44 protein-coding genes and 2 pseudogenes (2 of these 46 running past the window's edge) are annotated in these 57,671 nt (G+C 58.3%); 33 read left to right on the plus strand and 13 right to left on the minus strand.

Annotated features, from left to right (window positions below):
- The 5 genes in view from ACVIIW_RS15350 to ACVIIW_RS15370 are tightly spaced (at most 57 nt apart) and all read left to right on the plus strand, a layout consistent with a single transcriptional unit that may run on beyond the window.
- A protein-coding gene (locus ACVIIW_RS15350) for a ribokinase (protein ID WP_456705161.1) crosses the window boundary here: on the plus strand, window positions 1-921 show its 3' portion. Its footprint begins 3 nt before the window's first position; only the last 921 of its 924 coding nucleotides appear in the window; its start codon lies beyond the left edge, outside the window; its stop codon occupies window positions 919-921.
- Complete coding sequence (locus ACVIIW_RS15355; protein WP_456701513.1) at window positions 918-1,688, plus strand: SDR family NAD(P)-dependent oxidoreductase; 771 nt, start codon at window positions 918-920, stop codon at window positions 1,686-1,688. The genes ACVIIW_RS15350 and ACVIIW_RS15355 overlap by 4 nt, the downstream gene beginning before the upstream one ends.
- On the plus strand, window positions 1,681-2,508 hold the full coding sequence (locus ACVIIW_RS15360) for an HAD-IIA family hydrolase (protein WP_456701514.1): 828 nt from the start codon (window positions 1,681-1,683) through the stop codon (window positions 2,506-2,508). The genes ACVIIW_RS15355 and ACVIIW_RS15360 overlap by 8 nt, the downstream gene beginning before the upstream one ends.
- Window positions 2,508-3,620 carry an ABC transporter ATP-binding protein gene (locus tag ACVIIW_RS15365; protein ID WP_456701515.1) on the plus strand — a complete coding sequence of 371 codons (1,113 nt, stop codon included), beginning with the start codon at window positions 2,508-2,510 and terminating at the stop codon, window positions 3,618-3,620. Before ACVIIW_RS15360 ends, ACVIIW_RS15365 begins: the two co-directional genes overlap by 1 nt.
- A 57-nt stretch (window positions 3,621-3,677) precedes the next feature.
- Window positions 3,678-5,432, plus strand: a complete 1,755-nt coding sequence (locus ACVIIW_RS15370) for a phosphoenolpyruvate hydrolase family protein (protein ID WP_456701516.1) — start codon at window positions 3,678-3,680, stop codon at window positions 5,430-5,432.
- A 3-nt stretch (window positions 5,433-5,435) separates the two neighbouring features.
- Here the strand turns inward: ACVIIW_RS15370 and ACVIIW_RS15375 are convergent, their stop codons facing one another.
- On the minus strand, window positions 5,436-5,972 hold the full coding sequence (locus tag ACVIIW_RS15375; protein ID WP_456701517.1) for a hypothetical protein: 537 nt from the start codon (window positions 5,970-5,972) through the stop codon (window positions 5,436-5,438).
- 1,310 nt (window positions 5,973-7,282) lie between these two features.
- Here ACVIIW_RS15375 and ACVIIW_RS15380 point away from each other — a divergent pair.
- The 3 genes from ACVIIW_RS15380 to ACVIIW_RS15390 are packed head-to-tail and all read left to right on the plus strand — an operon-like array spanning window position 7,283 to window position 8,826.
- A complete protein-coding gene (locus ACVIIW_RS15380; RefSeq protein ID WP_456701518.1) occupies window positions 7,283-7,789 on the plus strand; it encodes a DNA-processing protein DprA in 507 nt (168 codons plus the stop codon).
- A complete protein-coding gene (locus ACVIIW_RS15385) occupies window positions 7,779-8,204 on the plus strand; it encodes a DNA-processing protein DprA (protein WP_456701519.1) in 426 nt (141 codons plus the stop codon). Before ACVIIW_RS15380 ends, ACVIIW_RS15385 begins: the two co-directional genes overlap by 11 nt.
- Entirely contained in the window at window positions 8,176-8,826 is a 651-nt protein-coding gene (locus tag ACVIIW_RS15390; protein WP_456701520.1) for a hypothetical protein, read from the plus strand. Before ACVIIW_RS15385 ends, ACVIIW_RS15390 begins: the two co-directional genes overlap by 29 nt.
- A 325-nt stretch (window positions 8,827-9,151) precedes the next feature.
- Here ACVIIW_RS15390 and ACVIIW_RS15395 read toward each other — a convergent pair whose 3' ends face one another.
- The gene (locus ACVIIW_RS15395; protein WP_456701521.1) at window positions 9,152-9,601 is read right to left on the minus strand and encodes a hypothetical protein; all 450 of its coding nucleotides are present in this window, start codon (window positions 9,599-9,601) and stop codon (window positions 9,152-9,154) included.
- A 105-nt stretch (window positions 9,602-9,706) separates the two neighbouring features.
- Here ACVIIW_RS15395 and ACVIIW_RS15400 point away from each other — a divergent pair, with 105 nt between their 5' ends.
- The 6 genes and pseudogenes from ACVIIW_RS15400 (at window position 9,707) to ACVIIW_RS15425 (ending at window position 15,836) form a co-directional block, all read left to right on the plus strand.
- Window positions 9,707-10,957, plus strand: coding sequence for a Tm-1-like ATP-binding domain-containing protein (locus tag ACVIIW_RS15400; protein WP_456701522.1), 1,251 nt, complete (start codon window positions 9,707-9,709; stop codon window positions 10,955-10,957).
- A complete protein-coding gene (locus ACVIIW_RS15405; RefSeq protein WP_456705162.1) occupies window positions 10,950-11,813 on the plus strand; it encodes a phosphoenolpyruvate hydrolase family protein in 864 nt (287 codons plus the stop codon). The genes ACVIIW_RS15400 and ACVIIW_RS15405 overlap by 8 nt, the downstream gene beginning before the upstream one ends.
- The gene (locus tag ACVIIW_RS15410; protein ID WP_456701523.1) at window positions 11,806-13,581 is read left to right on the plus strand and encodes an FAD-dependent oxidoreductase; all 1,776 of its coding nucleotides are present in this window, start codon (window positions 11,806-11,808) and stop codon (window positions 13,579-13,581) included. Before ACVIIW_RS15405 ends, ACVIIW_RS15410 begins: the two co-directional genes overlap by 8 nt.
- Window positions 13,582-13,789: 208 nt before the next feature.
- Window positions 13,790-14,563: pseudogene (locus ACVIIW_RS15415) on the plus strand (IS3 family transposase); the annotation flags it as partial.
- Entirely contained in the window at window positions 14,485-15,471 is a 987-nt protein-coding gene (locus tag ACVIIW_RS15420) for a transposase (RefSeq protein WP_456701524.1), read from the plus strand. The pseudogene ACVIIW_RS15415 and the gene ACVIIW_RS15420, both read left to right, overlap by 79 nt.
- A gap of 155 nt (window positions 15,472-15,626) precedes the next feature.
- Window positions 15,627-15,836: a hypothetical protein gene (locus ACVIIW_RS15425; protein ID WP_456701525.1), complete on the plus strand. Its 210-nt coding sequence runs from the start codon at window positions 15,627-15,629 to the stop codon at window positions 15,834-15,836.
- Window positions 15,837-15,886: 50 nt separating this feature from the next.
- On the opposite strand, the gene ACVIIW_RS15430 is transcribed toward ACVIIW_RS15425, so the two are convergent.
- From ACVIIW_RS15430 to ACVIIW_RS15440, 3 genes are all read right to left on the minus strand, one after another.
- Window positions 15,887-16,333 carry a hypothetical protein gene (locus ACVIIW_RS15430; RefSeq protein ID WP_456701526.1) on the minus strand — a complete coding sequence of 149 codons (447 nt, stop codon included), beginning with the start codon at window positions 16,331-16,333 and terminating at the stop codon, window positions 15,887-15,889.
- A gap of 368 nt (window positions 16,334-16,701) precedes the next feature.
- A complete protein-coding gene (locus tag ACVIIW_RS15435) occupies window positions 16,702-17,319 on the minus strand; it encodes a type II toxin-antitoxin system RelE/ParE family toxin (RefSeq protein WP_456701527.1) in 618 nt (205 codons plus the stop codon).
- Complete coding sequence (locus ACVIIW_RS15440) at window positions 17,309-17,587, minus strand: type II toxin-antitoxin system ParD family antitoxin (RefSeq protein WP_456701528.1); 279 nt, start codon at window positions 17,585-17,587, stop codon at window positions 17,309-17,311. Before ACVIIW_RS15440 ends, ACVIIW_RS15435 begins: the two co-directional genes overlap by 11 nt.
- 1,068 nt (window positions 17,588-18,655) lie before the next feature.
- On the opposite strand from ACVIIW_RS15440, the gene ACVIIW_RS15445 reads away from it, so the two are divergent.
- The 7 genes from ACVIIW_RS15445 to ACVIIW_RS15475 all read left to right on the plus strand — a co-directional run bounded on the left by ACVIIW_RS15445 (window position 18,656) and on the right by ACVIIW_RS15475 (window position 25,923).
- Window positions 18,656-19,519, plus strand: coding sequence for a branched-chain amino acid ABC transporter permease (locus tag ACVIIW_RS15445; RefSeq protein ID WP_456701529.1), 864 nt, complete (start codon window positions 18,656-18,658; stop codon window positions 19,517-19,519).
- Window positions 19,516-20,736 (plus strand): substrate-binding protein, encoded by a 1,221-nt coding sequence (locus tag ACVIIW_RS15450; protein ID WP_456701530.1) that lies wholly within the window; start codon window positions 19,516-19,518, stop codon window positions 20,734-20,736. The genes ACVIIW_RS15445 and ACVIIW_RS15450 overlap by 4 nt, the downstream gene beginning before the upstream one ends.
- Window positions 20,736-21,806: a branched-chain amino acid ABC transporter permease gene (locus ACVIIW_RS15455; RefSeq protein WP_456701531.1), complete on the plus strand. Its 1,071-nt coding sequence runs from the start codon at window positions 20,736-20,738 to the stop codon at window positions 21,804-21,806. Before ACVIIW_RS15450 ends, ACVIIW_RS15455 begins: the two co-directional genes overlap by 1 nt.
- Complete coding sequence (locus ACVIIW_RS15460) at window positions 21,793-22,527, plus strand: ABC transporter ATP-binding protein (protein ID WP_456701532.1); 735 nt, start codon at window positions 21,793-21,795, stop codon at window positions 22,525-22,527. Before ACVIIW_RS15455 ends, ACVIIW_RS15460 begins: the two co-directional genes overlap by 14 nt.
- A complete protein-coding gene (locus tag ACVIIW_RS15465; protein WP_456701533.1) occupies window positions 22,520-23,215 on the plus strand; it encodes an ABC transporter ATP-binding protein in 696 nt (231 codons plus the stop codon). Before ACVIIW_RS15460 ends, ACVIIW_RS15465 begins: the two co-directional genes overlap by 8 nt.
- Before the next feature lie 80 nt (window positions 23,216-23,295).
- Window positions 23,296-24,552, plus strand: a complete 1,257-nt coding sequence (locus tag ACVIIW_RS15470; protein WP_456701534.1) for an amidohydrolase family protein — start codon at window positions 23,296-23,298, stop codon at window positions 24,550-24,552.
- Between the two features lie 150 nt (window positions 24,553-24,702).
- Window positions 24,703-25,923 carry a substrate-binding protein gene (locus ACVIIW_RS15475; protein ID WP_456701535.1) on the plus strand — a complete coding sequence of 407 codons (1,221 nt, stop codon included), beginning with the start codon at window positions 24,703-24,705 and terminating at the stop codon, window positions 25,921-25,923.
- Between the two features lie 57 nt (window positions 25,924-25,980).
- On the opposite strand, the gene ACVIIW_RS15480 is transcribed toward ACVIIW_RS15475, so the two are convergent.
- Window positions 25,981-26,763 (minus strand): enoyl-CoA hydratase-related protein, encoded by a 783-nt coding sequence (locus ACVIIW_RS15480; protein WP_456701536.1) that lies wholly within the window; start codon window positions 26,761-26,763, stop codon window positions 25,981-25,983.
- Window positions 26,764-27,454: 691 nt separating this feature from the next.
- Here ACVIIW_RS15480 and ACVIIW_RS15485 point away from each other — a divergent pair.
- Together ACVIIW_RS15485 and ACVIIW_RS15490 are read left to right on the plus strand one after the other, a co-directional pair.
- Entirely contained in the window at window positions 27,455-28,780 is a 1,326-nt protein-coding gene (locus ACVIIW_RS15485) for an MFS transporter (protein ID WP_456701537.1), read from the plus strand.
- A 198-nt stretch (window positions 28,781-28,978) separates the two neighbouring features.
- Window positions 28,979-31,615 carry a CehA/McbA family metallohydrolase gene (locus ACVIIW_RS15490; protein WP_456701538.1) on the plus strand — a complete coding sequence of 879 codons (2,637 nt, stop codon included), beginning with the start codon at window positions 28,979-28,981 and terminating at the stop codon, window positions 31,613-31,615.
- A 150-nt stretch (window positions 31,616-31,765) separates the two neighbouring features.
- Here ACVIIW_RS15490 and ACVIIW_RS15495 read toward each other — a convergent pair whose 3' ends face one another.
- Window positions 31,766-32,845, minus strand: coding sequence for a LacI family DNA-binding transcriptional regulator (locus ACVIIW_RS15495; RefSeq protein WP_456701539.1), 1,080 nt, complete (start codon window positions 32,843-32,845; stop codon window positions 31,766-31,768).
- Between the two features lie 264 nt (window positions 32,846-33,109).
- Here ACVIIW_RS15495 and ACVIIW_RS15500 point away from each other — a divergent pair, with 264 nt between their 5' ends.
- The 4 genes from ACVIIW_RS15500 to ACVIIW_RS15515 all read left to right on the plus strand — a co-directional run bounded on the left by ACVIIW_RS15500 (window position 33,110) and on the right by ACVIIW_RS15515 (window position 38,179).
- Window positions 33,110-34,312 carry a CaiB/BaiF CoA transferase family protein gene (locus tag ACVIIW_RS15500; protein ID WP_456701540.1) on the plus strand — a complete coding sequence of 401 codons (1,203 nt, stop codon included), beginning with the start codon at window positions 33,110-33,112 and terminating at the stop codon, window positions 34,310-34,312.
- Between the two features lie 112 nt (window positions 34,313-34,424).
- A complete protein-coding gene (locus tag ACVIIW_RS15505; RefSeq protein ID WP_456701541.1) occupies window positions 34,425-35,723 on the plus strand; it encodes a hypothetical protein in 1,299 nt (432 codons plus the stop codon).
- Between the two features lie 141 nt (window positions 35,724-35,864).
- A complete protein-coding gene (locus tag ACVIIW_RS15510) occupies window positions 35,865-36,794 on the plus strand; it encodes a dihydrodipicolinate synthase family protein (protein ID WP_456701542.1) in 930 nt (309 codons plus the stop codon).
- A 482-nt stretch (window positions 36,795-37,276) separates the two neighbouring features.
- A complete protein-coding gene (locus tag ACVIIW_RS15515) occupies window positions 37,277-38,179 on the plus strand; it encodes a hypothetical protein (RefSeq protein WP_456701543.1) in 903 nt (300 codons plus the stop codon).
- A gap of 363 nt (window positions 38,180-38,542) precedes the next feature.
- Here the strand turns inward: ACVIIW_RS15515 and ACVIIW_RS15520 are convergent, their stop codons facing one another.
- The 3 genes from ACVIIW_RS15520 to ACVIIW_RS15530 are packed head-to-tail and all read right to left on the minus strand — an operon-like array spanning window position 38,543 to window position 41,702.
- Entirely contained in the window at window positions 38,543-39,445 is a 903-nt protein-coding gene (locus ACVIIW_RS15520; RefSeq protein ID WP_456701544.1) for an NAD(P)-dependent oxidoreductase, read from the minus strand.
- The gene (locus ACVIIW_RS15525) at window positions 39,442-40,128 is read right to left on the minus strand and encodes an HAD family hydrolase (protein WP_456701545.1); all 687 of its coding nucleotides are present in this window, start codon (window positions 40,126-40,128) and stop codon (window positions 39,442-39,444) included. Before ACVIIW_RS15525 ends, ACVIIW_RS15520 begins: the two co-directional genes overlap by 4 nt.
- Window positions 40,125-41,702 (minus strand): hypothetical protein, encoded by a 1,578-nt coding sequence (locus ACVIIW_RS15530; RefSeq protein WP_456701546.1) that lies wholly within the window; start codon window positions 41,700-41,702, stop codon window positions 40,125-40,127. The genes ACVIIW_RS15525 and ACVIIW_RS15530 overlap by 4 nt, the downstream gene beginning before the upstream one ends.
- An 811-nt stretch (window positions 41,703-42,513) precedes the next feature.
- On the opposite strand from ACVIIW_RS15530, the gene ACVIIW_RS15535 reads away from it, so the two are divergent.
- The 4 genes from ACVIIW_RS15535 to ACVIIW_RS15550 all read left to right on the plus strand — a co-directional run bounded on the left by ACVIIW_RS15535 (window position 42,514) and on the right by ACVIIW_RS15550 (window position 48,755).
- Complete coding sequence (locus ACVIIW_RS15535) at window positions 42,514-43,653, plus strand: pyridoxal phosphate-dependent aminotransferase (RefSeq protein WP_456701547.1); 1,140 nt, start codon at window positions 42,514-42,516, stop codon at window positions 43,651-43,653.
- Between the two features lie 1,040 nt (window positions 43,654-44,693).
- Window positions 44,694-46,355, plus strand: coding sequence for a nodulation protein NodU (nodU, locus tag ACVIIW_RS15540; RefSeq protein ID WP_456701548.1), 1,662 nt, complete (start codon window positions 44,694-44,696; stop codon window positions 46,353-46,355).
- A 1,078-nt stretch (window positions 46,356-47,433) separates the two neighbouring features.
- The gene (locus ACVIIW_RS15545; protein WP_456701549.1) at window positions 47,434-47,757 is read left to right on the plus strand and encodes a hypothetical protein; all 324 of its coding nucleotides are present in this window, start codon (window positions 47,434-47,436) and stop codon (window positions 47,755-47,757) included.
- The gene (locus tag ACVIIW_RS15550) at window positions 47,757-48,755 is read left to right on the plus strand and encodes an AAA family ATPase (protein WP_456701550.1); all 999 of its coding nucleotides are present in this window, start codon (window positions 47,757-47,759) and stop codon (window positions 48,753-48,755) included. The genes ACVIIW_RS15545 and ACVIIW_RS15550 overlap by 1 nt, the downstream gene beginning before the upstream one ends.
- A 320-nt stretch (window positions 48,756-49,075) precedes the next feature.
- Here ACVIIW_RS15550 and ACVIIW_RS15555 read toward each other — a convergent pair whose 3' ends face one another.
- The 3 genes from ACVIIW_RS15555 to ACVIIW_RS15565 all read right to left on the minus strand — a co-directional run bounded on the left by ACVIIW_RS15555 (window position 49,076) and on the right by ACVIIW_RS15565 (window position 56,094).
- Window positions 49,076-51,331, minus strand: coding sequence for a di-heme-cytochrome C peroxidase (locus ACVIIW_RS15555; RefSeq protein WP_456701551.1), 2,256 nt, complete (start codon window positions 51,329-51,331; stop codon window positions 49,076-49,078).
- A 69-nt stretch (window positions 51,332-51,400) separates the two neighbouring features.
- A complete protein-coding gene (locus ACVIIW_RS15560; protein ID WP_456701552.1) occupies window positions 51,401-52,702 on the minus strand; it encodes a hypothetical protein in 1,302 nt (433 codons plus the stop codon).
- 170 nt (window positions 52,703-52,872) lie between these two features.
- The gene (locus ACVIIW_RS15565; RefSeq protein WP_456701553.1) at window positions 52,873-56,094 is read right to left on the minus strand and encodes a hypothetical protein; all 3,222 of its coding nucleotides are present in this window, start codon (window positions 56,092-56,094) and stop codon (window positions 52,873-52,875) included.
- 529 nt (window positions 56,095-56,623) lie between these two features.
- On the opposite strand from ACVIIW_RS15565, the pseudogene ACVIIW_RS15570 reads away from it, so the two are divergent.
- Both ACVIIW_RS15570 and ACVIIW_RS15575 read left to right on the plus strand, forming a co-directional pair.
- Window positions 56,624-56,866, plus strand: a pseudogene (locus tag ACVIIW_RS15570) (integrase core domain-containing protein); the annotation flags it as partial.
- Between the two features lie 254 nt (window positions 56,867-57,120).
- Window positions 57,121-57,671, plus strand: the start of a protein-coding gene (locus ACVIIW_RS15575; RefSeq protein ID WP_456701554.1) for a S8 family serine peptidase. The gene runs 1,258 nt beyond the window's last position; 551 of the gene's 1,809 nt are visible here — the first part of the coding sequence; it begins with the start codon at window positions 57,121-57,123; its stop codon lies off the right edge, out of view.

Below are 57,671 nucleotides of genomic sequence, written 5' to 3' on the forward strand. Positions count from 1 at the left end.
TTCTTCGGAACGACCAATCTCGACCTCTGCTTCAACGTCGAGCGGCTCCCAACGCCTGGTGAAAGCCTTATGGGAAGCTTAAAGCAGAATGCGGGAGGCAAGGGCGCCAATCAAGCGGTGGCCGCCGCTCGATTGGGACTTCGGCCGAGCTTCTACACCCGGCTTGGCGATGACGATGCCGGTCGATCGTTGCTGCAAGCGCTGCGTGAGGCCGGCGTCCGTCTCGACGCCATTGAGGTAAGCCCTGGGGAGATATCCGGTTCTGCTCTCGTCCTCGTCGGTGACGACGGCTCCAACATGATTGTCATAGACCCGGGAGCAAATGCAAACGTCACATCAAGCATGGTCGAGAAGGCGGCCGAGTTTATTGAGCGGGACGCAATCGTCGTTGCGGAGATGGGCATGCCGGTCGCCGCGCTCAATCACCTCTTTGCATTGAAGAGCGCCAAGGGATTCGATCTCATTTTCAATCCCGCCCCAGTGCGGACGGGCCTGTCGTCGGCGGCGTGGAGGAGTGTCGATTTCGTCACCCCAAACCAGACAGAAGCTTTCGAGCTCACCGGTGTCGAGGTGCATGACTTCGACAGCGCCGCCCATGCGGCGGGAAAGCTTCTCGATCTGGGGCCCAAAGCGGCGCTGATCACCTTGGGTGCGCAGGGAGCTTATTACGCCGATGCCAGTGCGACTTTTGCGCTGCGGGCATTTCCTGTGAAGGTCGTCGATACGACCGCGGCGGGCGATGCTTTCAATGGAGCTTTCGCAGCCTCACTTGCTTACCGGTTGCCGATACGAGAAGCGATCAAAAAGGCGCTCGCGGTTGCCGCCCTATGTGTGACGCGACGCGGCGCCCAGAGCTCGATGCCCAGCAGTTGGGCCGTCGACGAATTTCTGAATTCTCAATCGATCTTGGAGTTGGAATGACCGAGCAGTTCTCAGTTGAACACAGGACCGTGCTGGTGACCGGTGCAGGGGGAGGCATTGGCTCAGCCATTGCCAATGCTTTCCGCCAAGGCGGTGCGAACGTCCTGGCAACCGACGCAAATGTGGAAAACCTCCGGGACATTCTGACACGCTTACCGCACGGCAATGGTATCCTGCCGATGAGCATGGACGTGGCACGAGAAGATGATGTTGGCAGGGTGCTTGATGAGATCGCCAACCGCTTCGGTAGGCTCGATGTCCTGGTCAACAACGCCGGAATAAAATCGGCTCAGCCCCTACTCACGGGCGACGCCGAGAAGATCGAAAAAACCATACAGATAAACTCCGTCGCGGTGCTTCGCTGTGCCAAGCAAGCGATCGAGCGCTTCATGAGGAGCAAGGGCGGCCGCATCGTCAATGTCGGGTCCTCATTGTCATCTCAGGGTGCTGTTTTCAACTACCAGGCTGGCGGCGCCGACTATTGCTTGTCAAAAGCGATCGTGCACGACGTGACAAAGCTGCTTGCTTATGAATGTGCTCCGCTCAAGATCAACGTCAACGCTATCGCCCCCGGGATTATTGATACGCCCATGCATGGTCGTCCGCGGGAGGAAACCGAAGCGCGCCATAGTGGCCGAATTCCGCTGGGTCGGGTCGGACAGCCGGAAGATATCGCAGGGCTTGCGGTGTTCCTGGCCAGCCCCGCAGCTTCCTATATGACCGGGCAAATTGTCCATGTGAATGGCGGGATGCTGATGAATGGTTAGCGTCGGCTCCAACATCAACTGGCCGCCGATAGAAGGGATTATCTCCGATCTGGATGGCGTCATCTATCGTGGCAGCACCGCAATCGCGGATGCCATAGAAGCATTTACGGCGTGGCGGAAAGCCGGGGTGCCATTCTGTTTTGCGACGAACAATTCAACGCATACTCCGGAGGACGTCGTCCGCAGGCTGAGAGGATGTGGTCTTTCGATCGAGCCGTCGCAGGTCGTTACAAGCGCTATTAGCGCCGCGGAGCTCGTTCGAACGAGATATCCGGACCTAACGCGAATCTATGTCATCGGCGCTCCCTCGCTTGTCACGGCCATGCGCGATGTCGGGCTTGAGATCACCGAGCAAAGGCCTGAAGCGGTTGTGATGGGGCTCGACCGGGGTATCACGCACGAGAAGATGCGAATTGCCGTTGAGGCGATCCTCGATGGAGCTGTGTTCATCGGAACTAATCCCGATCTACTGCTGCCGACAGGCAGCGGGTTCGAGCCTGGGGCGGGTGCGACGATTGCAGCTGTGACTGCCGCTACGCAAGTGAAGCCTTTGATCGTCGGAAAGCCGCAAGTGCCGATGATCGAGACCGCACTCTCGCGCCTGGGGACGAACCGCGCGTCAACGATTATGATCGGAGACCAAGTTCCGACGGATATTCAAGCCGGGAAGAGAGCGGGCCTTTCGACGGTGCTTGTCACAACGGGCGTGCCCACCCGTCAGGATCCGTCCCTCATGGCCCCTGACTTCATTGTATCGAGCTTGCGCGAAATTCAGGTCAGTGCTGCTCGCGCGGCTCAACCGAGACAGAGGAGGGCATAATGGCAGAGGTTCGCCTGGAGGGCCTCAGGAAGTCCTTTGGAACCATCGAGATCCTGCGCAATATCGACCTGACCATCGATCACGGCGAATTTGTCGTCTTCGTTGGTCCGTCCGGGTCAGGCAAATCCACGCTGCTGCGTATGATCGGCGGGCTCGAGCCCATCAGCGGTGGGCGGCTCCTCATCGACAACGAGCTCGTCAATGACATCGATGCGGCCGATCGCAACCTCGGCATGGTCTTTCAGAGTTACGCTCTCTATCCGCATATGACGGTGAAAGAGAACCTGGCCTTTCCCCTGCGCATGGCGAAAGCCCCGAAAGCCGAGATCGCCACGAAGATAGCCAAAACGGCGTCGCTATTGCAGATCGACCATCTATTGGATCGCAAGCCTCGACAACTTTCGGGCGGGCAACGCCAGCGCGTCGCAATCGGGCGCGCCATCATGCGAGAACCAAAAGTATTCCTGTTTGATGAGCCTCTGTCCAACCTGGACACCGAGCTGCGCGTACAAATGCGAGTTCAGATCGCCAAGCTCCACAAGCAGCTCGGAAATACCATGATCTATGTGACGCATGACCAGGTAGAAGCGATGACCATGGCCGACAAGATCGTCGTCCTCAAGGACGGCAACATCGAACAGGTCGGCAGCCCCCACGATCTATATCACAATCCGGCCTCGCGCTTTGTGGCAGGCTTCATCGGCTCGCCAAAGATGAACTTCCTGGGCGGCAAGGTCGAGGCCGCTCACCAACATGGCCTGGACATCCGACTGGAGGCCGGTTCTACGATATCCGTTCCGGTCCAGCCGGACCAAGGACTCATTGGTAAGCCGGTTACCGTTGGAATTCGCCCGGATGATTTTTCCTCGACGACGCCCGGGCTGCAGGAGATCTCCATTGCACTCGACGTGGATTTCGTTGAGCATTTCGGTAGCGTCACGTACATCTACGGTTCGGCTGGGGACGAAACGGTCGTCGCCAGGGCGCCAAAATCCGGCTCGCGCAAGGACGCGGCAAAGCTCACTCTCACAGCCGCTCCTGCCGATTGCCATTTGTTCATGAGCAATGGAAAATCGGTGCGGCGGTTGCAAGCGCCTGCAACTTGGAGCTAGTCTTGACGCCAGCCGTGCGATGATGCCGGCTCAGGATCGACACGCGGACAGCTGAAGGTGAAGGGAGCCGGCATCAGGCAGTTCTTCCGCAATTCCCGTTCGTTTGTCCTTGGTGCGGGGATCGGATCGGGCATGACGGCCAGGGCCGCGGAGCGGGCGGGCGCCGATTTCGTGCTCGCACTCAATGCTGGCCGTTTTCGCGCCATGGGCGGGGCATCGCCCGCCTCCATTCTTCCAATCCGCAATAGCAACGAGTTCGTAGCGGGGTTCGGGCGGACCGAGATCCTGCCGAACACAAAACTGCCGGTTTTCTTCGGCGTCTGTACATTCGACCCCGAGCTTGATCTGGATCGATGGCTCGACCGGATCATCAAATGGGGATTTGCAGGTGTAACCAACTTCCCTTCGGTCATACACATCGACGATCACCGCAGGTCATTGCTTGAGAAGTCCGGCCTTGGATATTCCCGGGAGATCGAGCTCCTTGTGAAGGCCGCAAAACGCGGCGTGATGACGATCGGGTATACGCGTAGTCAATCCGAAGCCCGCCGAATGGTCGAAGCAGGCGCCGAGGCCATTTGCATCAACTTCAATCTTAACCGCGGGGTTGAAAGCGAATCCGATCCGTCGATCAGCCTGGCTGAACTTGCAGCGCGTACCAGTGCCGTTGCGCGTGTTGCTCAATCGGTCAACAAGAGCACCATCTGCCTGCTGGGCGGCGGCCCGATCACAAAGCCGGACGAGCTCCTGGACATCTGCCGTGAGACCGGAATCCAGGGGTTTATCGGAGGCTCTTCGCTGGACCGCGTGCCTCTGGAGATGTCGGTCCTCGAGGTGACGTCCGGTTTCAAAACTATCCACCTGTTGCGCGAGAAGGTGGATCTGCTCGAACGACAGCTACAGTTGAGCGGCTTCAGGCACGGCGTCATTGCGCAGTCCTCGGCAATGAAGCGCATCCTGGAAACGACCAAACGCGTTGCGGTCACCCCCCGTCCAGTTCTCATCTGGGGAGAGGTAGGCTCCGGCAAGCGTCGAATAGCAAGCCTGGTTCACGCGTTTAGCGACCGCAGGCACGCCAAGGCGGCGCTGTTTCATTGCCGACCCGGTCCGGCGATGGATACACTCGGCCCGTTGTTCGGCGCCGAGCGCCTTGAGAGCGGCAGACGTCAATTGTCGCTCCTGGAGACATCGAGCGACGGCGCTGTCTTGCTGCTGCATGTTGACCAGCTTTCGCGTGAAGGTCAGGAACGTCTCGCCGATTATATGGAGACAGGTGGGTTTACCCCTCTGAACGGGCTAACTGTCATGCGTTCCCGTGCGCGGATCATTGCGACCGCGACGGTGGCCCGAGGCGCTGGTCTTGAAAGCGTTCTGTCCCCGCGGCTTCTTGCGCTCTTTACCGGGCTGGATGTCCAGCTACCTTCGCTTCCCGATAGGCTTGAAGATCTGCCGCAACTCGTTCAACATTTTACGGTCGAAGCCAAGGGAGATTCCAGCGCCCAGACGCTCACGATAGAAAACTCTGCATTCCTGGCGCTCGCCGGTCACGATTGGCCAGGCAATTTGCGCGAGTTGCGGCAGATCGTGAATCAGCTTGTGACCCTGCCATCAAGTCACATTACCGGTGAGGTGGTAAAGCCCCTTTTGCAGGGACCATCAGGGCCACGGCCGGCGGCCTCGCTGTCCGAGCGGGACTGGATTATCGAGGGCCTGAAGAGAAACCGGCTTCACCGCGGCAGGACTGCTCGCTCTCTCGGGCTTTCACGCAAAACCCTCTACAACAAAATTAAGAAGCTGCGGATCCTCGAATAAGCCTCATGCCGTTCGGAGCGGCTGCTTGGCCAGGCAGAACTTCGGTATCGACGATGATCCATGAAAGCCGATGCTTACGAGCGCAATGTCCGATCCAATCGAGAGAGCAAAATCGTCGGGGCTCAAATAGACGAACGCATCGACCTGCGCACCTAGCCGTTGCTCTGCTGCTTTCATCTTTGCCTCGTCCGACGCAACAAATAGGACTTTGAACCCGCGGCTTGCAAACCACTCCATGCGCCGAAGCTCGAGTTCCTGACCGCTATCGAGCGGCACTCCGGCCGGTGTCCGTTCAATCATGGCGGCCGGCGGAAAATTCGTTACTCCGGTCACCTTTGCATCTTCCAATAAATCCCCAAGATCTTCCCAGCACGCAAACGGATCGATCATGACCATCGCCGTGTAGCAGAAAGCGGGGAGTATGGGGCTCGCTTGCAGGTCTCGCAGGAGACAGTCGTTCCAATCGATAACGGGAAGCGTGGCCATGACGAGCGTGGCGTTCTGTGGAAGGGCTCGCAGCGACGGCGCATAGATCGTCATCTGATCATCGCGAGATGAGGTAAGACTTGCGGCAAGGCGGCCTACGACCTTGGCTCTCATGGTTTCTACCCAATCCTACCCAGTTCAACCTTCCGGCGATCTTACACGCGGCTCCCTCCAGGTCTAGACCATCACTGTTGATCATGGGGAGCAAGGTAATATCTATCTTCGACGCCGGAGCCGGGCCGGCAGGAAGCGAGAAAGGCGAACGGCGTCATCATCAGTCTTACCTGCGGTTTGCTTTGAGTGACCTCTTCGCGTCCACGTCTACTTGCATATGCTGCTCGAGCTGCGAGCGTCATCAAAGGGCTCGTGAAACGTATTGTCAGAAATGCTTGCGAGCCATCAGCGCCATACGAATCCGCTAGCAGACCGGCTCGTCTGCTCCTCCCTGACTAGAGCCGCTGCTGGAAAACGCCGGCAGCGGCATCTTTTTGTCTCGGAGCGCGCCTCGGCTGAGATGAGGAAAGCGAGGACGTGACGAGCCGCATTGTCCGGTCGATCACAATATGGGATGGCATCGACATGGCTGCTTCGGGGGCGGACACGGCGTGGCGTGATCACCTGGACGCCGAGGGCCGTATCCGACCGTGAGCGCTACGCGGTCTCGCTTCTGCCGATTGGTTTGGCTCTCGCGCGCATCGTCAAGCGCAGTTCGCGAAGATCACTCCCGACGGCTGCTCCGACTTCGGCGGCTGCATTCAGCTCGAATTACGAGCTCCAGCTCTAGGCCTTCGGACATTTGGGCTGACGGCGAAAAACATACGCAAGCTGCCGCTCGAGATGCGCAAGGTGACTCCGACCGGCGCTGGGCCGCTACCCGAGAGGATCTTCCTGGCCCGTTCGAGATCGCGAGATCGGGCCAACTGTTACGCAAGGGGGCTGCAAATTCAGGCTGGAGAGCATCGTGTCGAAGCGCGGCGAGAGGCCCGATCGAGCCCGACGGTGCGGCACTGGCGCAAGGTGGAGAACCGGGACACGCGCCCTATGCTCGGGTACTGGATTAAGTCCCCTTCAACCGTCGCCGCTACCACAATCAAGGCGTTGACGTGTTGTTCTTATTTTGTACTTATCTGGGGTGCGACGCTGCTTTTACGACCTCCGCATTACTGACATTCTCGTGGTTCCCGGTCTGCAAAAATTGGAAGTTGCCCTAAAGCCACGGCTATGGCTCTGCTTTAATCGGCCGCAGAGCGAAAACGATGCTTTAGGCATCTTTGCGCCCGGATGCGAACGGCCCGATTGAAAGTAGTCCACACCCTGCCTTTGCTATTCCAGAATCGAAGGGCAAAGATGATCATGGAAACCCAATGAACGCCGCTCTTCTCGCCAGAAACGATGATGGTCCAGCCATCGCACCCATTTCACCGTCGCGCGAGATGGGCGCGTACGAGGAGCTGTGGCTTCAGCAAGGGGCGACTTTCAAGACCATAGCTGATCGTTTTGCTGCCGATCCGACAGCGATGCCATCCGACTTTGTGCCTCCTAGCATAGCGGAAACCCGCGCTAGAGAAGTAATGACAAAACTGTCGAAGGCAGGAGTTACGCGGTTCGGCGTCCGAATTCATCACGCTGGTAATTACCCAATGCGGCTGCGCGATGCGAAGCATCCGGTCGAGCTCCTATACTTTCAGGGAACTTGGGAGCTATCGGAGACACGCTCTGTAGCCGTGGTTGGTAGCCGAAAGCCAAGCGATGATGGTATCGCGCGCGCAAAGAAAATCGCGCGGGAGCTAGTTGCTCAGGACTTCACGGTCGTCTCTGGATTGGCGTACGGGCATCGATACGGCTGCCCACACCGCGGCTTTGGATGCTAAAGGAAGAACGATTGCGGTCATAGGTACGCCACTTGGCGTTTATTACCCCAAGGAGAACACAGACCTTCAGAAGCGAATAGCAACGGATTTCCTTTTGATATCGCAAGTGCCGGTGCTTCGATATGCGAGCCAGGCGGTCCCCCACAACCGGCTATTCTTTCCTGAGCGCAACATCACAATGAGCGCGATGACAGAGGCGACTATCATTGTCGAGGCGGGTGAGACGAGTGGAACTCTTACCCAAGCCAGGGCTGCGCTTCATCAGAGGCGCAAGTTGTTCATCCTCGACTCATGCTTCCAGCGGAAGGACATTACGTGGCCCGCGGCTTTTGAGGCCCGCGGCGCCATTCGCATCAAGAGCATGGAAGACGTTTGGGACGCCCTAAGTGTCAGCAGTCCGCTTCCAAAAAATTGAAGACAAGAATAGGGCTGATCACTACTACATCACCGAAGGTGATGAGTGCCTTTTCCTCTACGAGTATACGGCTGGAATGGGTTACGCCCACAGCGAGACCAATTCGCTCATTCTGAATCTGAAAAAGAAGAAAGGTGCAGGGGGATACACCTGGAAAGCAATAGCCATCGCGAGCTGCGCGGCCGCTCTCGGCCCGGCCATTAACCCCAAATGGCTGGCAGAAGCTGTTCTGGTACCTATCCCACCCTCGAAGATCAAGTCCGATCCAATGCACGATGACCGCATGACGCAGGTTTGCAAAGCAATTAGATCTGAGGCGACCGTCGATGTTCGAGAGTTGATCGTTCAAATCCGATCAACGAAGGCCGTTCACGATGGAAACAGACTCAAGCCGGAAGAGATCGAGGCGAACTATCGGATCGACGAAGCGCTCTGCTGCGCGGCAGATCCCAAATACATAGGCGTCGTAGACGACATCCTCACCGCTGGCGCGCACTTCCGCGCCGCCAAGAATGTACTTTCGAAGCGGTTTCCGAGCAGCAGGATCACGGGCTTTTTTATCGCCCGCAGGATATTCTCGAACCCGTTTGGTGAAGTGTCGCTGGACGATTTGCTGGCTTAACTTCCCTCCACGCTCGCGCAAACGCGGCCTGTTCGGGACCTGCGGCCCATTCGTCGTTCTCCTCGGCGGTCGCATCGAAGTCGCCGTTCATCGCGCGCCTGCGCAGCACCTGTCATGGCGGGATGGCAAGTGGCGGCGGCTTCGGCAAGATCGTTCATGAACTGCACCTGAGGCATCGCCAGCGGCGACAGGTCGTTTGGTAGTAGCCGCTCGCAGCGGGCTCGGCCAGGCCTTCGAGGCCAAGGTCCCGTAAACGCTTCGGGCAGCATCTCCGGCTCCGGAGCCCATGCCGGCGCTCGGTGCGAACGGTGTTAGGCCGCGCCGTTCATGGCGATGAGAAACAGCATCGACGTGGCCCTCGGTCAGATAGCCGATTGAGGCGGCGCAGCAGAGCTTTGACGTTTTGATGACCCATCCAGCCGGCCCCGATCTCCAGCAGCACCTGATTGAGGAACTCCGCGGCGATGTGGAGGACGTTCGCCACCTCCTGCGCGGCTGGAGATGTTGTGCGCGGGACACGCGACGCCCAAACTGCGCCCTGACCGAGGATCGCCTTTAGGCGGTGCTGGCTCATCTCGCGGAGCAGGATCTGCGCGTTGTTCCGCGCCTGTGCTCGGTGAGATCGTTGATGTTCGACCCGTCGCTTGGAGGTGCCGACCACGTTCTGAATGCTGGTGGTGCGCAGGAGGTCCGCGCAGACTGGATTGCCCCTACTGGTTAAGCCAGGCCCTGCATAGGCCCGGAACGGACTCTTGATGTTCTGGGGCTGCCGCATTGCGCGCCTACCCAACTTTACCCAGTCGCGCTCGGATCCGGGCTTATGAGCCATTTCACTTCGATCTAGACCTCCGAATGTCCTGAAAGGTCTAGGAGGAAGATCGTGTCTAACCATCGCGCGGACGACCAGACGTCGATCCGGGATGGTCATCCGTCCGATCGTGCCGGCAAGGTCGCGATCGTCGCAACCCTGGACACAAAGGGCCGCGAAACCTCTTATCTCGCGCGCGTCATCGAACATTGCGGCCGCAAGACTCTTACGATCGATGTAGGCACATCAAACGGAAGGGCCAGAAGCAAGCCCGGCGGTAGCGATGCGCGGGTCGCTGCACCCGCCGAGCTCTTGCGGGCGATAGCTCAAAGCGCGCGTGAGGAGGTCAATGAGCTGCTGCGAACAAGTGCGATTGACGCGATCGTTGGAGTGGCAGGCGGCAAAGGCAGCGCAGTCTTTGGTGAACTTGTATCGGATCTGCCATATGGATTTCCGAAACTGCTGGTGAGTAGCGCCAGGCCGGCCCTCCTGGCCGAATTAGCCCTCCACAATGACATTATCCTCTATCCAACCTTGGTCGACCTTTTCGGAATTAACGCGTTCACCGAACGTGCTCTCGAGAATGCAGGGCGGGCAGTGGCAGCGATGCATTATGTGCCCGCTCAAGGTCGGCGGGAGAGAAAGACCGTTGCAATCACGGCCTTTGGGGTCACGACGCCGGCGGCAAATCGCTGCGTAGCGCGGCTCGGAGAGGCAGGGGTCGACGCGATCGTCTTTCCGGCCAATGGCGCCGGGGGACGTAAGATGGAGCAGCTCGTATCCGCCGGTGAGTTCGATGCGGTGCTCGATCTGACCACGACCGAGCTTGCTGACGAGCTGGTCGGCGGCACTGCCAGTGCAGGTCCAGACCGGCTAAAGGCTGCTTCTCTCCGGATGATTCCGCAACTCGTCGCCCCGGGGGCCGTCGACATGGTGAATTTCGGCCCTCCCTCGAGCGTGCCTGCCGAGTTCAAGGGCCGCCAATTCTATTTCCATACGCCCTTCACGACGCTCATGCGCACGAACGCTGAGGAGAACGAGCGCATAGGCAGGCTTACAGCAGAGCGCCTCGCGCAAGCAAAAGCGCCCACCGTCGTGTTGTGGCCGGCCAAGGGGGTGTCTGACTATGACCAGGAGGGTGGCATCTTCCGAAATCCTGAAGCCGATAAAGCCTGGTTCGACGCAGTCAGGCAAAACCTACCGCCCTCGATCGTCGCCCGCGAGTTGAATTGTCACATCAACGATCCGGAATTTGCGGAAGCGGCGTCTTCGTGGATCGTTGAACGATTGACGGCAGGAGGGGCATGCCGTGCGGATGTTTGATCGGGCCGAAATACTCGCAAAGATCACAGCTCAAGTTGCTGCCGGAAAGGCAGTTCTTGCTGCGGCAAGCAGTTGCGGGCTCGTCGCAAAATGCGCATCTCTCGGCGGAGCCGACATGCTTGTGGTCTACAGCACCGGGCTGTCACGGTTGATGGGATTGCCGACGAGCCGGATCGGCGATTCCAATGCGCGCACCCTGGAGCTCGCGGCCGAGATCCGCAACGTTGTCTCCTCTGTTCCTGTCATCGGCGGGATCGAGGCTTGGGACCCTCTCCGACTCGACCTCGATGATCTTCTGGACAAGTTCTGGGCTGCCGGCTTCTCCGGCGTGATCAACTACCCAACCATTTCAACGATGGGCGAGAAGTGGCGCGAGCGGCGAGGCCGCATCGGGCTCGGCTTTGAGCGCGAGGTTGAGATGATCGCGGCGGCCCGCGAGAAGAACATCTTCTCGCTCGCCTATGTCGCGAGCCCGCACGATGCCAAAGCGATGGCAACCGCGGGAGCCGACTGCATCGTCCCACATGTCGGCGCAACGCGCGGCGGGCTTGTGGGGCATGAGGAGGGACAATCGATCGAAGAGGCCATCAGGCGCATCAACGAGATCAATGCTGCGGCTCAAGCGGTCCGCCCGGACGTGATCCTTCTTTGCCATGGCGGGGCAATCGCTGAGCCCCAGGATACCTCGGAAGTCTACCGATCGACCGGATGTGTCGGCTTCGTTGGCGCCTCCTCCATCGAACGGATCCCGATCGAGCGGGCAGTGAAGGCTGCGGCCGAAAAATTCAAAGCCGTTCCGCTCCCGCGAAAGCATCAACATCCTCAGCAGAATCCGCACCGAGACACCAATGAATAGCCCGATCACCAAATTCCAGCCCAATACAGCTCCGTCCTCCAAAGCGAGCAAACCATCTCACGATTGGGAGACGGACGTGCTCGTGATCGGCAGCGGCGCGGCCGGACTGTCCGCAGCGCTCTACGCAGCAAAGGCAGGACTTCGCGTCACGGTCTGCGAAAAGTCCGCCAAGCTCGGTGGGACGACCGCCCTCTCGAACGGCATGATCTGGGTTCCATGCTCAATGCAGGCTCGGGCGGCGAAAATTCATGATTCGATCGCGAAGGCGAAGACCTATCTGCAACACGAACTCGGCAATTATTATCGCCCCGAGCACGTCGACGCCTATCTTGAAGACGGACCAACAGCGCTCGCCAGCTTGGAAAATGGAAGTGAAGTCAAGTTCACCCTGGCCTCCGCTCCCGATTATCATTCGAACCAGATCGGCGGGGTCGACAAGGGTCGGGCGCTGAGTCCTGCACCTTACGACGGGCGGCTTCTCGGCAAGGATTTCGATTTGATCGGTGATCCGATCCGCGTGGTGCTCGGCGGCATGATGATTTCATCCGGCGAGGTCAGAAACTTCCTCAATCCGTTCCAGTCGGCTGCCTCGCTCAAGCACGTGCTGCGCCGGGTCAGCCGCTACGCAGGCGATCGGCTGCGCTACAGGAGGGGCACTGAACTTAGTGGTGGGAATGCGCTGATCGCGCGGCTATTGGTCAGCCTGCGCAGATATGGCGTTGAAATCTGGCCGCGCTGCCCGGCGATAGAACTGACCAGGGATGGCGGGAGAGTTACTGGCGCAATCCTGAAGCGTGATGGCGCGAATCTTCGCGTCCGCGCCTCGCACGGAGTGGTCTTGGCAACCGGTGGCTTTGCGCGGAACGGTCAATTGCGCGCTCGGCTGAGTGGAGCTCACCAGCACAATGATACGCTGGCGCACAGCGATGTCACGGGTGATGGCCTTGCGCTCGCAGGCAAGCTCGGGGCTGCAATCGATAACGACGTTGCATCGAGTGGCTTCTGGACGCCGGTGTCAATACTCAGGAACGGTCGCTCCTCGCAAGTTGTGCCGTACGGCTGGCTCGATCGTGGCCGTCCGGGTGTCATCGCCGTCGGACCAAATGCCAAACGCTTCGTCAATGAATCCAATTCGTATCATGATATCTGCCTTGCCATGTTCAACAACGGTTATCCGGCGGACAAACGGTTCTATTTTATTTGCGACAAGGAGTTCGTCCGCCGCAGGGGGATGGGGCACCTGCTGCCCTGGCCATGGACATTGAGCATCAAGAAGTATGCCCGTTTGGGGTACATCGAGATCGGCCGGACGATTACGGAGCTTGCGGGCGAATTGGGACTCGATCCTAACCAGCTCCAAAAGACTGTTGAAGAACACAATGCCCACGCGGCTGAAGGACGCGATCCGCTCTTCAACCGCGGTGAATCAGCTTTCAACCGTACCCTAGGAGATCCGGCGGCCGGAAAGAAAAACCCGAACCTTGGGCCTATCAAAAACGGCCCATTCATCGCGCTCCCAATTGTCCCGGCAACGCTTGGAACAGCCACCGGCCTTTCGACCGATGCAGAGGGACAGGTCCTGAATGAAAATGGGGCGCCGATCGCAGGTCTCTATGCCTGCGGCAACGACATGACCTCGCCGATGCGCGGAATTTATCCTGGGGCGGGCATTACGATCGGCCCGGCCATTGTGTTTGCCTACCGCGCGGTCGACAGCGTCGTACGGTCGGCGCGACAGGGACAGCCCGCGGCGGCATCGCAAGCGTAAGCCGAATGTTCTCTCCTGTTCGCCCTGCGACGACTGACTTCCGGCAAGGCAAGGGCGTGCGACGCGCGATTAATGCAAAGACACATTCGGACTATAGGAAGATTGAGGTAATCGCTTTCAGGCACATCGTGCTCTAAAATCATAATGACCGGCCACTGAGTATTTCCTCCAGAAGGAGCTAGAGTCCGCCCTGAAGAAGGACGGACAGATGAAGCGAGCACGGTTCACGGAAGAGCAAATTATTGCGGTGCTGAAGGAGCATGAGGCCGGGGGCGAAGACGGCCGATCTGGCTCGCAAGCACGGGATCTCCGAGGCGACGATCTACAATTGGAAGGCCAAATTCGGCGGCATGGACGTTTCCGAAACGAAGCGGTTGAGGGCCTGGAGGAGGAGAACGGAAAGCTGAAGAAGCTTCTGGCCGAACAGATGCTCGATGCAGCCGCACTCCGTGAGCTCCTTTCAAAAAAATGGTAGGGCCCGCCGCCAAGCGCGCTGCGGTAGCGCATCTGCAGGCCGTCATGAGCCTGTCGGAACGGCGGGCCTGCTCGATCGTGGGTGCGGATCGGGAGATGATCCGCTATCGCTCCAGCCGCAGGACGCAGTTCTGCGGGGCCGGTTGCGCGATCTCGCCAACGAGCGGCGGCGTTTCGGCTATCGCCGCCTGTTCGTCCTGCTGCGGCGGGAGGGCGAGCCATCGGGGCTCAACCGGATCTACCGGCTTTATCGCGAGAAAGGCTCACCGTCCGCAAGCGGCGGGCTCGCCGCAAGGCCGTGGGGAGCCGGGCCCCGATCCTAGTCGAGGCCAAGCCAAATGCCCGCTGGTCGTTGGACTTCGTCCACGACCAGTTTGCCAATGGCAGACGCTTCCGCATCCTCAACATCGTTGACGACGTCACCAAGGAATGCCTGGGCGCTATTCCGGACACGTCGATCTCGGGGCGGCGCGTGGCCCGCGAACTCACGGCAATCGTCGAGCGACGCGCCTTGACCGCCGCTTTACTCGTAACCAGAACGGCAAGCGCAAGGTTGTTGTGATCGTTCGCGAGCGCGACGGCAACTCCGTCCCGGCCGTCTTCAACTCGGAAAGCCAAGCCGCCTCATTCATCCGGTCCCGCATTGCCAAGGGTACGACGGTTCACGCCGACGAAGCCTCAGCTTGGGACCATCTTCATGAGCGTTTCGAGGTGAAGCGCATCAACCATCAGGAGGCGTACAGCTTTGACGGCGCCTGCACCAATTGGGCCGCAGAATACTTCTCCCGCCTTCGTCGCGCCGAAAAAGGCATTCATCACCATGTCGCTGGCCCGTACCTGCTGCGGTATGCTCAGGAGTCCTCATGGCGCGAGGACAACCGCAGAGTCTCCAACGGCTACCAGACGCAACGGGTCGCGGTGCTGGCTTTGAAGCGGGGCAAGTCGGTGGACTTCACTGGCTACTGGCAGCGGCAACCCGTTTCAATTGCGAATGCGACAAAGGTAATGAAGCAAGTATTCAATAGAATAGTCGGGTTTTGCAAAAACCTATTTATAATTTGCTATGGATCATCCGACAAGGTCGGTACTTGGCTGATGAGTGTACTTGCGTGCCTAGCGCTTCCCTGTCTTCCTCTGCTTGTTGAATTACTCAAGAAGGGTCAGATTGACCTAGGAAACATTATGATAACTGCGTCAATACTTTCGGCGACCTTTATTTTTACTGCTGGACACAGAATTGCCCAAGTAATTTACTCATTATTATTTGTAATAGCGTTACTCTTGGACGCCGTATCGGGTGGCCTTGCGGAGCAAATGGTTCATCACTACTCTGGAACTTTACTCGCAGCAGTTGCGTTTCTGCATACCTCTGAGAGATTCCGTTGGCATGTAGTTTTGGACAGGCCATTTCCATAGCGGGTCAATGACATGATCGACTCAGAAAATCTTCTATCGCTTATGTCGGTCGCAGTTTCTTTGGCGGCCGGGGCAGCGTCTGCCAAAACTTTTTTTGAGGGCTTAAAAGTCTTAGGGCCAAGAAGCGCGCGGAGCGCTACCTCCATAATAAAATTATGTCCGACGCAGTATTGGCCGCGATGGTTAGTCGCGCCTCCAAGGCACCTCTGGACCACCAAGAATTAGAAGCGGTGACAAAGAGCATCGAGGCTGCAATATCGGCTATGTCAGAATCCGATAAAAAGCTAATCGGAGAGGGTCTTCACCAAGACAATCCGCGCGGCACAAAGCGTTATGTGCGCGATTTATTGACCGCCTCCGCTTGAGGGGGTAGTCATTGAAGAGGCGCGCGCTTAAACGTTGCTCGCGGCTTCTTTCAGTCGCCAGCGGGCCGGTCTAGCCTCGCCAACCTTCTCCCCCCCTGGCCGTCGTGGTTGGCAAGGCTGTGCTGTATCCCCAACGCGACGTTCTGCACGTCCTCCTTGGAGGCGTCCTGCACGCCAGGAGCGGCGAGAATGGCGGCGGCTAGCTCTTGCGCCGTTATGGGTTCCGGTGCCGTCCGGAGCACGTCCACGGCCTTCCTATACAATGTGCTCCGCTTGAACCACTTGTTCGGCTTCCGCCGCTTCACGGCGATGCCAGCGAGGTTGTAGTTCGGGTCCAGCATCTTGATGACGGCTTCCACTTGTCGCATCTGCTCGCTCATCTCATCGTACTTCTGCCGGTTCTCAAGGATGGCCCCGCCTAGTTCGGCATGAAGCCACTCAAGGGTGAAGATAGCGGGGCGAGTGTACAGGTTCTGCGTAGGTCTATGGCGGGCCATGGTCGTGTCCGGTTGATCTAGGTCAAAGGCTCAGAGGCGAGCCGCCGGATGCTCCGACTATGGTAAGAGACAACTGGATGTCTTGGGCTTCAGTCGTCTGGGCGCTGTTGGTGGCCAGCGCCTCCATTACTTTGTCGTTACTGCCTAGCGGCTGCGCCGGACAGCTAGGCAGTCCCCTTCAAAATTCTTGTGGCGTTTGCGCCATAATACCGAAAGTTCGCTGTCGGCGTCAGCGCACCATCCGCGACCATTTTGATCATTGCTCAGTCTGCTACGGCCGCAGGGCGAGCAGCAGGAGGAGGAATGGGCTGCCGAGTTCGTCCCTAATACGGTCCGGCGACGCAGACTGGCTGTACCTCGAAAGTGGCTCAAACTAATCTTTGGACTTCGCAGCGCGCGAGATGGCTTCCTGCACGCGGCGCCTGCTGCCGCGCGGCAATGAGGGTGACAGTGCTTCCCACCCAGATTGTCGCGCTATAGCCTGCCTCGGCCTGTTGTCTGAGAAGGGTTGCCTCTGCTGTGCCAAGCTCCTGCTTGATCCGGTCATGATTGGCGATAGCGTCGGCGAGTTCGCGGGGCAGAGTGGACTCGCGGCCCTGCGAAAAATAGACATGGGGGTTCTCCTTCTCCCGGACGGACCGAAAGGTTGATTGATCGATGATTGAACTGAATTGGAAGGTTACCCGCTGAAAATCACAGCTTAATCGAGATCGGCCGGTGCATTGTCGCGGGCACCATGCAGTACCCGGACGATTTCGGCGCCATTCGGGAATGCTTCCGTAATTGCCAACCGCGAAGCTGCGGATGCTCCTACCCAGTTCAGGACGTTGGCGGCCAGCCTGCGGATTCTCGGCGAGCATCTGAAAGGTGTTGCAGATCCGGTCGATGGGACGATCCGCCGCCGTGATGTTGTCTGATGCGACGAAAAGCCAGATTTCCTCAAGGTAGGTTTCAACCCGAGGACGCCTGGCCAGATTACCCGCCACGCTTGCTGGCTTTCAGCCGTTCACGTCCTCGGGCCTTGACCCGCTCGACGAGTTCGCCGGGCTCGAACGGATCGGCCGGGCCGCTGTCCAGCCTTTCCTGAACGGGAGCGCGCAAGGCCTCAAGCTTCGCCTTGCGACGCTCCTCGCGTTCTTCGATCAGGCGCAGGCCATCACGCATAGCCTCACTGGCTGTGCTGTAGCGGCCGCTATCGACAAGGTCGTTGACGAAGGTCTCGTCGTGCTTTCCGATGCTGTAGCTGGTTGCCATGCCAGGTTCCTCTTTCCTCATAAAGTAATATTCAATGATATCCCTGGCGAGGGGTACTGATATCCTGGCCGATGGCGACTCTCGTTCAGGAAAGATCCGCGATTGTGCGTTCAGCCAGTGCGAAAACGCTGTCCTTCCGGATTGTAAGACCCACTGGAACGAGGAGCTTTGCCGGCGTGGTGAGATTCTCGGCGTGAATCGCACTCGATCGCCCGGACGATTGTCTCATCGGTTAAATCGAAGTCGATATGGCCCCAGAATGTTCCAGGCTTGGTGCCATGTCGCCATTGTTGCCATTCATAGAGGAATTGCTGGACCGCGCGGTAGCCGCAGTGGCGGTTGGAAGGAGCGGCTTGGATCTGGATCGATGCGGCTAGCAGGTGTCCACGCGAGCGAAGGCTAAGGTGCATCAAGGCGCCTGGGAAGGGATGTGGATTGGTCGCTCAAGCAATCCACCAGCGGTTGTCATCAGGCGGCTGAGAATAGCGCTATAACCAGCCGCCCGCGTCCGGCGAGTTGCTTGAAATGTCCTAGGATATGTTTGCGGCCTCTTTGGCGCGCTACGTTGGACGAAATGACCTCGTCGTTTTGGTGCGGATGAACCATAAGCGGCCATCGTCATCTGGTGCATCTTCTCGTCTGGTTTGCTTCGATGGTTCGGTATCGTTGGCGCGGCACGCGATTCCGCCCGTACGGGACCCAGTCAGAGATACGGATAGCTCTCCCATCGCCTTCGACCGCATCGAAATTGGGCTGGCGAGAACGTGGGCCGTCACCGGAGAGCGGTCATGAGCGCGGGCGCAATTTCATCCGCCCAGCGAACATTACCCAACATTACTCAGATCTTTCCTACCTTTCTCTAGGCAATCTCCCGCTGCATGTCGTGAATGAAGAGGAGGCGGGCCGCTCGCGAAGCCCACCATCGCCTGCAACTCCCATTGCCGGGATGACCTTCCAGGAGCGCTCTTGTGACAGCAGCCCTTCGCATTCCAACGAGTAGTTCACGCATTGCAGCAGTGGACGTGAAGAGGCTGTGCTCGCAATCTCAGGGAATGTGACGCAGCGGCAATGGATACGCTCCTTATCGCGTCATTCGAGATCCTGAGTTTTGGCGCCATCGTGGTGCTGGTTGTGCTCGGTCTCGGGATCATTGCCAGCATGATGGGTATCTTCAACTTTGCCCAGGGCGAGTTCGTGCTGCTCGGCGCCTACGTCACTTATCTCGTGCACAGCGTTGGTTTGCCGGTCCCGCTCGGCATGCTCGCCGCGCCCGTCGCGGTCGGCGCGCTTGGGTTCGTGTTGGAAAAACTCGTGGTGCGACGGTTCTATACCGCTCCAATCGTGGCCATGCTTGGCACCTATGCACTTGGGTTGATCATTCGCGAAGCCGTGCGCGGGCTGACCGGCGGACTCTATCTCTCGGTGCCGGAGCCAATCAGCGGTTCTATCACGATCGGTAGTCTGCACTTTGCGACCTGGCGCGGCGTCATTGTCATCATCACTTTGCTCGTGATGGCCGTGAGCCATGCATTGCTCGCCTACACCTCGTTCGGCCTGCGGGTTCGTGCCTCGCTGGAGAACCCGTCCCTGGCGCGTGCCTCGGGCATCTCCACTGGCATGATCTACAGCGTCACATTTGCATTTGGCGCGGCGCTCGCGGGCCTTGCCGGCGCGCTGATCGTGCCGGTCTTTTCACTGTTCGCCGATCTTGGCATTCGCTTTCTCATCCAGGGTTTTGTTGCCGTGATGGTCGGCGGCGTCGGGTCTTTCGCGGGGCCGGTTGCTGGCGCCAGCCTCATCGGCACGTTCAGTGCCTGGCTGCCTTGGCTGATGTCCCCGATGATCGCCGACGTTCTGGTGTTCGTGCTCGCTATCATTTTTGTCAAGTTCCGGCCGCAAGGCCTCATTTCAGGAAGAGGGGTCAACCGATGATCAAGGCCAACCGACAACTGAGCCGCCGTCGCTTTCTCGGCAATGTCGCCCTCGCATCCGCGGCCATCGCGGTCGGTCCGGGTAGCTGGGTGATCCGCCCAGACTGGGCAAATGCTGTGGAAGGCCCAATCAGGCTCGGCATTGCTACCGATCTTACCGGCTCGCTCGGCTTCGCCGGCAATACCGACGCCAACGTGGCTCGCATGCTGGTCAAGGAAATCAATGACTCCGGCGGCTTGTTGGGACGCCCGATCGAACTGTTGATTGAGGATACTGCCTCCGACGAATCCGTTGCCGTGGGCAATGTGCGTAAGCTGATTCAGCGAGATAAGGTCGACCTGGTAATTGGCGGTATTTCGAGCTCGATGCGCAATGCGATCAAGGATGTCATCATCTCTCGCGGCAAGACCCTCTATATCTATCCGGAAGGTTACGAAGGCAAAGAGTGCACGCCCTACCTGTTTTGCACCGGGCCGGTACCGGCTCAAAATTGCGACCAATTCATTCCCTGGTTGATCAAAAATGGTGGCAAGCGCTTCGCGCTGCCTGGCTCCAATTATGTTTGGCCACAAACTATCAACGCCTATGCGCGCAAGGTGATCGAGAGCAGCGGCGGCGAAGTTGTCTTTGAAGAATACTACCCGCTCGATCAGATCGACTTTTCCTCCACGGTTAGCCGCGTCATATCCAACAAAGTCGACGTGGTTTTCAACGCCATTGTCCCGCCCGGCGTTAGCCCGTTCTTTAAACAGCTCTATCAAGCTGGCTTCTCAAAAAATGGCGGGCGGCTGGGCTGCGTCTACTACGACGAAAACTTCCTGGAAATGAACCAGGCCCACGAGATTGAAGGACTTGCGAGCAGCCTCGACTATTACAAGGTGCTCGCGGCGGACGATCCAGTGAGCGCCAGGATTCAGTCGGCCTACGACAGGCAGTTCCCTGCCAAATTCCGGTTCTCGGCAGGTAGCGCCGCTACGGGCACCTACCGCGGGCTGAAACTGTGGGAGGCTGCGGTGAAGGAAGCCGGGACGATTGAGCGCGACGCGGTCGCCGCCGCCCTTGACCACGCCAAGATTGCGGAAGGGCCGGGCGGGCCTGCGGAGATGGCGCCCGGCAAGCGCCACTGCAAAATGAACATGTACATTGGGGTGGCAAAGGGTGGCCAATACGAGATCGTTGCGCGTAGCGCCGGCTTGGTCGATCCGAAGGAATGCTGATGTCATCCACCGACACTGGCATACAGCCCACGCCAAGCGTCGTTGAAGCGGCTCGTTCGCCCGTCAAGGCATCCGCCTTCACCGGGCGACGGCTTCCGAGTCTCGAGCTAGCGTTGTTGATTGCCGCTTCCATCGCACCCCTGTTCCTGCGGGATTACATCACGGTCTATGCGACACGGGTGCTTATTCTGTGCCTCTTCGCCTTGTCGTTCGACCTGGTGTGGGGCTATGCGGGGATCTTGAGCTTAGGTCAGTCGTTGTTCTTTGGCATGGCCGGCTACGCTGTGGCGCTGCTTTCGCGCGATTTCGGGGTTGGTTCGATTTTTGCGGTTCTTCCCGTCGGAACTCTTGTAGGTTTTGTAGCGGCACTCTTGCTGGCGGGTTTCCTTCTTTTGGGTCGTCACCCCTCCAGTGTGGTCTTCGTTTCGCTGGGCACCATGACCGGAGCTTATGCGGCTGATCGGTTGGCGCGAGGGTCTCAATATCTTGGCGGTCAGAACGGTATCCCTTCGATTCAACCGATGACGATCGGCTCGCACGAGCTGAACGAGGGGCTTGGCTTTTACTACTTGGTGCTCGTCATTCTTGCTCTGATCTACCTTCTGTCGCGATTTCTGGTGCGGTCGCAGTTTGGGCTCGCGCTGGCGGGCCTGCGAGAGAACGAGCAGCGCATCGCCTTCTTCGGGTACAAAGCGCAGCATTTGAAGGCGATCATCTTCGCAATCAGCGGCGCGATTGCAGGTACCGCGGGCAGCCTTTATGCGTTCCACGAGGGATTTGTCTGGACCAACATGCTGGGCGTCGTGATGTCGACCCAGGTCGTGCTCTACGTCTTATTCGGCGGCTCCGGGACATTGATCGGTGCCGTGATGGGCACCGCGATTGTCGAGGGTCTCAGCTTTTGGCTCTCCGACAATTATCGCGATATCTGGCCGATCATCCTAGGCGTTCTGCTGTTACTCGTCATTCTGTTCCGGCCTCTCGGCTTGATCAGCCTCGTGCTCGGCGAGCGGGAACGTGTCGGATATTTCGGCCCGAGCCTCAGGGGGAGGCGCAATGCCGCTTCTTGAAGCCGCCGGCATTTCCAAGGTGTTTGGCAAGCTGACCGCGCTGGACGGCGCGGCGCTCACGGTCGGCGAGGGCGAGTTTCATGGCCTGATCGGGCCGAATGGATCGGGCAAGAGCACGCTGATGAAGTGTCTTGCAGGAGCGCTAATGCCGACACAGGGCAGGGTCAAGTTCATCAATACGGACGTCACCTCGCTTACGCCGCCAGAGCGTGCGCGAGCCGGTATGAGCCTTAAATTTCAGATCACCGCCGTGCTGCCGACCCTGACGCTCTACGACAACATTCTGCTCGCCCTGCAGGCCCGGTCCTCACTCCTGGACCTGGCATTCTCGCGCACTCGAGGACAACTGCACGAGCAGGTCATGACGATGCTCCTCCAGTTCCGCCTGGCCGATCGCGCCTACGATGCTGCGGCGACCCTTTCTCACGGGCAGCAGCAATGGCTGGAGATCGCGATGGCGCTCGCATGCAGACCGCGCCTGCTGCTGCTTGACGAGCCCACCGGAGGCATGAGCCTGGAAGAGCGCCGCGTCACTGGCGAATTGCTGCTGCCGATCAAACAGCATTGCTCGCTTGTCATCGTGGAGCACGACCTGGATTTCATCCGTGATATCTGTGACCGTCTGACCGTGCTCGATCAGGGCAAGGTGCTGGCGTCAGGAACGGTTGCCGAGATCCAGGCCAACAGAAGCGTCCAGGAGATTTATCTGCGCCGTGCCTGAATTCCTCAATATCAAGAATCTCGACGCCGGGTATGGACGCAGCCAGGTTTTGTTCGGCGTCAATATGGCCGTCCCGCCGCGCGGCGGTGTAGCCGTCCTCGGCCGCAACGGCGCCGGAAAGAGCACGCTCATGAAAGCGATCGTGGGCGAACTAGCGGCATGGAAGGGCGGCCTTCAATTCAACGGCCAAGACATCGGTCGCCGCCGGACCGAACAGCGCGTGCGGGCCGGTATTGGATATGTGCCGCAAGAGCATTCAGTGTTCGCGCGCCTGTCCGTGCGCGACAATCTCGCCGTCGGATCGCTTTTGTACCCCGATGGATCGGCTGTCGACCGGGTAATGAGCATGTTTCCAAAACTCGGCGAACGCCTGGACCAGCCGGCCGGAACGCTCTCCGGTGGTGAACGCAAGATGCTCGCAATCGGTCGAGCGATGCTCGGAAAGCCTAAGCTCCTCCTGTTGGATGAGCCGACCGAAGGTGTCTGGATCGGCGTCATCGAGGAAATCTGTGAGCGCTTGGTCGAGCTAGCCGCAGAGATCGCCATCATCATCGTCGAGCAACATCTCGATCTGGCAATGCGCGTCGCGGAACACGCCTATGTGCTGGATCGCGGCCGTGTCGCGCTGTCAGGCCCATCGCAAGAGCTGCGCAACGACCCGCGCCTGTTGACATATCTAGCGCCCTAGAGGCGTCCGCGGCGGCGGCCATCTCATAGCCAAAGGTGGCGCTTTCGAGCTCCTTAACGATGGCTGAACAGAGAGGGAAGATGTCTGAAACTATAGGCAATTTTGTAAATGCATGCCAAGTCGTCGATGTCCATGAACATCACATGGCGGAGGTCGCGCATAGCCGGGACGTAAATCTGTTGAAGCTGTTCCAGCAGAGCTATGCGGCTTGGACCAGCCAGGTGCTGCCATCCGAGCCCAAGGCAACGAGCAATATGATATTTACCCCGACAGAGCCGACCACCTGGGAGGCCCTTGCGCCGTTCGTGGAGAGGAGCGGATCGAACGCATTCGTCCGCAATCTCGTCCGCGGGGTTGCCGATCTTTACGGCGTCGCCGACATTGGAATTACTCGCGACAATTGGGAGGCGGTGGATGCTAGCGTGCGCTTGCGCCACATGGAAGCGACATGGCCAAGCGAAGTAATTAGGCGCGCCGGTATCGGGAGGATCGTAACGGACCCTTTTCTCGATCCGTTGACGGATCCGCGGCCGGTCCTAGGGCAAAGCTACGATGCGGTTCTGCGGATTAACGCATTCGCTCTCGGCTGGCACGCAGAATCCCGCGATCACAATGGAAATTGCGGCCATAAGTTGCTGCGGCGCCTCGGCATGGAGGTGAAAACCTTCGACGATTATTGCGATGCAATCCGTGAGCTCGTAGCCGGCTGCTCCCGGCGCAATCACATCGCGCTTAAAAACGCACTCGCCTATGACCGTGATCTAAGCTTTGACGAACCGAACGAGGAACTGGCTCGGCAGGCCTGGGGACAAATTTCACCGTCACCGGCAGCGCGCAAGGCATTCTGCGACTTTATCGTCGACCTGTTTTGTCAACTCGCAGGCGAGGCCGACCTGCCGGTGCAAACTCACCTTGGAACGGCAATCATAAGGGGCTCCCACCCGCTACGTATGACCGGGTTGATTGAGCGTCATCCTCGGACGCGTTTTCTGCTGATGCATTTGGCCTATCCTTGGAGCCGTGATTTGTTAGGAATGGCTTTTGTGTATCGAAATGTCTGGCTTGATTTGTGCTGGTCGTTTCTGCTGAGCCCGTCACATTTCAAGCTCGCCCTGCACGAGGCCATTGAAGTCTTGCCGGATGAATCCCGGATGATGATCGGTGGAGACTGCCTTCACGTCGAGGAGACGTTTGCCGCGATAAAGGGCGCACGCCAGCTCATCAGTGAGGTACTGAAGGAAAAGGTCGCGAGCGGTTACTTTGGATTTCGAGACGCAGAGCGCTTAGCCGTCAGAATCCTTGGTGAGAACGCGAGAGATTATTTCAGACGGTCCTGAATGCGCCCCTTCGTTACGCGATTTTACCCAAAAAATGGGCCGAAGAGCCTGCTCGCTCCCCCAAATTGACGGATAGCGTTCCGGCTGCCGTGCCCCTGAAAGAGCGGGGCACGTCGATCTTACGCCATCAGCCAAGGGGAGGTCAGTTTGATGTCGAAACGTCACCGACAGCTTAGTCGCCGCCGCTTTCTCGGAAATTTCGCCTTTGCGTCTGCGGCGATTGCGGCCGGCCCGGGCAGCTGGGTCATCCGTCCTGACTGGGCCAACGCCGCCGAAGGCCCGATCAGGATAGGCATTGCCACCGATGTTACCGGGGCACTCGGCTTTGCTGGGAATACCGACGCCAATGTCGCTCGCATGGTGGTCAGCGAGATCAACGAAAATGGGGGTCTCCTGGGGCGCCCCATCGAGCTCCTAATCGAGGACACCGCGTCCAACGAGTCGGTCGCCGTTGCCAATGTCCGCAAGCTGATTCAGCGAGACAAGGTCGACCTGGTGCTCGGTGGCATCGCGAGCTCCATGCGCAACGCCATAAAGGACATCATCATCGCTCGTGGTAAGACCCTCTACATCTATCCGCAGGCCTACGAGGGCAGGGAATGTACGCCCTATCTGTTCTGCACGGGCCCGGTACCGGCGCAGAATTGCGACCAGTTCATTCCGTGGTTGATCAAGAACGGCGGCAAACGCTTCGCGCTGCCTGGCTCCAACTACATCTGGCCACAGACAATCAACGCCTATGCGCGCAAGGTGATCGAGAGCAGCGGCGGGGAGGTGGTGTTCGAGGAGTACTACCCCCTCGACCAAATCGATTTTTCATCCACCGTGAGCCGCATCACCTCCAACAAAGTAGACGTGGTATTCAACAGCGTCATCCCGCCGGGCGTCGGCTCCTTCTTCAAACAGCTTTATGAAGCGGGCTTTTCCAGGAATGGGGGAAAGCTGGGCTGCGTCTACTATGACGAGAACACGCTCGAGATGAACCAGGCGCACGAGATCGAGGGCCTCGCCAGCAGCCTCGACTATTACAAGGCACTTGCGGTGGAAGATCCGGTGAGCGCCAAAATTCAGTCCGCCTACGAAAAGCAGTTTCCTGGCAAGTTCCGGTTCTCAGCAGGGAGCGCCGCGACCGGCACTTATCGAGGGCTGAAGCTGTGGGAAGCCGCAGTGAAGGAAACTGGTACAACTGACCGCGAGGCGGTCGCTGCCGCGCTCGACCACGCAAAGCTTGCGCACGGGCCTGGCGGCCCGGCGGAGATGGTGCCGGGCAAGCGCCACTGCAAGATGAACATGTATGTTGGCGTGGCAAAGGCGGGCCAATACCAGATCGTCGCCCGTAGCGCCGGCCTGGTCGAGCCGAAGGAGTGTTGATGGCCCATGCTGGACGGGCCAGCTTGGCTGGCCACGCATGTGAGCAGATCGCGGCAGTCAGTTTCCGCGATAGTTCGGCGGCCTTTTCTCAAAGAAGGCGTTCATCCCTTCCTGCTGGTCAGCTGTGCTGAACGCAAAGCGAATGGCTTGCCGTTCAAACTCAAGTCCGGCGTCCAGCGTGGTCTGAAAAGCGGCGAGAACGGCCGCTTTGGCAAGTTCAGCCGAACGGGGGGGCTTTTGCGCTATCAGATCGGCTAGTTCGAGCGCACGATTCTGCGCCCTGCCACTTTCGACAACTTCCGCCACCAGGCCGGCCTGCATCGCCATCCGCGCCGTGATGGATTGGCCGCTCAGGATCATCAGCATGGCCAGCGATTTGCCGGCCACGCGCGTCAGCCTTTGCGTCGCGCCATCGCCCGGCAGTATCCCGATGTTAATCTCAGGCTGTCCAAATGCCGCCCCTTCGCCTGCAATCACGATATCGGCGAGAAGCGCCAATTCGTGGCCGCCGCCAAAGCAAATGCCCTCGACTGCGGCAATGAGAGGCTTGGGGAAATTGGCGACATCCCGCCAGGCAGAACGTCGTGCAGAATTGTCGATTGCCTCAAAGCCGCGCTCTCGCATCTCCTTGATGTCTGCCCCCGCAGAGAAGAACGCATCACTGCCACAGAGTACGACACAGCGCACATCTTGGTCGATTGCGGCCTCGCGCAAGGCGGCGCCCAGCGCCAGAATCATGTCGTTGCTCAAGGCGTTTCGCTTCGATGTCCTATTCAGCGTCAAGAGGCGCACATGGGACGCGACGGATGTCGACAGGATGAGATCGGACGTCTGGGTCATGCAAGTTCTCCCGATATGAATATGAAGCCAGCCTTAGACTGAAAACGATTTCTTAGCAAACACGATGGACGAGGCGGCTTTTTGGTGCAATTTCGTCCGAAGCGCTGGCGCGCCTTGCTCGCGCACAGCGGACCGTGGCCCACAATGCTGCGTCTGGCCGCAAAAAAAGGCTTGACTGATGGTTTCGGATTTCTATTGTAACTGAAATCGATTTCAGAAGCGTATTGAAATGTCCGTCCTGCGGTGAGCCGGAAGTGCAACTGGCCGAGAGGCGGGGCGCATCTCAGGGGTCCCATTGACGCTGAGACGGCCTTGTGACGCCGCGGTGCCCAACAACAATGTCAGCTTCTTCAGAAGCGCGCTTAGAGCAACAGGAGGAAGGCTAGCCATGGGAATGGCACGGAATGTCGCGCGCGTTTTATGCGCGCCGCCGCACAAGTCAGGCGCGAGGATGGAGGCGTCCTGCGCGCAGACGGCGGGCGTGAGGCGAGGCGCGCAAATACGCCGAGCCAGGCGTGCTTCCCGCCGGCTTCCCCCGCACCTTGTGCCCAAGCGCTTGGGCACTCCGGTCGGTTCTAAGACAGCCACACTCGTAGCCGCCACAGCGGCGAGCGCAGTTGAGCCGACGAGCGGCTGCTCGTTCTCGCGCGCACCCGCAACGCATGAACGTCATCAATAGAGCCGAGAACCCATGAACATCATTGCTCAGCCTAGCGCTTTACCTATCCAGCTTGATAAGCCAACCGCCAACAAGCGGATGACGGCCGGCCTTGGAGGAGGGGTGGCGCTGGAGTGGTACGACTGGAATGTCTACGGCGTCATGGCTGCGTTTCTCTCGCCGCACTTTTTCCCTTCAGATGATCCTACCACCTCGCTGCTAGCGGGACTGGCCGTGTACGGGGCGGGTTTTTGCGCGCGGCCGCTGGGCGCAGCTTTGCTGGGTCCGGTCGCAGATCGCATCAGCCACAAGCGTGTGATGCTGATCTCGGTCACCGCCATGGCGGTTTGCTCGCTTTTGATATCCTTGTTGCCCACCTACAAGGATATCGGCGTCACGGCGGCCGTAGCACTGCTGATCATGCGCCTGATTCAAGGACTTGCCACAGGCGCTGAGGCTGGTGTTGCAAACGCCATTGCCATTGAATTGGCGCCTCCTGGCAAGGAGGGACACTACCTCGGTCTGATCGGTGGCACATTCATCCAGTTGGGAAATCTTGGATCTAGCCTGGTTGCCTTCCTGGTGAGCGCCTCCGTCGCGCCTGAAGCCATGCGGGAGTGGGCATGGCGCATACCCTTTGCAGTCGGGGGCGTGCTCGGCCTTCTGATCATCTATCTGCGCACGACGGTGCCGGAGACTCTGATCAATCAAGCCATGCATCGGCATGATGATTCTTCGCGCCTTCAGGAGACGACTGGCGGCGTGTGGAAAACGCTATGGAGTGTCCGCCTATCCTTGCTCGCAGTCATCCTGGTGATCGGGTCCGTGCAGATCGCCAACTATGCCTGGAATACCGGCCTGCCCAACATGGCCAACACGGTCTTCAAGGAAAACAGCACGTATGTGTACGGGATCATGACGCTGATGGTCCTGATCTGGATGTCGACGGCACCTCTCGTCGGTGCTTTCGCGGACAAGGTGCGACCCTCGCGCGCGTTCACGCTGCTGCGCCTTCTGCTTATCCCGTGTTTCTTCCTGACGATGCTCTATTCTGAAAAAGGCATTGTCACGTTCTTCTTTGTCACGGTATTCGGCGGCGCGATCGTCGGCTTCAACATGGCTCTCTATAACTTCATCGCCACCACGCTGATGCCGCGCGCCGTGCGGACCACGGGAGTGGCTCTCGGCTATGCGCTCGGTGTCTCCCTGTTTGGCGGGACGTCACCCTATCTGCTTGTCTGGCTGCAACGCGAGCACATCGCCTGGATGTTTCCTGTCTATGGATCGGTGATCGCGCTCCTGAGCGTGCTGGTCTATCGGATCGCCAAGAAGCGCGGCCGCCTCTACATCGGTGAATGAACGCGCTCTGCCCATGCCCTTCGCCGTGCCCCGAGGCTGCGGAAGGCGTTCGCGTCAGCGCAAGCTCGTATGGGGTCGCGCGTATCTCGTCATGCTGGGCATGAGCATGGGGCGGCACAAGCGTTCTTGCGGGCGCGGCCATTCACAAGACGAAGACTGCTTGCGATGCACTGAGTTGCCGAAACTGGAGTCCGAAGCATGAAAACACCTTCATCGCCGCACTTCACGCCAGTGGACTTGAAAGCCTACTTCAACGCCAGGCGCGCAAATGCGCCCGAAGGTTTCGCAAGCCGTCCGGGTGACACGGGCTGGATCAATTCGCTTCGCGGGCTCCAGACCCATCGCGGCATGCCCTTTCTCTTCGGCAGCGATACAGGGCCGGATGTGCTGGAGCTGCGCCCCGGGGCGCCTCCCGCCGTCATTGCCTTGCCGCCGACAATGGCGAGCTATTTGCTGTTTGTGCAAGTGGCGGCAGACCGCACGATTGCAAGCCCCGAGGGTTTCGGAGAGATTGGCCCGGCTACGCTGCCTATAGAAGGCAATCCACTCGGTGATTGCATAGCGACATACGGGCTCCGCTATACCGACGGCAGCGAAAGCGACGTGCCGGTGCTGCGCCGCTTCGCGGTCCAGCAGAACCATATCTCCTGGGGTGCGAGTCCATTCGCTGCCTTGCCTCTACGCGCCCCCATTGTACATGCAAGCACCGGCGAGGATTTCATACTCGGCAGAGCGCCGGGGGCGAGCTTCTTCCAGGGCGAGGCCCGCAACCAATCGGGACGCATGGATCGGCAAGGCGAGAACCTGTGGCTTTACGCGCTGCCCAATCCTTATCCGGACAAGGAGCTCTCGGCGTTAAGTTTGCGCGCGGAGCAGGAAATCTCTCTTGTGTTTGCGGTGACCACGACAGCGCTCGCCCAGCACCCGCTTCGCCTCCAGTTCCGTCGCAAACTGAAAGTGAGCCTGCCGCCCGGGGTCCATCTAAATAAGCTTGGCGAGCTCGATGTTGACGATCGAGGCGAGCAGATCGGCATGGACCTTGGCGCCGTCATCTCCGCCCGCGCAGTGCTCGAGTACTCCAGAGCGGATTGGCTAGGCGCCAAAGTTGATGTGCAGCCCGTGCGCTCCGAAAACGAAGTCATCATCGAGTACTCGGCGCATCCTGATGCGAAGCTCTATCTGTGCTCCGAGGATGGCCGCTTGCATATATTTGACCTTCGATCGCTGGAAAGTGGCGGCAGCGCAGGCGGCGCCTCGTTCGAGATGGCAGCAGTCGAGCCCGCCACAAGGCCGGTCAAGATCCGCATCGTGGAGAAGGGCAGCAGCGCGCGTGTTGCCGCGCGGCTGCATGTCCATGGTGCGCACGGCGAATATCTGCCACCAAAGGGACATCACCGCAAGGTCAATACCGGCCGGTTCGAGGACTTCTCGGGCGAATTTGCCAATGGGCTAAATCAGTACGCTTACGTGGACGGCAGCTGCGAGGCAGACCTGCCGCTCGGGCCCGTGTTTGTAGAGATCTGCAGAGGGTTTGAGGTGCGACCGCTACGCACCATCGTCGAAATCACTCCAATGACTGACAATCTCACCTTTGAGCTCGATCGTGTGCTGCGCTGGCGCGAACGGGGATGGGTGAGCTCTGATACGCACGTCCATTTCCTGAGCCCGCAGACAGCCCTGCTTGAGGGCAAGGCGGAGGGTGTCAACGTCGTCAACTTGCTCGCCGCACAATGGGGCGAGCTATTCACCAACGTCGCCGATTTCGACGGACGCACGACGATCGGGGCAAAGGATTTCGGCGGAGACGGAGAATTTCTGGTTCGGGTCGGCACCGAGAACCGGATGCAGGTTCTAGGGCACATATCTTTGCTTGGTTACGAAGGCGAGATGATCAATCCGCTCTCTTGCGGCGGGCCCAACGAAGCTGCGATCGGCGATGTTCTGGAAGCGACCATGGCCGATTGGGCGGAGCGCTGCCGCCAGCAAGGGGGACTGGTCGTCATGCCGCACGCGCCGAATCCGCAAGCGGAGCGGGCGGCCGACATTGTGCTCGGTCTTGTCGACGCCATCGAAATGATGTCGTTCAACCCGCGGACTGCACAGATCAGCGCATTTGGACTCGCCGACTGGTACCGTTACCTCAACATCGGCTACCATCTGCCGCTGGTAGCCGGCTCCGACAAGATGGACGCGGCCGCACTCCTCGGGGGCTCGCGGACGTATGTGCGGCTTGGCGAACGTGACTTTACGTATCGCAACTGGATGGATGCCGTACGTCATGGCGACACGTTCATTACTGTCGGGCCTCTGATTGAGATGACCGTTGAAGGACGGCGCCCTGGAGGCACGGTGGAGCTTCCCCGTTCAGGCGGCATCCTCACGATCGACTGGCGGATCGAATCGGTCAGCGTGCCGCCAGCGCGCCTGGAGCTGATCCGCAACGGCAGCGTCGTCGAGCAGGTTCGATGTGGCGGCTTATCTTGCAAGGGACAGCTCTCGCTGCCCGTCAGCGCGTCATGCTGGATCGCGCTACGCGTTCGGGGCAGTGTCGCCGGACGCGAAGCCGACATTGCGGCGCATACCAGTGCGGTATATGTCCAGGTAGGCGACATGCCCATCTTTGCCACCGCGGACGCAGTGTCGGTCCTTGCACAAATCGAGGGATCGATCGCCTATATGGACACGCTTGCTCCCAAGTCCGATGAAGCCCGGCACTTGCGGCTGCGAGCCGCCCTTGAACTTGCGCATCATCGCCTGCACCATAGACTGCACGAACTGGGTGCGAGCCACCACCACGCGCCCGTTCACTCCGTTCACGTTGAACGCGAGCATTGAGACGCCTTCGGCGCTATTGACGGTCGCTCGGCGCACTGCCTGCTCGGCAGGCTCTGCTTACGGGCGATTGTTCAATGAAATGCCCACCGGCTGCCTGGGGCCGCGAAGGATAGGCCGCGGTTCTGAAATGATTTCAGGGACGTTGCCTGCTCAATGATCTCGACTGCGCCCGCGACGGGCGCCAGACCGCGGCGGCGCGCTCGATGAGCGCATGACCAGCCGGTACGGCAGTACGACACTTTTCGGGACAGGACTTCCGGCGATGGCATTGATGAGATAATCGGCGGCTCCCCGGCCGATTTCTGCTGCGGGAACACTGACCGTTGTGAGCGGCGGGTCCATTTGCGCCGCCAGCTCCACATCGTCAAATCCTGTGATGGATAGCGTAGCCGGTACGGCCAGACCCATCTTGCGAGCCTCTGCCATTGCTCCGATGGCAAGCGTGTCGGTGGTGCAGATAACTGCTGTCGTGTCCGGGTGATCGGTGAGGAGTTGACGAAGGGCACTACGGCCCTGGGCAAGCGAATAATCGGCCTTGACGATCTGGGTTGGCTTGAGCGGGAGGCCGGCGTCGGAGAGCGCGCGCTGAATTCCCTCGAGCCTGGCGCGGGATCTGTCGTTCGACACGGCAGCGACGTTGGCGATCGCGCCGAAGCGGGCGTGTCCAAGCCTGAGCAGATACTGCGTCATCTCGCGGGTGGCGCTTTCGTTGTCGATTCCGATCGCGGGCATGCCGCCGGCCTTGGCAACATAGGTGGTGATGACGGGTACGCCTGACTGTTCGATCAGGCTCCTCAGCTCCCGTCCGTGGGAAGCTCCGACCAGCACGATTCCATCGATGCCACGTTCAATGAGGCTGCGCAGTTCCTGAAATTCCCGCCGGTGGTCATATTGCGAATTCGCAATGAACAATGTGTAGCCGCTCTCGCTAAGGCGGTTCTGGAGCGCTTCGACGCCTTCTGCAAAGATACCGAGTGCCAGCGTCGGAACGATGATGCCGATGGTCCGCATGCGTCCCGATTTCAATGCTCGCGCTGCGCTATCGCGCGTATAGGCGAGATCATTGATATGCCGCATGACCCGGTCACGAAGCTCCGGCCGTACGATATCGGGGTGATTGAGCACTCGCGATACGGTCGCCGGCGACACATCCGCCTTCCGGGCGACGTCCTCGATCTTCACCCGCGGCTGCTGGCGGCTTTTCGGCGCGATCACGTGTTTCTTGTCCATTTGCGTTGGTCACCAGGAGCCGGAGAGAGTTTCCTCTCACAAGGGTTAAACCATCACCAGCGCCACTTTCTCAAGCCCTGGATGCGGGCCGTGCGCGCTATTTCTGACCCACTCAGGCGCAGATCAAGCGGGACGAGGCCAGGCTCATTTGAAAGTTGGGTGATTCACTTGACTCCGCTTCTCGCATCGCTTAACTCTGAAATCGATTTCAGAAATCGAAGACCAAAGCGCTCGTTTCAGCGAAAAACCGAAGGCTAGGATGTGATGGTCGATCTCTTGAAGGGCGTTCGTGTCCTCAGCCTCAATCACTTTCTGATGGGTCCGGTCGGCGTGCAGTTTCTCGCCGACCTCGGCGCGGACGTGATCGCCGTAGAACCGCCCGGAGGGGCCTTTCAGAGGAAATGGGGCGGGGCCGACAAGCAGGTTGATGGCCAGTCGATGTTGCTTCTCACGGGAAACCGCAACAAGCGCAGCCTCGCGCTCGATCTGAAAAAACCCGAAGCCGTGGTCATCGCCAGACAACTGATCGCGAAATCGGATGTGATCGCAGAGAACTTCCGCCCGGGTGTGCTCGACAAGCTTGGTCTCGGCTACGAGGATGCAAAGAAGATCAATCCGCAGATCATCTATGCCGCTGCGTCCGGCTACGGTCCTGACGGGCCCTACGTCAACCGCCCGGGCCAGGATCTGCTGATCCAGGCGCTGTCAGGACTTGCGATGATTACCGGAAGTCGCGAGCAAGGGCCTCGCGCCGTCGGCGTTTCCGCCATTGATCATCACGGCGCCGCCTTGTTTGCGGCGGGCATCCTGGCTGCGCTGGTGAGGAAAGCGCGCACAGGGCAGGGCTGCCGGGTCGATGTTAGTTTGCTGTCGGCTGCGCTCGATCTCCAGATGGAATCATTTACCTGCTACTTGAACGGCCAAAGGCCTGACGACGTCCGTCAGCCGGGCCCGGTCGCGGGCTGGTATTATGGCGCGCCTTACGGCATCTATGCGACGCACGATGGGCACATTGCGATTTCTTTGGGATCCCTCGAGGCGCTCTCAGACGCGCTTGGCCTTCCCGCCGACCGGCGGATTCCTGACGAGGATGCGTATCGCCGGCGGGATGAGGCCTCCGCCATGATCGCGGCCAATGTCGCCGAACGCACAACGAGCGAATGCATCGGCTTGTTCGAAGCCCATGGAATTTGGCACGCTGCGGTGAACGATTATGCCGACGTGGTTGCGGATCCGCAGATCGCGCACAACGGACATTTTCAGGTCGTCACCGGCGCGACCGGCGCTCCCATTACCCTTGTCGGCCATCCCGTGCGCTACGACGGCGAGCAGCCGGACGTGCGTTTGCCGCCGCAAAAGCTCGGAGCGCAAACCGAAGAGATTCTGAAAGAGCTCGGCTATGACGACACGAAATTGAAGGATCTTTACGATACAGGCGCCATCGGCGCTGCGGACTCGCATCACTAAACGAACAAAGAGATTTCTTGGAAGTAGCAAGCTTTCCAACGGGGGGGGGGGCATAGTGAGAGGCCTAAACGTTGCGCGCGGCGTCGGTCCCTCGCGGTGCTGCTGACGAGGTTTGCTGCTCGGCGGCGATGCAACCAAGCACGCTTGGAAGTCGCGTGAACACTCACCATTCGCGCTAGCCCAGGATCTGTTGGTAAAGAGCTTTGAGTTGTCGCCAGGCCAAAGGCCGCGCGGCGAGTTTTATGATGGACCGGAAGCCATGTCGGACAACCAATATCTGCTCGCGCGCGGGCGCATGCTCAAGCGCATTGCTGAGACTCGGGACATTGCACGCTCGGGCTTGCCACACTGGGCGAGTGCCGCAGACGGAAAATGGACCTTCACGCCCGATGGTGATTGGACGGGCGGGGCATTTGTCGGCGAGCTCTGGCTCGCGCATCTCGCTGATCCCCGGCAGTTCCCAATCGAAGACGCCCGTGCTGCGCTAAGTCGAATGTTGCCGCGTGCCGAGCGGCTTACGGCCTTCAAAGGCTTCGGCTTCTATCATGCTGGCGCCCTCGGCAGCATCTTGTGCAAAGACGAAAACGCACGCGACGCTGCTCTGACAGCGGCGAGGTCGCTTCGTGATATGTTCGATCCACATCTCGGACTGATACCGTTGGGCAGCGATGCCGAGGAGGCGAACGCAGTCGGAGCCTCCGAGAGCAGCATCGACTCGCTCCAGGCGACAGGCCTGCTCTATTGGGCCGCGGACGAGCTTTCCGATGCCGGGATGGAGGAGGTTGCCAATGCACATCTGCGGCGTGTTCTGGACATCCATGTGCGGCGGGACAATTCAGTTATCCAGTCGTCCACCCTCTATCCCCACACCGGGGAGGTACTCAGGACGCACACGCACAAAGGATATAGCGATATCAGCACCTGGGGCCGGGCGCAGGGATGGGCGATGCTCTACACCGCTCACGCCGCCATGGTCCGCCCGGACGAGGAGCTATGGCGCGACTACGCCGTGCGCCTTCTTAACTGGTGGATCGACCACGTCCCTGCGGATCTCGTTGCCTTCTGGGATTTCGACGATCCGGCGATCCCCAACACTAGCAGGGATACTGCGGCCACTGCTATCGCTGCTGCCGCAGCGCTGCGCCTCGCATCCGCACTTGGTCCTGAGCGGGGCGCCAAATATAGATTATTTGCCGAGCGCACAGTTACTCAGCTGATCTCAAAATACCTGACGCCGACTGGTCCCGATGACCGGCGACCGCCTGGAATGCTCACCGGCGGTTGCTTCACCCGAAAGGCAATCGTGCGCGATATCGATGCGGCCCAGAACGTTGAACTGATCTTCGGAAGCTACTTCCTGTTTGAATGTCTTGCCATTTTGACGGACCTGGTGCCGCCTGGCTGGGTCTAGGGGGTGCCGAAACGCTCCGACCAAGACCTCAAACCAAACTTGTTCGTGACGCCACGGCAGTCAATCTCCAGTCCTTGGAGGTTTGCGATGGGCTGACCGAGTTCGAGAGCAATTGACTGCCTCCTGTCCGGAATCCTCTACATGAGAAATGCGAAAACTCCCATTTATCGCGGCTTGTTCCCGGTTGCTCCGACGCCGTTTACGGACTCGGGAGATCTCGATCTCGAAGGGCAGCGGCGCGTTCTCGATTGCATGATTGATCAAGGCGTGGACGGGATCTGCATTCTGGCCAATTACTCCGAGCAGTTCCTGCTCTCTGATCAGGAACGTGACATTCTGGTCGAGCTCTGTCTTTCGCATGTTGCGGGCCGCAAGCCGGTCATGGTGACCTGCAGCCATTTCAGCACGCAGATTGCGGTGCAACGGGCCCGCTATGCGGCCGAACGTGGCGCAAGTCTCCTCATGCTGATGCCGCCGTATCATGGTGCAAGCCTCAAAGCGGACGAAGGCGCCATGATCGAGCATTTCGGCCGGGTCGCGGACACAGCCGGGATTCCGATCATGGTCCAGGACGCTCCGCTGTCCGGCGTTACATTGACGGTCCCGTTTCTCGTTCGGCTCGCTTGCGAGGTGCCGCTCGCCAGATATTTCAAGATCGAGGTGCCGTTTGCGGCTGCCAAGCTGCGCAGTCTGATCGAGCTCGGAGGTGAGATCATAGTTGGTCCTTTCGACGGGGAGGAAGCCATCAGCATGATGGCAGACCTCGACGCCGGTGCGAGCGGAACAATGTCAAGCGCGTTGTTGCCGGACCTGCTGGGCCCCGTGCTCGCTCATCACAGAGCGGGCGACAGGCAGCAGGCCGCTCTGGCGTATGCAAAGGTGCTGCCGCTCATCAATTTCGAAAATCGCCAGTGTGGCCTGCGCGCTGCCAAGAGCGTGATGGCTGAAGGTGGCGTGATCAAATGCGAAGCCGTACGGCATCCGCTCGAACAGATCCATCCCGCGACGAGAGCTGGCTTGATCGAGCTTGCGAATGAGGTCAACCCCCTGGCTCTTCGCTGGGGACATTAAGGTGCGGGCATCACGCGGCGGGAAAAAGCGGCGGAAGCTGTGTACCCGGAAATTTGGATGTTCATCGCTGGGGAATGGACAGAAGGGCGTTCAGATCCCTCGGCATCCTCAAAACGGCGAGCGGATAGCCAATTGACGAAATCTTTTGGCGCCCAAACGATTTCGATCGTGCGATCATGGGCTCCTAAGGAGGGCTGGGCTTGGCGAAAGCGTTCGACATCGACCGATCCAGGGTTGGACCGTCCTGAGGTTCTGGGAGCACGAGATTGAGGACAACAGAGGCGTACTGGTGAGACAGGTAAAACGCGCCGTGAAGGGATCGCGCAAGCGCGGACGGAAGCCGTAGGCCAGAACTAAAACCGGCGGACCTTCTCATCGATGCCACGGCGCGGCGTAGTTTTAGCCGAGCCCCTTTCGTGATTTCCGATTTAAGTTGCATTGCAATATTTTCGCAACTGACTTGCTGGTCGAGATGCTATATCGTGGACGAAAGTTTATTTGCGACTTTTTATTTAGGCAAGCCGATGATCATTTTAGATCGAAAAGTGGCAGCGCTCGTTTCAGCAGCTTGTTGCTTCATGGTCGGGGGATGCGGGACCTATCTCCCGGATATCGTTGCACCAAACGAGCCGCACGCTACGGCGTTCTTGATCAACCGGATCTTGAATCACGCGAAATGCGAACTGCGCGATGCCGTGATCGCGGCTCACAACAACGATCTCAAGAACGCTCTGCGATGTCACACGCGACGACTGACTTGGCTCGATAAGGCCAAAGCCAAGATCACGATCAAGCTCATCGCCGAGGAAAAGGGCAGCCTAAATCCGGGGCTCAGCTTCAAGCAGCTGCTCCCCAGTGCAACAACGAATTTTAGCAACAGAACGAGTATCTCAACGCCTCAATCGACAGCTCTAGGACTGGGAGGACTCCTGCAAGCCGACGCTACGCGCACGGAAAACATCGACTACACTTACGACGTAGCTGCCGACTTCCTCAACAATCAAACGCATGACCTTGTCGAGCCCCGACCTTGCATTGAAAAAGGCGGCATTTTTCTCGACGCCGATCTAAAGGTCCAGGACTGGCTCGATGGCGCGACGCTGCCGTTCTTAATTTCAGCCAATGTACCCTCTGAGGTCGGGACCACTGCGCCCGACGTTCTGACGCACGAAGCAAATTTCGTCGCGATGGCGAACGGTAACATCACCCCGAGTTGGACCCTCGTAAACGTATCCGCAAACACGGCCGCTAATCTGATCGCAGCAGGCAGAACAACGACCGGCGACATAATCATATCGCTGGGCGCACCGAGCAAAGTTCCGCAGGCTCATGATATCGCGAAGCTGAATTCAGGATTCACGGCAGCGGTAAAATCAGGGAGCTGAGATAGAAGATGAAAAAGGTCCCCAGGGTCTTGAGCGCTTCAAAAAAGATGGGGCATCCGAAGGTTGCGAAGCCCAAGTCTTTGACCAGTGGCATACACTTCGCTCAACAACACGCTGCGCCGGGGGACGTTGCATGGATAGGACCCTGCAACAACGGCACACGGATCGTCTGCTATTATGATGAGAATATGGATCCATCGGAATGCAGAAATCAGCCTTGCTGATTTTTGTCCAACGGTCTCGGGCGGGAGTTTTCTCCAGGCTGTGATGAAAAACCAACTTGATTTCATTGGCTGCGAAGCCCAGCAGGGAGAAGGAGAGGGCATGCTTGAAAGATGGTCCGCTTGAAGTCATAATAAGCGTTCATGATCGAGCCAAATGTGGTAGGGTCAGTTCACCCTTTCCTGCGATAACCGAGACGCTGAATTCCACCGCGGCAGCATCCAGAACCGGCACGCACACCGCGCTTTCGCGCGCTAGGCGCACCGCACACTCGATATCCTTTGCAGCATTCCCAATCGAGATTGCCAGTGCATCTGGTCTCTCTCCCAACAAAAAGGCAGCGAAGGCTTGAAATATTCCACTGTTAGTAGAACCCCGACTGACCAGGGAACGCAGCGTTACAAGATCAATCTGAAGACGATCTGCCAATTGGCAAACCTCAGCGGCAACCGCAGCTATGCCCATAGTCATGCTGTTGTAAACGAGCTTCAGCTTGTGGCCTTGTCCGACATCGCCAGCATGCAGGACGGTCTCGCAAAACGCGGCCAGAATGCGTTCGGCGACGGGAAAGAGTGTTGCATCTGATCCAACCATCGCATTGAGAAGGCCGAGCTCAGCTTGCTCGGGGCTTCGTGTCACTGGAGCGTCAATAAAGCTTAGACCTCGTCTTTGCGCCTTTTTGGCCAATGCAATGGTAGAGGCAGGATAAGAGGTCGTGCAATCAATTATCAAACCTCCTCGGCTCATGTGCGCAAACAGCCCATCGTGACCGAGACACACCGTCTCAACCTCGCGGCTGGAGGGTAAGGACAACACCACCACACTTACGTGCTGCGCCAACTCAGCGAGCGACTTGTGCGCTCGGGCTCCGGCACCTGTCAGGCGATCAGCACCGAGCCGGTTCTTGTTGACTTTGATGTGGAGCTCGCTTTGCTGACGCAGCAGGCTGATGCCTATACCCGTTCCCATGCGCCCTGCTCCGACGAGACCTATGCACTGCTTGATCGTTGTGGAGGGCGCGTTCACTGATGATCCCTTGCTCATGATTCAACATCCTGAAAAAAGCCATGCCTTTGCAGGATGGGCACGAGCTCGTGGTGGTTGTTGATCGTGTAATCTGGATGGGCGGCTTGCAGGCGGGAGGTCGAAACAAATCCCCCGGTAATAGATATGCTCGTCAGCCCGAGGTCTCGTGCAATATTGGTCTCGACCGGCATGTCGCCGATGATGAAGGTGGACGATGGCTTCAGGTTGTGGTTGTCCATATAAAGCCGAAGTCGCTCTCCTTTGCTCATCGATTTGTACTGCGTGGCGCGACTTTCGAATGCGAGCACATCGGTGATGTAGTTATCCACCCCAAGCCTTCTCAGCTGGGATTTCAGAGGCGCAACTATGTGGTTGCTAAGAATGATGAGCAGTGCTGATTCTCGTTGCGCCAACTCCAGTACTCTGCGCGCCCCCTCACGTAAATCGGCTTTGGCCGCAAGAGGCTCGTATGTGTCGTGAAACAGTGCGCCTTCGTCATGCTCCACTGCCTCAACCTCCTCCTGCGGCATTCCAAGGCTATGATAGAGACGAGAGAGGGGAACATCACAACGATCTCGAAAGGTCTTTATATCGATGCTCGGGCGACCAAAGCGGTCCAAAATGACATTGGTCGTTTCGAGCAGCGCATAGGTGTCATCGAGCAGTGTTCCGTTCCAGTCAAACACGAGAACGGGTTTCATGATCTTGACCTCGAACGGGTATTGATAGGAAGGGTGGCCAGCAACGCTTCCAAGTGACTACGCGCGAGCTGCCGCCCAGCGGGGGTCGGCATGTCGAACGTGAAGGGTGACAGATCGATGCCCTCTAGCCTGTTGGCCAATACCGATACAAGGGCGCGGAAGGGCAGATAGGTTATCGATGCTGCTTGGATCCCCGTCGCAATATTGCTCTCAACGATTCTGAGCGCTGGCGGCTCCATCCTGTGGAAGCGGAGGCATTGGGCGAGCAGTTCGGACGGCAGCCGCTTCAATGCCTGCCAGAATGCGAGCTCGTCTAGCGTATCAATACCCATGCCGTAGTAGTTTGGCGCAACTATAGGAGGAGAACCAATCGCCCAATGTACAGCTTTGGCTCCAGCGGCAAGAAGCATCGTCGTGACGGCTTTGCTGGTATCACCTCGAATGAGCGCCTCGTCGACAATTATTACGGTCCGCTCAGCAACGGCGGGTTCGGACACTCGATACTTCCGGGCGATGCGAGATTGCCGGGCGTTGGTTCTGCCGAGCAGCGTTCGCTCAAAAAATTGCGTCGCCACTACGTCAATACGGTCGGTAACCACGCCCTGTTCGGCGAGAGAGTCAAACAGACCATCGGCGTATGGCCCCCCTGTATTTGGCATGGAGGACACGATTGGCGGCATCAAGAGATCTGTTTTAACTCGCTCCGCAACAATTCTCCCCAAAGAGAGTCCGATGTTGTAACGGGTTTGGCGATGTGAATGGCCGTCGACCGACGTGTTCGGGCTTCCCAAATAGAGGGCTTCGTAGGCGCAGAGCTTGGCCCTATATCCTCGGCAGTTCAGGGCATGGTCAACGCTGGCGCCGGTCTTAGCATCCACGCGCTGTATGCTCCCAGGCAAGAGCTCGCTGGTTTCACCTTCCAAGCCTGCGAAGGCACAATTTTCAGAAGCAAAGAGCAACAAGCCATTACGTGCTCGCATAGTCTCCAATGGTCGCAAACCGCTTCGACTGCGGTATGCAACAAGATCTCCGTCCTTATCTAGCAAAAGCGCACTAAGGGCACCATCGATACGGTCATCAAGATCGCGAAAGATAGCTTCGTAGTTTACGGGCCGGCCGTGACGCCAATATTCTCGTTCGCAAGCGTGTTCAATCCACCTCAGCAAGAGCTCGGCGTCAGTGCTCGTATCTAGCAGCCGGCCTCGAGCGAGTAATTCGCTCCTGAGTTCATGAGCGTTCACCAAGGCGCCGTCCAGCGAAATGGCGAAGTGGCGGCTAGGAATTGACTGGACGCCGCCGCCATCTCCAGTTCCACAGGATCCGCTACGGATCTGCGCAATTGCAACATGAGGCTGAAAGCCCGGGTCCTGGTCGATGCAGTCAATGCGTACCGAACTATCGTTTGATTGAAACGCCCTACCATGCCGGAGTCCGCGCCCTTGCATAACGGCAGACACTACGACACCAGCTTGCCCACGGAGTGCAAGGGTGGGAATCATTTTGTTCAGTTGATCAACGACACGCGGCGATGGTTCACTTGAAACGCAGAGAAACGCACCGGCGACACCGGACATATAGTCACTCACTTGTTAAGGATTAGCTCTGGCGGGGTATCTCGATGGCTCTTCGCTTCATCCTTAAGCAAGCGTCGTACCAGCCTTTTGCATGTGCTGGCTGGCATTTCCGGAGCGAGGCGAGTTGGAAGACAAGCCATTCTAGCGATCGAGTGGGCATTGTGTGCCGCTTAAGCACCCACGCAATGTTCGGGATGCTACGACCATGTGCGAAAAGCGCCACAGCGGACGAACAGATGCGGGCTTAAATAGGCGAGAGCTTTCTGATCTTTCACTCATGTCTTTCATTTTGCGTCTAGCCATTAAAGCGGAGAAGGATGACCACCAAGAAGAAGGGCTCTGTGCAGGCCAAAGAGTGGCTTTGATGCTCGCCTTATCAACTACTAACACTGGCAATTGATCTGGATTAGCCATGACGCACAGTGGTCGCTCGCGCGGACCCGGACGATGCACCATCGGACAGTTTGGTCAGAAGCTGCAATATGTCACCTTCAATGGTCTTTGCCCGGCGCGCGCTGCCTTATCCTCACGCTTGCGAAATCCTTTGGCTCGGAATGACACAGGCATAGAGGCGCTATCGGCAGAACGATTCGCAGGGAGGACAACGGCAGGTGCCCCTATTTGCAAGCAGTCCAGAACAAGTTTCTGTGTTGCCATTGTTGAGCCAAGGATCAGTCCGACTTGATGTTGAGCCACAACGGCGATCGCGAGCGTCAGCTCGCCGTTCGAGGTCGACTGCCTTATGAGGGTCACTTTGCCGCCCCTCCGGACAATGTTCTGTGTTACCGGGCAGGCGCCCGGCGCCCAAGACGTGGCGTCGAGCTCTGCATTTTGCGGCGAACATCAGTTCATCGATCTCGCGAATGAGGAGGTCTTCCATACATCCTCATCAGTGCTCGACAGGACGGTGTATACAGGCGAATCTGAGGCGAGCGGCGTCGTGGATCCCGCTGGCCACCTGCCGCTCCGCAAAGCTATTGCGGAGAGGATGGCGGCCGAGACAGGTTTTGATTGGTGTCCGGAAGAGATCGCAATCACCGCTGGTTCAGATGAAGCGCTGCTTTATGCAGTGTTGGCTGTTCTGGAGCGAGGCGACGAAGTTATCATTATCCGGCCCTGGCAGCCGTCGGTACCAGCGCTCGTTCACGGCGCTGGCGCGATACCGGTGTTCGTCGATGCTCAGCGACCACGATATACCCCAGATGTCAGTTCGATCCGAGCTGCCGTCACATCACGCACGAAAGCGATGATGATCAATTCACCCAACAATCCAACGGGTGCAGTTTACAATCGAACAACATTGCAGGAGTTAGCCGAGCTTGCTATCGAGTTCCGGATATGGATTATTTCGGACGAGCGCTACTCAAGATTAGTATTCACAGGCTTGCAGCGCCATGAGTCGATCGTCGTGGTGCACCCCGCCTTGAGATCACGAACGATCATCGTCAATCCATGTTCACAGGCACTGGCAATATCTGGCGCTCGCTTGGGTTATTTCGCGGCTCCCCGGTCCATCGTTTCCACCGCAAGCAAGCTTCGGGGCTATTCAGCGATGACACCAAGCCAAGAGGTGCAGCGCGCCACGCTAAGCCGCTTTCGCGCCGGCGGTCAGGTTGAGCGGGAGACATACGAACGGCTTTTCAGCGCTCGCGACTCAGGTCTTAATATTCTTTCTAATCTACGCGATGTAACCCTATCTCGCGCCGACGGCGCATTCTTCTTCTATCTTGATCTAAACAGGCTTGCATCTGCCTTGAGGGACGAGGGGCAAGTTGGAGTGACGGATGATTTTGCAAGATGGCTTCTGAAGAAAACTAATGTGGCTTGCGCCGCGGGAGAAGCGTTTGGCGACGTCAGCGGCCTGCGAGTCTCATTCGGCGCCCCACCAGGGACATTGGCGATCGGACTGAAGCGCATCGTCCAGGCGCTAAATAGCCTTAGGCTCAGATAATCGCTGGTCGAGGCTCAGATGAAGGCATTGGTATGAATATCTCCGCTTCAGCTCTTAACTACTTTCACTGTGCACTGTAAGCAGCTCCTGTGTCCGTGAACGGCGAGCATCGGTTAAGGTGTGACATGAAGGGACTGCGATTCCTAGTTGCTTCGGGCCACGTCTCCTGATCTTAGAAATAGAAGGACCGGTCGACGAGTCAGTATGCGGATCGAAAGGATGAGAGGTCGGGGCTGTGCCAACTCGCCCTATTCCAGCGGCAAGCGGAGCCCAAGGAAGGACGGCGGAGATGCGTTCCATCTGATGATGGTGACGGTCAAATCGGCTCGACTGGCGGAGCTGAGATAAACGGTGGTTAGGCGGATATGTTGAGCCGCCATGATCCCGGATCATGTGCTGCCTACCCTTTAGCCGTTCGGGGCATCCGTGTCCGGTGTCTTCACGCAACACGGGCGGCGATGCAACGATCGGCGGCTGTTCGCGAGGTTGAGCGAGCACCACTCCAAAACGAGCATCTGTGTTTTTCTCAACGTGCCTTCAGCGCCAAATCGGTGCAGACGAGCGCATCGGTGTTCCCGACACTCCCGGGCATCTCGGCACAGTTGCCAATGATACGCGCAGTTCGCTACGATTTATGCAATCTCGTCCTAGCGCGATTGCCTAGGCGCTAACTGAATTGCGAAGCGCGTTCGTTTGGCGATGAGCCATTCCGTGCATTGCGCGGCGACGATATCGTTTATCTGCTTGTGAGTTTCGCTGCACTCGTTCGCCCGACGTCGAAGGCACAAGGCGCCGCAGGTCGTGCGCATTGAGATTGTTGCCGCAGGGGCGAGTGCTTGGTCCGAAACCGAACGCGTTCGGTGTCGCGAATCGGTCAAGTCGCGTCCAACCTGCACTTTGGTCAGACAGTTGCCAGCGATTCCTCTGATTGGAACTGGCCCGGAGCGTGCATCGTGACTGTGGGAGCCCATCTGAGTCTCGCGACATGAGCAGCAGTTGGGACGCAAATCGATGTATCTGACGTTAGGTGCGGAGACTGTATGCGAATCTGCGGTATCAAACTGACCCATGACGGAGCAGTCGCGCTTGTCGAGGACGGACGGCTAGTCTTTTGTGTCGAGCAGGAGAAGCGGGACAATAATCCACGATATCAAAAACTCCACAATCTCGATGCGGTTGTTCACGCCTTGGCAGAGCACGGTTTTGATCCGGGGGACGTTGACCAATTCGTTATCGACGGATGGTGGGGCGAGGTTGAGTCCCAATTTCAGGTTCTCAGCGGGACTGCACCCATCGCCCTTAAAGCGGCGCCATATGTTGAGAGCGATGCCGAAGGACTCCTCATAGCGCACGACGGCGCTGGGCTCATGCTCAAGGAGAGCGCCTTCCCCTATAAAAGCTATCCGCATGTCGCAGCCCACGTGGCTTCCGCTTTTTGTACTAGTCCTTTCGCCAAAGCCGGGGAGCCCGCGTTCTGTCTGGTTTGGGACGGTGCCTCCTTTCCACGGCTCTACCATGTAGAACGTCGGGCAGCCAGGTTCCTCGAGTGTCTCTTCCCGCTGATAGGGCATGCTTATGCTGCCGCGGGTTATCATTTCGGGCCATACAAGCAGGCGAACCGGACCAAGTGGGACCTGGGTGTTGCCGGCAAGTTGATGGCCTACATCGCACTCGGTTCAGTCGATGAAGGCATCGTCGAGGATTTTCACCAGCTCTACGCAAAGCACTTTAGCACGTTTACGGAGCCCGTCGGTCGTTGCAGCGAGGACGTCGCGCTTGAGCCTGTCCATGCTTTCTTCGATGCCTGCGCGCTTCGGCTAAGGGCCAAACCTTCCGCAAATGTGCTTGCATCCTTTCATTGCTTTCAAGAGCGATTGCTCGTTAGCAAGCTCGCGAGTGCCATACAGAGACATTCGAGCCTTCCCGCGCGTAATCTCTGCATAACCGGCGGCTGCGGTCTCAACATAAAATGGAATAGTGCATTACGAGCGACCGGCTTGTTCGATGCTATCTGGGTGCCCCCCTTTCCGAATGACAGTGGCTCCGCAATAGGTGCTGCTTGCTCCGCATTGGCGGCGGAACAAGGTTTTGTACCCTTGGAATGGTCCGTCTATAGTGGTCCAGCCGTGGAAAGAGGGGACGTGCCGTCCGGATGGAGCGGCGCACCATGCAGCATGCGCGAACTCGCGACCATTCTTGCCAGCAACAAGCCTGTCATTTTTCTTGCGGGCCGCGCGGAGCTTGGACCTCGGGCTCTGGGTAGCAGAAGCATACTGGCCGCGGCGACAACGCCGCAAATGAAGGACCGTCTCAACGACATCAAACATCGCGAGCACTTCCGGCCAGTGGCGCCAATATGCCTGGAGGATCGGGCGACGGATATTTTTAGTCCCGGAACGCCAGATCCTTACATGCTCTTCGAGCACCTAACACGACCAGAATGGCGGGATAAGATTCCCGCTATTGTACATCTGGACGGATCTGCCCGATTGCAGACTATTTGCAGGACCTCTCAGCACAAAGTTGCCGAGCTTCTCGTCGAATACGAAGGCCTCACGGGAATTCCTCTACTATGCAACACCAGCGCCAATCACAATGGACGCGGCTTTTTCCCGAATGCGGCATCCGCCTGTCAGTGGGATCGCGTTGATCACGTGTGGTGCGATGGCATGCTGTGGACGAAACCAGGGGGCGGCGACTGAGCGCCGCCGGATACTGCTAGCTCTTCTTGATTGCCGAGGCCTCCGCCGCATCAGAAGTGATGAGACGCAGCACAAGTCATCGGACATTGCGGTGGATTGGAGGCGAGGTTGTTAGCTTAGTTCGATCGAATCCTAGCGCGGAGGGTCCATCGCTAGCTTATCGAGGAGAAATATCGGTTGCAAAAAGTCCGGCCGGAGTACGAGCTAGTGCTCGGCAGAACCGCGACGGCGTGGATTTCAGCTCGCTAATCTGGCGACTCGCGAGCTTGAAGAAGAGAGGCTCATGCCGAGTTCTGTGCAAGGCACATTTGAAAGTCGTTCTCGCAGCCGGCATGCAACCTGCTGAATATCCGGAAACGAGAGAGGCTGGATGACAAGCAGTGACATCATTCGCCTTTTACACCAACACGGGCGCGTATGGACTGTAGGAGAGAGCACAACTGTGAGGATACTGACAAAGCCCAAGCATGACGCGCAATTGTGCGTCTGGTCAGCTGGGGCCTGCGTGTCCTTACTCGGCTATCTGCGTCGATTGCGCCATTCGGCCCAATCGACGCCGGCCTTGATGGGCGCACCGTGAGCCGCCAATGAGTTCTCCGGCAGTCCATGCGGCCAAATGGCGCCTGGAAGGCAAAGCGCAAGTTCCCTTAACAACCGTGCGACGAATGGAGCGCATCAGGCGAAGTAAGGCCAATGACAAACCGTTTCACTCATACTAGGAACTTCAAATGGATCATTAAGTACTGCCGGTTTTTCAAGATGGCGGCAAGACACCGCGGGTTTCGTGGTGGATCTATTCCGAAAGGTGTTCGGCAGACATCAGCGCGATGCCTACGCCCTTTCCATGTTGATCGAACGGCAGGACAAGGTCGCGTGAGGCCCCTTCCCACCGTCAGTTGCAAAGGCGCTCTTCGATGCGGCGCAGGAACGAATCCGAGCTGAAGGACATACGCTGCAAATCACCTCCGAGCCTGCTGGTGAAACAGAGGCGCGAGATCCGTCCGAAATCCAGTTCGAATGGGCCCGTGACACGGTTGCCTGGCATTTCGCCGATATCCCGCCGATCAGGCTCGTGACTATGGTGCGGCAATTTGCCGGCCACATGCGCGCGGACATCCAGATCGCAATCGACAAGCTATTCGCTTCGCCGGTCCGCTTCTTTGGCCTGCACCAGCAATGGGCTATGGAGAAGCTGTCATTCGCGCACCTCCGGCGTGCCGGAGACTATCGCGTCTTGCTGGCGTCGCCACAATATTACCATATCGACATCGGCGAGGGTACGCCAGTCAAATGCTTGCACAATGGGCTTTGGCTATCCGAGACGAACGAGTTTCGTTACGCTGTCGTGCTGTTCTACTACCGCCAGCCAGTGCAACAATGCGGACAGACCCAGAGGAGATGATGCACATTGACATCGCGGTGCCCGCCGGCGGGGCCGGCGAGTCTTTCGCCCATGACTGTTTCGTTGAACGGGAGAGAGCGGTACAATCCGCCGGATCGTACCGTGGTAAGATCCTGTCCCTCGAGAGCGATCCGTACTACAGCGGCCGTTCGCGCGGCCTTACGGTGCATCGTTGGCCCCGGGTAGACGGTGCGGACGTGATCCTGCCCGAAAAGGTGCTTAAACTGCTCGATAGAAATGTATTGAGCTTTGTCGGAATGCGAGATGCGCTGCGCCGGCTCGGCCAATCGACACGCAAGGGCATCTTGCTTTATGGCCCGCCCGGCACCGGCAAGACCCACACGATCCGATACCTCGCAACTAACCTGGCTGATCAGACCACCTTAATAACGGCAGCCGGGGAGGTCGGTGCGCTCGGTGTGAATATGAATCTCGCCCGGCTGTTGCAGCCGGCATTAGTGGTGATCGAGGACGTCGATCTTATCGCGCGCGACCGCATTGAGATGCGAGACGCGCGCGAAGAATTGATGCTCAACAATCTGCTCAATGAGATGGATGGGCTGAAGGAGGACGCCGACATCCTGTTCTTACTTACCACCTACCGACTGGAAGAGCTTGAGGACGCGCTCGCGGCGCGACCTGGCCGGATTGACCAGGTCATCGAGGTGCCGTTACCTGATGCCGGTGGCCGCGACAAGCTGGTGCGGCTCTATGGCAAACACCTGCCACTCACTGAGCCGTTGTCAATGAAGCCGTGCGACAGAGCGAGGGCCTCAGCGCCGCCTCTATCAAGGAGTTCGTGCGGCGCATCGCGCAATCGTCCATCGCGCGCAATGGCGGCAAAACGGTCATCTGCAATGATGTCGATCAGGCACTCGACGATATGCTACCGAGGAGGGGGTACACATCGGCTGCCGCGTAAGTTTGATCATGAGCCGCGACAAGGGAGCAGGAGGCCCGTCCCAACCGCGCTAAGGTCGCGCATCTGCAGGAGCTGACGGGCCTGTGGGAACGGCGGAACTGCTTGTTCATTGGGGCGGATCGGAAGATGATCCGCTATGGCTCTAGCCGTCCTCTGGACGCGGCTCTTTCGTGTCGCCGCCACCGAGGGCGACGTTTTCTCGCCGCCCGGCCAAATTGCCAAATGAAGAGGCCCTTAAAGTCAGCTGAAAATCGCGGCCCCGGGCGCGAAGCCATTACCATCTGCGCAGAATGAATGAGGCTGGCAAATGGCACGCGCACTAACGGCGCGCGGGCGACCCGGGCGGAATGTCGAAGGTCGCGGCGCCGACACACAGGTCGAAGGACTACGCATCGCTCATAAAGTCTTGAGATACTCAACAAGCGCTCGGCGCTCGGCTCCGGTCAATTCTGGTCCGATGACGCCAGGGGGCAGCTTCGTTAAGTCGGTCTCCTTGCCCTCGAACGAATGTCCGCGGTTGCTGTTGCCAAGCAGCGACACATCAAAGTTTGTAAGGCCGGCCGCACAGCTCTCGATCGCCTTTGCTTTCGTAACAAGTCCGACCTTGACCGGGTCGAACGCACGGCTGCCGACGCAAAACGACTTCGGCCGTTTGTCTTGCGGCACCAACATGTCTCTCAGTGTCGGAACGGACCCATTGTGCAGATAAGGAGCTGTTGCCCAAACACCGTCCAACGGGCGCGCCCGGTACTGAGGCTCAAGGGCGAGAACTATTTCGTTCTTGCCGTTGCGGCTTGCACGCGCCTCGACATAGACTCGCTGGTTTTGGCAGTTCTTTCTCGGCCCCCACATTTGCCGCTTGATTTCTTCAGAAGTTCCGTTCGCAATGACCCATTGGTCGATCGTTTTGCCCACCACGTCCATCAGGGCGAGTACAAACAGAGGATCTGCGCCTTTATCGGCCAGTAGGCCGCAACCTCCGGCTTTGTTGAGGTCGTCTGCAGGATTCAATCCGAGTTGCTCGGGTAGGTGAACGCGTCGCGTCGTGAGGACGTTAGATTGTTGGCGGTCGGTGCCGATCGCAGAGACCGGCATCTGGACGACATTAAAATAATGCCGACCGCCGATCTCTACCCAATTCTTCTCGTCTTTGGCCGAGCGATCCGGGTTCTCTGTGCGCCAGAACGAGTCTTCCGGCCATTTTTTGTCGAAGGCAGCATCTTTTACCGGGCCTCGGTGGCATTCAAAGCAGTGAGCACGATAAAGATCGCGACCTTGTTCAACGAGCTTTTCATCGATCGCCCAGGCCGGGTCACCGCGAAATTTCTCCTGCGCGTCCTTCCATCGCGGTGCTACGAGCCCGGTGAAGTTTCTGCCGCCTGCATCTTCGGACGAAAACGGATCCGTGCCGCGCAGAAGATCTTCGAACCTCGCGATGTCGGATAGATGTATGGATGAGGCAAAAAGCGGCCTTCCGGGCGCGGCCGCGGTCATATTGATTTTCGCGCTGACACCCAGCGCTTCACCTGCATTGCGAACGAGCTCGTTGAGAACAGAAGCGTCATACTGAGCCCAAAGGAAATAAGGCGTGTCCCAGATCGGCGGAAAGCTCACGGGCGCATCATGGCGCGCAAAGTTGCCCTTGAGCAGTGGCTCGGAGAGCTCGCCGGTTACGGGATCGAGTAGATTGCTATAGAAAACCTGGTTCCCGATCCGGTTCAGCGCATCAAGTCGACCGAACCCTTCATCGAGATCGGACACTCCCAGTCCCGTCAAAAGGCGGTCGGTCTCTGCCTTTTGGAACTTAATCTTCTGAAGTGCTCGCTCAAGATCGCTTCGCAGCTGCTTCCGATCGACGCTCTGCCCTTTGATCTGCTCCAGCTTGCTGGCGAAACGCTCGAATCGCCATGGCAAGATCAGCGTGTAGCCAATCGACAGCCCAATGGCTCTTTCTACCTCGCCCAGATTGACCATCGCCGGCCCGCCGTCGAACCGTATGCTGACGTTCTTGTATTCGAGATGACCCGTATGACAGGCGGCACAGGTCAGACCTATCTGATCTTCATACGGGGCGCCGGTCGTCGGATCGACACCGCCCTTGAGGATGGCAAAGCCGACGGGGAGAGCATTTGGGTTCTCGGGCGCGCTTGGAGTCCAACCGGGCGCGGCTGTATTCCCATTCGGCGCATCATCGTGATAACCGTATGCGGGGGCATTAGCGGCGAAGTCCGTTGAGCTGGGGCTCGGAATGAAGCCGAGGCGGCGCAGGTAGTTCTCGTCCGTTAAGCTCATGTAAGAGAAGGATAGCTCCGGGCGTTCCAGGGCCAAAAACCACTGATAAGGGACAGGGATTGTCGCTGTGCCCTGCGATGTGTGGTGAAACCAATAACGCTGGCGGGAGCTCCAATTTTGCGGGAGCCAATAAGCGCTTTCGATTTTTGATGGCTCAGGCAGGGTCGCAGGTAACAATTGAGCGACCAGATTAGCATCGTTTTTGATCTTTAGCGCTGCGTCGCGAACCTTCTGCGGGGCGAAATACACTACGCCGGCGGCCACGATCACGACAACGACGATTGCTAAAAACAGGCCGGTGATATGAGGCCAGCGCATCTGCCAGGAAAAAAGACGAGAGCCAAAAGAAGGTCTCCCCATAGCAGGACTCCATCCATCTTTCGTGCGTCTAGCCGGCCGGCAGGCTACCGGAAACGGCGACGGCCCCTGTTACTTGTTGAGCAATTGGCTATTGATGAAGGCGACGACGTCGGCCGTCTCAGCTGCCGCGCGCCTGGTTATGGTCGCCGCTGCCGGGCCGCCGTGCAAAAAGGATGGGAACCAACCGAAGTTGCGCAGATTCCAATCTTCTTTCGGCCAGACCGCCCGGTTCACGCCAGGGATTGCGAAATTTGGAATTCTCCTGGCGAGTGGCTGTGCCGTCTCGGTGTGACAGCTCACGCAATCGGTATTGAAGAAGTGGCTCTTTTTCGTATCAGCAATGGTATTGACGATCTCGATGATGCCGCTGTTGGGCACGTTACCATCGATGAACGCGGAGGTCGAAACACCCTTACGATCAGCTTGTGGCAGGGGCGGATTTTGCAATGCCGCGTGTCGACAGGTGATCGGATTCTGATTGTTCGTACCCGGTTGCGGGACCACGTGCTTTCCGCCGATAGCGCTAAACATCTGTGCCACGTGCATGCCATCAAGCGTTGGGCCGGGGACTGGGATGAGGCCTGCTCGCGGGACCCTCAACATCGACACGAAAATCCAAGGTTCAGGCGGTACGATGCCCATCACCGCCATGGTGTTGAGGCGCTGGGGTGAGAGATGCTTCTCAATCAGTGCCTTGAGTGCATCGCGAAACGCCTTTGCCGATGCCCCCACAAGACCCGGATGCACATTCAGATCACCTGCAGTCGAGACTCTGAAATTGCTAAACTGTCCGGCCGCAAGCTGATCGCGCAAGGTCGCGACGTCACGAACGATCGCCTTGAACGCTTCGTCGTCCGGTTTGAAGCGAGGGAACGGCCCACAGCCGTCCAGAGCTGGGTCCGGGTCGAGGGTGAAGCTGAAGATAAGGTGGCCTGCAGTGTCATGGACCTTGAAGCCCTCCGGCCCATTGGTCACCGGCTGAATAATGAGCCGGATTTGTGGTTGTCGGCCAAACTGCGCTATGATCTCCGGCGACAATCCCGGCGCGCCCGGATCGATCCGGATGCCAGCCACAAACCAGGCCTCGATCTTTTTGACGGCGTCGGGAAACTGAATGTGCCGTGCACCCGAATCCGGAACGCCCGGATGCTCCGGATTTTCGGCGTTGGCGATAAAGCGCGCGAAATCGGCGTCGGAAAACAGCCGCTGCGGCGATCCCGAAGGTCCCGCAAGATCGGACACGGCGATCAGATTGGGGAGGTCGGCCGATGACTTCGGCGGAGGAAAGAGAATCGACACGTCATTGGGCGCGAGCGGCTTTGAGGCCGCTTGCGCCGGAGCCGGTCCTACCTCCAAAACTGCGGCGAACATCACCCCTGCCGCTAACAAGCTTGCAAGCCGCCGCGGAAACAGAGATCTATTGATTTGACCCCTCGCGATCATTGGAAATCCCCCGTAAGACCAAAAGTTTAAACATCAGCTGTCGAGCAATCCCGCGCTACGCGCCTTGCCAAGGCAGGTGCGCGACCGGATCAAACCCTTCATTCCTCACCGTAGAATTGGCTTTGCAAAGTCTTCAGTTTCGTCGGATGCAAGGCCTCCTCGATACAGGCGAGGAACATCTCACTGCGTGCATTAACCCGCGCGTGGTCGGCTGGATGCGCCATATCCGTTTGCAGCGCGCGCACGGTTGTCCAGTCGTTCGCACGATCCTTGAGCAATTCGAAGAGCGTTTGGCGGTTGTTCGGCGGGGATAACCGGTCGTCCTTATATCGGTGGAACCGGAAGTGAGCGAACGTAACCTTAGCCGAGATCTTTGCATCCCATAGCGCGTCGGGCAGCGTTAGCAGATCAAGTCCTTGTAGCTCGCCCAATTGCTGGATTTGGTTCTGGGCTTCCTGATACTGCTCACGTCCGATCAACTGATACATTCCCCGCGGTCGAAACAGCCAGCCGTCATCCGTCCCGGGCTGGTTGCCGAAGTCGTTGCCCTCGTAACCGAGCACGAAATCGGCAAGTTCCTTGGGACGATTGAGCAAAGCATTCACGTCGACCAGGGGCTTGTTTGCGGCCAGAAGTCTTGCGTTATTGACGTCAATGCGATCGCGCCATTTCTGCGGGAGTTGAGAAACCGCGCTATAAGAAAAGTTCTCGCTGCTGCGAGTAAAATCGGCGCTGTCGTAAGAGACGGATCCCAAAATATAGGCGAGGATACGCGGATCCGTTTCGTCGACGCGATCCCATTCCTGCAACAAGGCTTTGACCTGCTCGGACTGATAGTAGGCCATATAGCTCTTGCGATATGGAGGAACGGGTGGAGGGGCCGGCGAATGATCTTTGCTCGATTTGCTCAGCTGATGCTCGTAGTCGGCGACTTTTTGCCGATATTCATCATAACCGCGCTGTTGCAACCAATTGCTCTCATAACACGCAAGTAATGGCTGCGGCTTGATCTTTGGGGTTGGTTGATATTCCTTCGCTAGCTCGTCGGCGTAGGCAGCCTTCGCAAGCTTGGCATCCTTCAGCGTTTCGAATGCGGTCGCGACCGATCCATTCAGAAGATGGAACAACTTCACCTGCAGGCAATCTGCATTGCTCTGCCGTTCGCGGGACTGATCGAAGTCGTCCTTCGGCACGCAGTCCCAAAAGCGGCCACTGCTCAATGAGATGATATCCTCGGTTTTCTGGGACAACGTCCAGCCGAGTGGAAGGCTATAAAACAAGCCTGTGATGTCCGTCCGGCCGAACGTTGGAAAGCGCTGAACACTTGGCGTCACTTCGGCGTCAGGCCGACGGTCGATGCTGGTTGCGTGATTGAGGGCGACATAGGTTCGGGAAGTTCGCGTGCTCAGGAGCGCGCGTACCGGCTCCATGAGCTCACCGAACATGAATGAACCATGGTCACCGAACTGGCCACTGACGAGGGACAGCAGGTAAATCCTGAATTTCGGCGCATCGGAGGTACCCTTGATAGCGTTAAGCTTCTCGATCAGGTCGAGCGCGGTCTCAATACCAGAGTTCTCCACGTATCCGCCGTCCACCAGGCGCGCCTGCGGATGAGAGGTTATGCAGTCATTTTTGACTGAGATGGTCGCCGCCGGCGTCACCCACGGGAAACGTGCGCTTGTGAAAGCGGCTGTGCTGAGCGGAATACGCAGCGAGTGGCTCTTGACCGTTTGGTCCGTCCCAGTGCCCGCCCGTTCAAGTGCTGCAAGAACACACAGGTCCGTGTCTTTGGGGTGCAGCGTATCGAAATCAAAGGGAGAGATGACAGCCCGTTTGCCGCTGCCCGCATCAGTCGTGTTGAACAACAGCGCCGGCATGTTGTTACCGGGCGCCCAATGGGACTGAAAATCAGCCCTTAGCAGATTGGATTGATTGCCGCCGCCCTTGTTGCTGCCAAAGATTCTGTCACCAGCGTTCTCCAAAGTGTATTCGAGAAAGCGCGCGCGATCGAAAGCAGGGATCGCGAACGGTGAAAACATCTGAGTGAAGTCAGTAAACAGAAAGCCGGCAACCAACGGCGACAGAAAATCGGTTGCCAAGACGCTTGCAACGCGCTGCTCGACCGGACCAGGAGCATCAAGATCTTGCACCCGCCCAACACCCGCCAGGAAATCAGCGATTTTTGGGCATGTCTTGGCGTCGACGGCATTCGTATCAAGGGACAAGTTTTCGGCGTGGAGCGCAGCGGCGAAGATTGCCGAACCGACGCTACCCCCGGATACACCGCTTATCGCAAACAGATGTTGGCGAAATGCCGGACAGAGATCCTGCATCCGTGCAAGAAACCGCGCCGCATTATTGGCGGCATAGATCCCTCCGCCTTGAGCCGCCACAATGAAGACAGGGTATTCGCCGAGCCTCTTGGCTTCCTCCACCCGGGGCTTTTGTAAAAGCCACTCGCGGAACGCGGCGGCTGCGGACATGCGCGCCTTCTCCGGCTGGCCGTTTGCTTCAGAGACAGTGCGCAGTTCGTGGTCGTCACCTCCCAACAAAGAGGCAAATAGAAACAAGCTGCCAAAGACAATCGGAATGAACGGAAACGTAAATCTGATTGTTAAGAGAGCGAAATGGACCGTCAGACCGATGACACAAACCGCAAAAAGGGCGATCACGCCGAACGAACCGAGAAATTGTGCGAGCCTATCCGGAAGTATGAGGAATGCTGCCGTCAACAGCACGATGCCGCCGATCGAGAGCGCGAGAAACCTGTAACGGATGAAGTAAGCGTTGTTGGCACGGCTCGCGAGATTGATCGAGCGATCTCTTGATCCTATTCGCCAAGTCAATGCCACGAAACAGACGAGCATGATCAGCAAGGCAAGTGCGAGGATGAACAGCATGTTTCGCTCAAACGCGAGCGCCTGATCCTGAATGCGGAAGATACTTCCGACTTCCTCGACCTCGCCAAGCTTTCGCGCCGGCCGCGAGGCGAATTGACCTGCTGTGGCGGCGATGATTGGCAGTGCTCCAAGCAACACGGGAGCAAGCTTTAGATAGAAAGCCAGGCGCCCCGAAGGCTTGGGGACTTGTGGCAGGGATGCAGTTGTGAGCTGAAACGCGCCTGCCCAAATAGCCAGGGCAATCACGCCCAAGGCAGCGAACTCTTTGAAGGTCACCCAACCAAAGTCGTCGGCGGCTATCCGGTAGAGCTCCTGAATCTGGTCTGGCAGGTAGAGCAATGCCGAGATAGCTACCGATAGGACAATTATCCATCGAAGGTTGCGCAACAAAGTAAACAGCTGCTCCCGCACAATCATCGCGTGATCTCCTCACACTTTATGGAGGTTGCTGGCAAGCTAGTACATCAGGCTCGCGTAGCAGGCATTCGCGCCAGCTCACATTGAAAGCATCCCAAGCATTAGGGGGCCTGAAAAAGATTGAATTACGGTCACGCTCTTAGGTAGCGCTTGTAATATTGCGCACTTCCCTACAGGAGTGTTCCAGGTTTGTCGATGTCTTCTATGCAGCAATCGCAGGATTTTCCTCCGAATGGCCGCGAGTTGCTAATCGCAGCGCACTCGATGGCTGACGTGTGACTCCCGTTGAGGCGGATGGCAAAGCGTGATCGCAAGCGCTCAGTACGAAACGCGCCGTTGCCAGTTGGAGGAATGCGCGCTTTGCCAGCACAGGACGCGAGATGGCCCGCGACTAAGCTGGGATCGAATGGTCCTTCCGAGAGCGACGTCTTGCGGCTTGAAAAAGGGGCCTCGCGCTCTTGTTCAGCGTGACTCTGGGCAGAAACGCAAAAAACCGGCGCCGGTGCTGCTCTAGGCTGTGGGGCTATGAAGTGAGACGCTGTTCACTTCGCTGGCCCAGGCCCGGGTCGAACTCGGACATTGGAGCGTCGACTACAACGATACGCGACCCCACTCGCAACTCGGATGGAAAACACCATCGGAGTTCGCCTTCACCTGCAATCCGCGACGGGATCTGGCGCTGCGCTTCGCCGATGGCTCCGCATCAGCTCCCGTCGCTACCACCGCCCATTCGGGTAAATCCAACAGCCGGGGCGAACTCAGGACTGGATAAAACTTGGGGGCAAGGTCAGACGTAAAGGTTGACCTGAGGCATCCCCTTTTGTTCAGATCGCGTCAAAATCGTATTGCACGACGACGACAACGAAACTACTCTTGAGGGAATTGTGATCTCGTGCCGACCTGATATTGCGCAGAGTCGCCCTTGCAAGAATGCGCGAGCGACCGATGCTACTGGACTGGGCCGCATTCGGGGCAATGAAAGATTGGAGTGTTCCCGAGGCGCCCGAAGACTCCTGAAAGATCGGTATGAACTCTGGGATCAGTAAAGAAAACCGAACTCTCACCATAGCTGTTATTGATGCTCCATACGACGCGACCGCATTGGCAGGTGCACTTGCGAACAGTCCTGTCAGCCTCGCCGACGGAAGCTGCGACAGTAGTCCGAATAGTGCGTGTGATCACGGCACATTCATCGTGGGGCTACTGGGCGCCCGTCCAGACACCTTGATACCCGGCTTGTGCCCTAACTGCCGGCTCCTGCATTATCCATTGTTCGTCGATGCGAATTCGCCATCCGCCAGCGTTGACGAACTTGCGACTGCGATTGCAGTAGCTGTTAACAAAGGGGCTCGGCTTATCAATCTCAGCCTCGCGATCGTCGGTACAGAGTCCGGCATCAACCGGCGGCTTGCGGCCGCCTTAGATTTTGCCGAAGCAAATGGGGTTCTCTTGCTAGCGGCAGCCGGAAACCAGGGCGGTCTCGCCATTGGACAGCTTTTGACCCACCCAGCCGTCATACCGATCGTTGCTCTGGATGCGTCGCAGAGCTTACTGCCGGAATCCAATTTCGGTCCCGA

The organism is Bradyrhizobium sp. USDA 4449, from assembly GCF_054056275.1.

What these genes read in the sequence shown, in the direction of transcription:
- ACVIIW_RS15355 (WP_456701513.1), top strand. Translation starts at nt 918, where the DNA reads ATGACCGAGCAGTTCTCAGTTGAACACAGGACCGTGCTGGTGACCGGT.
- ACVIIW_RS15360 (WP_456701514.1), top strand. Translation starts at nt 1,681, where the DNA reads ATGGTTAGCGTCGGCTCCAACATCAACTGGCCGCCGATAGAAGGGATT.
- ACVIIW_RS15365 (WP_456701515.1), top strand. Translation starts at nt 2,508, where the DNA reads ATGGCAGAGGTTCGCCTGGAGGGCCTCAGGAAGTCCTTTGGAACCATC.
- ACVIIW_RS15375 (WP_456701517.1), bottom strand. Translation starts at nt 5,972, where the DNA reads ATGACGATCTATGCGCCGTCGCTGCGAGCCCTTCCACAGAACGCCACG.
- ACVIIW_RS15380 (WP_456701518.1), top strand. Translation starts at nt 7,283, where the DNA reads ATGAACGCCGCTCTTCTCGCCAGAAACGATGATGGTCCAGCCATCGCA.
- ACVIIW_RS15395 (WP_456701521.1), bottom strand. Translation starts at nt 9,601, where the DNA reads ATGCGGCAGCCCCAGAACATCAAGAGTCCGTTCCGGGCCTATGCAGGG.
- ACVIIW_RS15405 (WP_456705162.1), top strand. Translation starts at nt 10,950, where the DNA reads ATGTTTGATCGGGCCGAAATACTCGCAAAGATCACAGCTCAAGTTGCT.
- ACVIIW_RS15410 (WP_456701523.1), top strand. Translation starts at nt 11,806, where the DNA reads ATGAATAGCCCGATCACCAAATTCCAGCCCAATACAGCTCCGTCCTCC.
- ACVIIW_RS15420 (WP_456701524.1), top strand. Translation starts at nt 14,485, where the DNA reads ATGCCTGGGCGCTATTCCGGACACGTCGATCTCGGGGCGGCGCGTGGC.
- ACVIIW_RS15425 (WP_456701525.1), top strand. Translation starts at nt 15,627, where the DNA reads ATGTCCGACGCAGTATTGGCCGCGATGGTTAGTCGCGCCTCCAAGGCA.
- ACVIIW_RS15430 (WP_456701526.1), bottom strand. Translation starts at nt 16,333, where the DNA reads ATGGCCCGCCATAGACCTACGCAGAACCTGTACACTCGCCCCGCTATC.
- ACVIIW_RS15440 (WP_456701528.1), bottom strand. Translation starts at nt 17,587, where the DNA reads ATGGCAACCAGCTACAGCATCGGAAAGCACGACGAGACCTTCGTCAAC.
- ACVIIW_RS15445 (WP_456701529.1), top strand. Translation starts at nt 18,656, where the DNA reads ATGGATACGCTCCTTATCGCGTCATTCGAGATCCTGAGTTTTGGCGCC.
- ACVIIW_RS15450 (WP_456701530.1), top strand. Translation starts at nt 19,516, where the DNA reads ATGATCAAGGCCAACCGACAACTGAGCCGCCGTCGCTTTCTCGGCAAT.
- ACVIIW_RS15455 (WP_456701531.1), top strand. Translation starts at nt 20,736, where the DNA reads ATGTCATCCACCGACACTGGCATACAGCCCACGCCAAGCGTCGTTGAA.
- ACVIIW_RS15460 (WP_456701532.1), top strand. Translation starts at nt 21,793, where the DNA reads ATGCCGCTTCTTGAAGCCGCCGGCATTTCCAAGGTGTTTGGCAAGCTG.
- ACVIIW_RS15470 (WP_456701534.1), top strand. Translation starts at nt 23,296, where the DNA reads ATGTCTGAAACTATAGGCAATTTTGTAAATGCATGCCAAGTCGTCGAT.
- ACVIIW_RS15475 (WP_456701535.1), top strand. Translation starts at nt 24,703, where the DNA reads ATGTCGAAACGTCACCGACAGCTTAGTCGCCGCCGCTTTCTCGGAAAT.
- ACVIIW_RS15480 (WP_456701536.1), bottom strand. Translation starts at nt 26,763, where the DNA reads ATGACCCAGACGTCCGATCTCATCCTGTCGACATCCGTCGCGTCCCAT.
- ACVIIW_RS15485 (WP_456701537.1), top strand. Translation starts at nt 27,455, where the DNA reads ATGAACATCATTGCTCAGCCTAGCGCTTTACCTATCCAGCTTGATAAG.
- ACVIIW_RS15490 (WP_456701538.1), top strand. Translation starts at nt 28,979, where the DNA reads ATGAAAACACCTTCATCGCCGCACTTCACGCCAGTGGACTTGAAAGCC.
- ACVIIW_RS15495 (WP_456701539.1), bottom strand. Translation starts at nt 32,845, where the DNA reads ATGGACAAGAAACACGTGATCGCGCCGAAAAGCCGCCAGCAGCCGCGG.
- ACVIIW_RS15500 (WP_456701540.1), top strand. Translation starts at nt 33,110, where the DNA reads ATGGTCGATCTCTTGAAGGGCGTTCGTGTCCTCAGCCTCAATCACTTT.
- ACVIIW_RS15510 (WP_456701542.1), top strand. Translation starts at nt 35,865, where the DNA reads ATGAGAAATGCGAAAACTCCCATTTATCGCGGCTTGTTCCCGGTTGCT.
- ACVIIW_RS15520 (WP_456701544.1), bottom strand. Translation starts at nt 39,445, where the DNA reads ATGAGCAAGGGATCATCAGTGAACGCGCCCTCCACAACGATCAAGCAG.
- ACVIIW_RS15525 (WP_456701545.1), bottom strand. Translation starts at nt 40,128, where the DNA reads ATGAAACCCGTTCTCGTGTTTGACTGGAACGGAACACTGCTCGATGAC.
- ACVIIW_RS15530 (WP_456701546.1), bottom strand. Translation starts at nt 41,702, where the DNA reads ATGTCCGGTGTCGCCGGTGCGTTTCTCTGCGTTTCAAGTGAACCATCG.
- nodU (WP_456701548.1), top strand. Translation starts at nt 44,694, where the DNA reads ATGCGAATCTGCGGTATCAAACTGACCCATGACGGAGCAGTCGCGCTT.
- ACVIIW_RS15545 (WP_456701549.1), top strand. Translation starts at nt 47,434, where the DNA reads ATGGTGCGGCAATTTGCCGGCCACATGCGCGCGGACATCCAGATCGCA.
- ACVIIW_RS15550 (WP_456701550.1), top strand. Translation starts at nt 47,757, where the DNA reads ATGCACATTGACATCGCGGTGCCCGCCGGCGGGGCCGGCGAGTCTTTC.
- ACVIIW_RS15555 (WP_456701551.1), bottom strand. Translation starts at nt 51,331, where the DNA reads ATGGGGAGACCTTCTTTTGGCTCTCGTCTTTTTTCCTGGCAGATGCGC.
- ACVIIW_RS15560 (WP_456701552.1), bottom strand. Translation starts at nt 52,702, where the DNA reads ATGTTCGCCGCAGTTTTGGAGGTAGGACCGGCTCCGGCGCAAGCGGCC.
- ACVIIW_RS15565 (WP_456701553.1), bottom strand. Translation starts at nt 56,094, where the DNA reads ATGATTGTGCGGGAGCAGCTGTTTACTTTGTTGCGCAACCTTCGATGG.